The sequence below is a fragment of the Aquicella siphonis genome (genome assembly GCF_902459485.1).
In the GTDB taxonomy this organism is placed as follows: Bacteria; Pseudomonadota; Gammaproteobacteria; order DSM-16500; family DSM-16500; genus Aquicella; species Aquicella siphonis.
In genome coordinates this window covers 230,687-288,357 of the sequence record NZ_LR699119.1, presented here as the reverse complement: position 1 = coordinate 288,357, position 57,671 = coordinate 230,687, and the positions used below count along the sequence as shown (strand labels likewise).

General features: G+C 47.4%; 54 protein-coding genes (2 of these 54 running past the window's edge). 29 read left to right on the top strand and 25 right to left on the bottom strand.

All coding sequences use genetic code 11. The annotated features are described in order from the left end of the window. Both AQULUS_RS01310 and AQULUS_RS01305 read right to left on the bottom strand, forming a co-directional pair. Window positions 1-285, bottom strand: the 5' portion of a protein-coding gene (locus tag AQULUS_RS01310; RefSeq protein ID WP_148337884.1) for a dihydrofolate reductase family protein. 273 nt of this gene lie to the left of the window's left edge; only the first 285 of its 558 coding nucleotides appear in the window; its start codon is at window positions 283-285; its stop codon lies off the left edge, out of view. A 266-nt stretch (window positions 286-551) separates the two neighbouring features. Continuing rightward, window positions 552-767 (bottom strand): hypothetical protein, encoded by a 216-nt coding sequence (locus AQULUS_RS01305; protein WP_148337882.1) that lies wholly within the window; start codon window positions 765-767, stop codon window positions 552-554. A 433-nt stretch (window positions 768-1,200) separates the two neighbouring features. Between AQULUS_RS01305 and AQULUS_RS01300 the strand changes: the two genes are divergently transcribed. Beyond that, complete coding sequence (locus tag AQULUS_RS01300; RefSeq protein ID WP_148337880.1) at window positions 1,201-2,538, top strand: CoA transferase; 1,338 nt, start codon at window positions 1,201-1,203, stop codon at window positions 2,536-2,538. A 48-nt stretch (window positions 2,539-2,586) separates the two neighbouring features. On the opposite strand, the gene AQULUS_RS01295 is transcribed toward AQULUS_RS01300, so the two are convergent. Further along, the gene (locus tag AQULUS_RS01295) at window positions 2,587-2,784 is read right to left on the bottom strand and encodes a hypothetical protein (protein WP_148337878.1); all 198 of its coding nucleotides are present in this window, start codon (window positions 2,782-2,784) and stop codon (window positions 2,587-2,589) included. Between the two features lie 191 nt (window positions 2,785-2,975). Further along, complete coding sequence (locus AQULUS_RS01290) at window positions 2,976-4,346, bottom strand: hypothetical protein (RefSeq protein ID WP_148337876.1); 1,371 nt, start codon at window positions 4,344-4,346, stop codon at window positions 2,976-2,978. A gap of 273 nt (window positions 4,347-4,619) precedes the next feature. Between AQULUS_RS01290 and AQULUS_RS01285 the strand changes: the two genes are divergently transcribed. The 3 genes from AQULUS_RS01285 (at window position 4,620) to htpX (ending at window position 7,996) form a co-directional block, all read left to right on the top strand. Then, window positions 4,620-6,032 carry a homospermidine synthase gene (locus tag AQULUS_RS01285; RefSeq protein WP_148337874.1) on the top strand — a complete coding sequence of 471 codons (1,413 nt, stop codon included), beginning with the start codon at window positions 4,620-4,622 and terminating at the stop codon, window positions 6,030-6,032. A gap of 128 nt (window positions 6,033-6,160) precedes the next feature. Continuing rightward, entirely contained in the window at window positions 6,161-6,988 is an 828-nt protein-coding gene (locus AQULUS_RS01280; protein ID WP_148337872.1) for a hypothetical protein, read from the top strand. Between the two features lie 114 nt (window positions 6,989-7,102). Next, window positions 7,103-7,996: a protease HtpX gene (gene htpX, locus AQULUS_RS01275; protein ID WP_148337870.1), complete on the top strand. Its 894-nt coding sequence runs from the start codon at window positions 7,103-7,105 to the stop codon at window positions 7,994-7,996. On the opposite strand, the gene AQULUS_RS01270 is transcribed toward htpX, so the two are convergent. The 3 genes from AQULUS_RS01270 to AQULUS_RS01260 all read right to left on the bottom strand — a co-directional run bounded on the left by AQULUS_RS01270 (window position 7,993) and on the right by AQULUS_RS01260 (window position 10,193). After that, window positions 7,993-8,487, bottom strand: a complete 495-nt coding sequence (locus AQULUS_RS01270; protein ID WP_148337869.1) for a hypothetical protein — start codon at window positions 8,485-8,487, stop codon at window positions 7,993-7,995. The genes htpX and AQULUS_RS01270 overlap by 4 nt on opposite strands. A 128-nt stretch (window positions 8,488-8,615) precedes the next feature. After that, window positions 8,616-8,996: a hypothetical protein gene (locus AQULUS_RS01265; RefSeq protein WP_148337867.1), complete on the bottom strand. Its 381-nt coding sequence runs from the start codon at window positions 8,994-8,996 to the stop codon at window positions 8,616-8,618. 108 nt (window positions 8,997-9,104) lie between these two features. Beyond that, window positions 9,105-10,193, bottom strand: a complete 1,089-nt coding sequence (locus AQULUS_RS01260) for a hypothetical protein (RefSeq protein ID WP_148337864.1) — start codon at window positions 10,191-10,193, stop codon at window positions 9,105-9,107. Window positions 10,194-10,400: 207 nt separating this feature from the next. On the opposite strand from AQULUS_RS01260, the gene AQULUS_RS01255 reads away from it, so the two are divergent. The 3 genes from AQULUS_RS01255 (at window position 10,401) to AQULUS_RS01245 (ending at window position 13,790) form a co-directional block, all read left to right on the top strand. Further along, window positions 10,401-10,784, top strand: coding sequence for a hypothetical protein (locus AQULUS_RS01255; protein WP_148337862.1), 384 nt, complete (start codon window positions 10,401-10,403; stop codon window positions 10,782-10,784). Between the two features lie 171 nt (window positions 10,785-10,955). Next, window positions 10,956-12,293 carry a patatin-like phospholipase family protein gene (locus AQULUS_RS01250; protein WP_148337861.1) on the top strand — a complete coding sequence of 446 codons (1,338 nt, stop codon included), beginning with the start codon at window positions 10,956-10,958 and terminating at the stop codon, window positions 12,291-12,293. Between the two features lie 147 nt (window positions 12,294-12,440). Next, window positions 12,441-13,790, top strand: coding sequence for a hypothetical protein (locus AQULUS_RS01245; protein WP_148337858.1), 1,350 nt, complete (start codon window positions 12,441-12,443; stop codon window positions 13,788-13,790). A 30-nt stretch (window positions 13,791-13,820) separates the two neighbouring features. Here AQULUS_RS01245 and AQULUS_RS01240 read toward each other — a convergent pair whose 3' ends face one another. Beyond that, window positions 13,821-14,222 carry a hypothetical protein gene (locus AQULUS_RS01240; RefSeq protein WP_172622686.1) on the bottom strand — a complete coding sequence of 134 codons (402 nt, stop codon included), beginning with the start codon at window positions 14,220-14,222 and terminating at the stop codon, window positions 13,821-13,823. A 335-nt stretch (window positions 14,223-14,557) separates the two neighbouring features. Between AQULUS_RS01240 and AQULUS_RS01235 the strand changes: the two genes are divergently transcribed. Next, on the top strand, window positions 14,558-15,973 hold the full coding sequence (locus tag AQULUS_RS01235; protein ID WP_148337854.1) for a hypothetical protein: 1,416 nt from the start codon (window positions 14,558-14,560) through the stop codon (window positions 15,971-15,973). Window positions 15,974-16,065: 92 nt separating this feature from the next. Here AQULUS_RS01235 and AQULUS_RS01230 read toward each other — a convergent pair whose 3' ends face one another. Both AQULUS_RS01230 and AQULUS_RS01225 read right to left on the bottom strand, forming a co-directional pair. Next, window positions 16,066-18,579, bottom strand: coding sequence for a hypothetical protein (locus AQULUS_RS01230; protein WP_148337852.1), 2,514 nt, complete (start codon window positions 18,577-18,579; stop codon window positions 16,066-16,068). Window positions 18,580-18,777: 198 nt separating this feature from the next. Next, a complete protein-coding gene (locus tag AQULUS_RS01225; RefSeq protein ID WP_148337850.1) occupies window positions 18,778-19,479 on the bottom strand; it encodes an SDR family NAD(P)-dependent oxidoreductase in 702 nt (233 codons plus the stop codon). Window positions 19,480-19,868: 389 nt separating this feature from the next. Here AQULUS_RS01225 and AQULUS_RS01220 point away from each other — a divergent pair, with 389 nt between their 5' ends. Beyond that, window positions 19,869-20,204, top strand: coding sequence for a hypothetical protein (locus AQULUS_RS01220; protein ID WP_197737269.1), 336 nt, complete (start codon window positions 19,869-19,871; stop codon window positions 20,202-20,204). 89 nt (window positions 20,205-20,293) lie between these two features. Further along, window positions 20,294-21,568 (top strand): lipoprotein-releasing ABC transporter permease subunit, encoded by a 1,275-nt coding sequence (locus AQULUS_RS01215; RefSeq protein WP_148337848.1) that lies wholly within the window; start codon window positions 20,294-20,296, stop codon window positions 21,566-21,568. A 34-nt stretch (window positions 21,569-21,602) separates the two neighbouring features. Here the strand turns inward: AQULUS_RS01215 and AQULUS_RS01210 are convergent, their stop codons facing one another. The 6 genes from AQULUS_RS01210 to AQULUS_RS01190 form a co-directional block, all read right to left on the bottom strand. Continuing rightward, the gene (locus AQULUS_RS01210; protein WP_148337846.1) at window positions 21,603-22,817 is read right to left on the bottom strand and encodes a hypothetical protein; all 1,215 of its coding nucleotides are present in this window, start codon (window positions 22,815-22,817) and stop codon (window positions 21,603-21,605) included. A gap of 176 nt (window positions 22,818-22,993) precedes the next feature. Next, window positions 22,994-25,153 (bottom strand): ankyrin repeat domain-containing protein kinase, encoded by a 2,160-nt coding sequence (locus tag AQULUS_RS01205; protein ID WP_148337844.1) that lies wholly within the window; start codon window positions 25,151-25,153, stop codon window positions 22,994-22,996. A gap of 143 nt (window positions 25,154-25,296) precedes the next feature. Then, window positions 25,297-26,628, bottom strand: coding sequence for a hemolysin family protein (locus AQULUS_RS01200; protein WP_408608915.1), 1,332 nt, complete (start codon window positions 26,626-26,628; stop codon window positions 25,297-25,299). A 3-nt stretch (window positions 26,629-26,631) separates the two neighbouring features. Further along, window positions 26,632-26,754, bottom strand: coding sequence for a hypothetical protein (locus tag AQULUS_RS13095; protein ID WP_269472860.1), 123 nt, complete (start codon window positions 26,752-26,754; stop codon window positions 26,632-26,634). Next, window positions 26,739-27,851 (bottom strand): hypothetical protein, encoded by a 1,113-nt coding sequence (locus tag AQULUS_RS01195; RefSeq protein ID WP_148337842.1) that lies wholly within the window; start codon window positions 27,849-27,851, stop codon window positions 26,739-26,741. Before AQULUS_RS01195 ends, AQULUS_RS13095 begins: the two co-directional genes overlap by 16 nt. Before the next feature lie 230 nt (window positions 27,852-28,081). After that, entirely contained in the window at window positions 28,082-29,182 is a 1,101-nt protein-coding gene (locus AQULUS_RS01190) for a linear amide C-N hydrolase (protein WP_148337840.1), read from the bottom strand. Window positions 29,183-29,433: 251 nt separating this feature from the next. Here AQULUS_RS01190 and AQULUS_RS01185 point away from each other — a divergent pair, with 251 nt between their 5' ends. From AQULUS_RS01185 to AQULUS_RS01165, 5 genes are all read left to right on the top strand, one after another. Beyond that, window positions 29,434-30,840: a tetratricopeptide repeat protein gene (locus AQULUS_RS01185; RefSeq protein ID WP_148337838.1), complete on the top strand. Its 1,407-nt coding sequence runs from the start codon at window positions 29,434-29,436 to the stop codon at window positions 30,838-30,840. Window positions 30,841-31,088: 248 nt separating this feature from the next. Then, a complete protein-coding gene (locus AQULUS_RS01180) occupies window positions 31,089-31,448 on the top strand; it encodes a diacylglycerol kinase (RefSeq protein WP_148337836.1) in 360 nt (119 codons plus the stop codon). Window positions 31,449-31,613: 165 nt separating this feature from the next. Beyond that, the gene (locus tag AQULUS_RS01175; protein ID WP_148337834.1) at window positions 31,614-32,990 is read left to right on the top strand and encodes a hypothetical protein; all 1,377 of its coding nucleotides are present in this window, start codon (window positions 31,614-31,616) and stop codon (window positions 32,988-32,990) included. Window positions 32,991-33,159: 169 nt separating this feature from the next. Continuing rightward, window positions 33,160-34,323, top strand: a complete 1,164-nt coding sequence (locus AQULUS_RS01170) for a sensor domain-containing diguanylate cyclase (RefSeq protein ID WP_172622685.1) — start codon at window positions 33,160-33,162, stop codon at window positions 34,321-34,323. 42 nt (window positions 34,324-34,365) lie between these two features. Continuing rightward, window positions 34,366-35,469 (top strand): saccharopine dehydrogenase family protein, encoded by a 1,104-nt coding sequence (locus AQULUS_RS01165; RefSeq protein WP_148337830.1) that lies wholly within the window; start codon window positions 34,366-34,368, stop codon window positions 35,467-35,469. Between the two features lie 59 nt (window positions 35,470-35,528). Here the strand turns inward: AQULUS_RS01165 and AQULUS_RS01160 are convergent, their stop codons facing one another. Beyond that, window positions 35,529-36,572: a type IV pilus twitching motility protein PilT gene (locus AQULUS_RS01160; RefSeq protein WP_148337828.1), complete on the bottom strand. Its 1,044-nt coding sequence runs from the start codon at window positions 36,570-36,572 to the stop codon at window positions 35,529-35,531. Window positions 36,573-36,811: 239 nt separating this feature from the next. Between AQULUS_RS01160 and AQULUS_RS01155 the strand changes: the two genes are divergently transcribed. The 3 genes from AQULUS_RS01155 to AQULUS_RS01145 all read left to right on the top strand — a co-directional run bounded on the left by AQULUS_RS01155 (window position 36,812) and on the right by AQULUS_RS01145 (window position 40,177). After that, complete coding sequence (locus tag AQULUS_RS01155; RefSeq protein WP_148337826.1) at window positions 36,812-38,236, top strand: protein-glutamine glutaminase family protein; 1,425 nt, start codon at window positions 36,812-36,814, stop codon at window positions 38,234-38,236. A 79-nt stretch (window positions 38,237-38,315) separates the two neighbouring features. Then, window positions 38,316-38,867 carry a DNA-3-methyladenine glycosylase gene (locus AQULUS_RS01150; protein ID WP_148337824.1) on the top strand — a complete coding sequence of 184 codons (552 nt, stop codon included), beginning with the start codon at window positions 38,316-38,318 and terminating at the stop codon, window positions 38,865-38,867. Window positions 38,868-39,094: 227 nt separating this feature from the next. Further along, the gene (locus AQULUS_RS01145) at window positions 39,095-40,177 is read left to right on the top strand and encodes a hypothetical protein (RefSeq protein WP_148337822.1); all 1,083 of its coding nucleotides are present in this window, start codon (window positions 39,095-39,097) and stop codon (window positions 40,175-40,177) included. 100 nt (window positions 40,178-40,277) lie between these two features. Here AQULUS_RS01145 and AQULUS_RS01140 read toward each other — a convergent pair whose 3' ends face one another. After that, window positions 40,278-40,616: a hypothetical protein gene (locus tag AQULUS_RS01140; RefSeq protein ID WP_148337820.1), complete on the bottom strand. Its 339-nt coding sequence runs from the start codon at window positions 40,614-40,616 to the stop codon at window positions 40,278-40,280. Window positions 40,617-40,774: 158 nt separating this feature from the next. Between AQULUS_RS01140 and AQULUS_RS01135 the strand changes: the two genes are divergently transcribed. After that, complete coding sequence (locus AQULUS_RS01135; protein ID WP_172622684.1) at window positions 40,775-41,542, top strand: outer membrane protein; 768 nt, start codon at window positions 40,775-40,777, stop codon at window positions 41,540-41,542. Between the two features lie 12 nt (window positions 41,543-41,554). Next, on the top strand, window positions 41,555-43,243 hold the full coding sequence (locus tag AQULUS_RS01130; RefSeq protein ID WP_172622683.1) for a thaumatin family protein: 1,689 nt from the start codon (window positions 41,555-41,557) through the stop codon (window positions 43,241-43,243). Window positions 43,244-43,353: 110 nt separating this feature from the next. On the opposite strand, the gene AQULUS_RS01125 is transcribed toward AQULUS_RS01130, so the two are convergent. Further along, window positions 43,354-44,856: a C40 family peptidase gene (locus AQULUS_RS01125; RefSeq protein WP_172622682.1), complete on the bottom strand. Its 1,503-nt coding sequence runs from the start codon at window positions 44,854-44,856 to the stop codon at window positions 43,354-43,356. 23 nt (window positions 44,857-44,879) lie between these two features. Beyond that, on the bottom strand, window positions 44,880-45,344 hold the full coding sequence (locus AQULUS_RS01120; protein ID WP_148337812.1) for a DUF2269 family protein: 465 nt from the start codon (window positions 45,342-45,344) through the stop codon (window positions 44,880-44,882). A 142-nt stretch (window positions 45,345-45,486) separates the two neighbouring features. Here AQULUS_RS01120 and AQULUS_RS01115 point away from each other — a divergent pair, with 142 nt between their 5' ends. Then, complete coding sequence (locus AQULUS_RS01115; protein WP_148337810.1) at window positions 45,487-46,035, top strand: hypothetical protein; 549 nt, start codon at window positions 45,487-45,489, stop codon at window positions 46,033-46,035. 14 nt (window positions 46,036-46,049) lie between these two features. Then, a complete protein-coding gene (locus tag AQULUS_RS01110) occupies window positions 46,050-46,946 on the top strand; it encodes a DUF2157 domain-containing protein (protein WP_148337808.1) in 897 nt (298 codons plus the stop codon). Window positions 46,947-47,029: 83 nt separating this feature from the next. On the opposite strand, the gene AQULUS_RS01105 is transcribed toward AQULUS_RS01110, so the two are convergent. Continuing rightward, the gene (locus AQULUS_RS01105) at window positions 47,030-47,782 is read right to left on the bottom strand and encodes a hypothetical protein (protein ID WP_148337806.1); all 753 of its coding nucleotides are present in this window, start codon (window positions 47,780-47,782) and stop codon (window positions 47,030-47,032) included. A 197-nt stretch (window positions 47,783-47,979) separates the two neighbouring features. Between AQULUS_RS01105 and AQULUS_RS01100 the strand changes: the two genes are divergently transcribed. The 3 genes from AQULUS_RS01100 (at window position 47,980) to AQULUS_RS01090 (ending at window position 49,920) form a co-directional block, all read left to right on the top strand. Continuing rightward, window positions 47,980-48,138: an entericidin A/B family lipoprotein gene (locus tag AQULUS_RS01100; protein ID WP_148337804.1), complete on the top strand. Its 159-nt coding sequence runs from the start codon at window positions 47,980-47,982 to the stop codon at window positions 48,136-48,138. A 69-nt stretch (window positions 48,139-48,207) separates the two neighbouring features. Next, the gene (locus AQULUS_RS13090) at window positions 48,208-49,401 is read left to right on the top strand and encodes a M23 family metallopeptidase (RefSeq protein ID WP_148337802.1); all 1,194 of its coding nucleotides are present in this window, start codon (window positions 48,208-48,210) and stop codon (window positions 49,399-49,401) included. A 144-nt stretch (window positions 49,402-49,545) separates the two neighbouring features. Next, window positions 49,546-49,920: a hypothetical protein gene (locus AQULUS_RS01090; RefSeq protein ID WP_148337800.1), complete on the top strand. Its 375-nt coding sequence runs from the start codon at window positions 49,546-49,548 to the stop codon at window positions 49,918-49,920. A gap of 54 nt (window positions 49,921-49,974) precedes the next feature. Here the strand turns inward: AQULUS_RS01090 and AQULUS_RS01085 are convergent, their stop codons facing one another. Further along, window positions 49,975-51,564, bottom strand: coding sequence for a Na+/H+ antiporter (locus AQULUS_RS01085; RefSeq protein WP_148337798.1), 1,590 nt, complete (start codon window positions 51,562-51,564; stop codon window positions 49,975-49,977). 186 nt (window positions 51,565-51,750) lie between these two features. Between AQULUS_RS01085 and trhO the strand changes: the two genes are divergently transcribed. After that, the gene (gene trhO / locus AQULUS_RS01080; RefSeq protein ID WP_197737268.1) at window positions 51,751-52,608 is read left to right on the top strand and encodes an oxygen-dependent tRNA uridine(34) hydroxylase TrhO; all 858 of its coding nucleotides are present in this window, start codon (window positions 51,751-51,753) and stop codon (window positions 52,606-52,608) included. 62 nt (window positions 52,609-52,670) lie between these two features. Here the strand turns inward: trhO and AQULUS_RS01075 are convergent, their stop codons facing one another. After that, entirely contained in the window at window positions 52,671-53,012 is a 342-nt protein-coding gene (locus AQULUS_RS01075; RefSeq protein WP_148337794.1) for a hypothetical protein, read from the bottom strand. A 518-nt stretch (window positions 53,013-53,530) separates the two neighbouring features. On the opposite strand from AQULUS_RS01075, the gene AQULUS_RS01070 reads away from it, so the two are divergent. Beyond that, window positions 53,531-53,761 (top strand): hypothetical protein, encoded by a 231-nt coding sequence (locus AQULUS_RS01070; protein ID WP_148337792.1) that lies wholly within the window; start codon window positions 53,531-53,533, stop codon window positions 53,759-53,761. Window positions 53,762-53,873: 112 nt separating this feature from the next. Here the strand turns inward: AQULUS_RS01070 and egtD are convergent, their stop codons facing one another. Continuing rightward, window positions 53,874-54,872 (bottom strand): L-histidine N(alpha)-methyltransferase, encoded by a 999-nt coding sequence (gene egtD / locus AQULUS_RS01065; protein WP_148337790.1) that lies wholly within the window; start codon window positions 54,870-54,872, stop codon window positions 53,874-53,876. Window positions 54,873-54,907: 35 nt separating this feature from the next. Beyond that, on the bottom strand, window positions 54,908-56,209 hold the full coding sequence (gene egtB, locus AQULUS_RS01060) for an ergothioneine biosynthesis protein EgtB (protein WP_197737267.1): 1,302 nt from the start codon (window positions 56,207-56,209) through the stop codon (window positions 54,908-54,910). A gap of 125 nt (window positions 56,210-56,334) precedes the next feature. Between egtB and AQULUS_RS01055 the strand changes: the two genes are divergently transcribed. Together AQULUS_RS01055 and AQULUS_RS01050 are read left to right on the top strand one after the other, a co-directional pair. Then, window positions 56,335-57,207 (top strand): methyltransferase domain-containing protein, encoded by an 873-nt coding sequence (locus tag AQULUS_RS01055; RefSeq protein ID WP_148337788.1) that lies wholly within the window; start codon window positions 56,335-56,337, stop codon window positions 57,205-57,207. Window positions 57,208-57,463: 256 nt separating this feature from the next. Then, window positions 57,464-57,671: the beginning of an outer membrane beta-barrel protein gene (locus AQULUS_RS01050; RefSeq protein ID WP_148337785.1), read on the top strand. The gene runs 452 nt beyond the window's last position; 208 of the gene's 660 nt are visible here — the first part of the coding sequence; the start codon lies at window positions 57,464-57,466; its stop codon lies off the right edge, out of view.

The window sequence follows — 57,671 nt, the reverse complement described above, 5'->3', positions numbered from 1 at the left end:
AACGGTGACACAAGCACGTAATTGTTCCGGAATCGCGAGGGCCTGGCTGCTCATAACCACTACAGGCAAATTGCCATATGGCCAGTCGTCAAATGACAATACTTTCTCATAAGAATGTCTTCCCATGATCAATCCGTCAACCGTTGATATGAATGACTTGTAACCGCAATCTTCACCAGGCCTGGCAAGCGTGTTGGCCTTCATTAGCCAATCAATGGAACCATCCTCTCTGGAAATATATCCATCCAGACTGGCAGCGATAAATACGGAACACTTGGTTGACATGATCAATTATCCTGCTTGTAAGTATTGAGCGCGAATGCTTGCAAAATTTAACCGAAAATGGGCGTTCCATCCATCCCGGCCGTTCTTCTTTTTATGCGCTTATATGCATTATACATGGTGTCTTCGCACGCAAAAAATGCCATGAAACCGTCATTCAGAACGCAGCCCAAACCGCGATTGAGAGGATGGATAAATATTTGATAGATGCCAGCCTGTTAATGCATATCTTAAAGAGGAGGCCCACACCTCCTCTACGCGAGATAATACTAGAACGACCCCGGAAATGGCGATGGAAGCTTTATTTCAGGTATGTTACACATACCGCCATTCTTCTGATCTTGATGCTGCTTCTCTTTCAGCTTATCCAGCGCGTATTCGACAACAACTTGCTCCGGATATTTTGTAAACAAAGCCCCTGCATATTTTGAAAATTTAAATTCAGGAGGCTGACACATGGTGCTTGTTTTTTTGCGATTAAACATTCTGATCCCTCGTTTTTATATTGATATATAAGCGGCACTATCTCGATCAGTAATTGCACAATTACCGCGCTTATTTTAATCGGCGCACTATAATTACACAAGCAATATCAATTAATTATTGATCAATCACTTAATTTGTATAGTAATTATATTCAAATTAATACCCCCGTCCCTAAATGCAGCGAAAAATAGGATCGCTTACCCGCGAGTACAAGGAGAAAATGAAATGGCAGACCTAGCGGCAAATTTCAGGCAATACACAAATCAGCAGACTCCGGCGAAAAAATATGGCCGGTTTTCAACCGAATTAGTGTAATGTTATAGGCTGGAACTGTGGAACGGGTCATGACGATTTGTTTCTTTGTGAATCTGCCAGACACGGCATCATGAACTGACGGCAATAACGCAATAATCAAATAAGTGGTATTCAGCCATGTTTTCAACCAGAAGCTTCGATATAACTGAACTAGCGGCCACGCAATTATCCCTGACTCTCATGGATACTGATAATATAAAAACGTTTGGCCTGCCAACCTCTCCTTTAGGCGCATTCTCTGGCATTCCAATCATCGGTATTACCGAGCATATAGCGGGTCCCGGCGCCTTGAGTACCCTGGTTGAAGATGGCGCTATCGGAATCAGCATAGAGCCGCCCACCGGCGATCCCGCCAGAAAATATTTATCTCATGAATGCTATTCAACATTCAACGCCGGCAAGATCAGTATCGCAATGAAGTTAAAAGAGGATGTCAATTATATAAAAATACTCAGGGAAGCCATCATCATCATAGACAATCGCAGTAAAAGAGCACGCGACGGAGATCAGGTTTTGCAGGCGTTTCTCAATGATCCGCACAAATCAAACCGTATCATCTATTGTTATATATCAGGGTTTCCTGGCGAAGAAGAAGCCCGGCCGGGGAATGATGTGACTGTTCAGGCGGCCAGCGGTATGGCCTACGTGAATGGCACAAGTGCCGATTCGCCGCTCAAAGTCGGCTTTTTACCTTTGGATATCGCCACAGCCAATTGGGCTGTTATCGCGATTCAATCACGTTTTATTCAGATGCTGCGCGGCATCCCCATTGAAGATGAAAACAATAAAGTCATTCCTGTGCATGTGAGCCTGGCGGGCGTGGCTTCCCGTTTTTTATGCTCGCAATATTTGGACGCAAAACAAGAACGTCCCATAAAACAACGCACGGGCAATCAGGATAACCTGATTAGCCTGTTTTCCTTCTTCCAGACCCAAGATGGACGGAATATCTCTATCGGTACCTTAACTGACTTGAGTTTTAAAGTATTCTGTCATGATGTGATAGCCAGACCCGATCTTTCAGACGCGTACGCAACAAATGAATTACGTATTCAAGCGAATAATTATCTGCACGAAGAAATCCAGACAGTCATGTTGACACAGCCCAGCCAATATTGGCTGGATAAATTGATGTTAGCAGGCGTGGCGCACGCGGAAGTCAACACAGTTGAAGAAGCTGCAAAAAAGCCTTACTCAAAACATTTCTACTCAAAGACCACGGAGGGCACCCCCACCATAGCCAGACCTGACGGCCGCAAACCTGAGCTTGATCCCGCGCCAACCTTAAACCAGCACGGACATACACTGGAAAAATTACTAGGGAATATTTCTGCAAAACCTGCTTATGATTTTGGCAAAGGTAAAATACACTTCATGCCGGCACGCAGCAAGCCCAGGATTCAAGATAATCATATTGAAAAAAGTCATGGACACAGGCGGATTAAATCCATATAGGCATGCACAATATCTTTCATCAAGGCATTGGCATGAAAAACCGAAAAATCAGCCATGTCTTTGATTAATTGAAACGATGATTTTTTCTCCGGAAAGTTCGCCCTTCTCCTTGGGTCCGGCTTTTGTAGTATTGCCTTGTGTGAAAACAAACCCAAGATAGGCTGATTTTTTTTCACAAGCTTTTTTAGCTTCTGGTATTTCCGACGCTCTGGATGAAATTTCACTGGACTGTGGTTTTCTAAACATAGTCATCTCCTGGCAATTAGAGAATACAATCAATGCGTTGCAATCAAGGGATCTGTTAATCACGAGACTCGTATATTATCAGATCCCGCATAAATTGCCAATTTTCTATCCAGCGTAAAGAACATAAACAGACAGGATACGCTGCTCATGCACTTCATCCTTTATGTCAACACACTGAATCCAGCCTGTCATTAGACCCGGCAAGCAGACCTATGTTCCTCGTCATACTCTTGAACAAAACGCAAGGCTTCCGATTGCCACCTGGTTAATTCCGCTTTCCACGCCCGGATTTCACTTCGCGTGACCAGGCCCGTGTTTTCCGAATACAAAGATTCAAGTCTGGCTATGCTTGGCGTAATGAAATCGGTTTCTGCGATCTTACGATACAAGTTGATGACGTTTTCTTCATTCATGGCATGGCTTAAAGCATATTGCACAAATTCCCTGCCTCGGGGGTCGCCGGATAATTTGAATTTAACCAGGTTAAATTCATCATTCTGATCATGCAGCTCCCGAATATAATGCACCAGAGACGGTAGATGAGTTGTATATTCATGGCGATTGAAAATCTTGCCAAAATACGAGGTGCCTGATAATTCAAAATCAATCACGCCTACTTCATAATGATCTTCATATTCGGTAATGATCATATTGGCAAATTTGCAATCCTGCTGGCCGGCAATCACGCCGGTTAAGGCCAGCGCCGTGTCAAACCCAATCATGGGCTTTTTAGCCAACTTTTCCCGCCAGTCTCCCTTGAGAATAAAATCTTCCAAATCCATACTGTTTGGTTTGATCTCGGACATGGTGTAGTATCTGGCTTTATTGGTTCCTGCAATCGGCTCATGAAAAATTCCGGATTCAGGCTGTGAAGTGGGACTAATCGCGTTCAATGCCGTTGCCACAACCAATTCACGCAAAAATGCCTGCCTGTCATGCGCGCCTTTTTTCAGATATACCTTTTCTGCGCAAGACACGATTTCATTATTCAAGCTGCCATTTGGACATTGATCTTGTAATTTTTCATATTCATCATCCAGGCCTTCTATGCGATTTCCGATTATTTCTCTTTCGCGCGGCTCGAGATGGGCCTTGTAGATTATATACATCAAGGCTGAAAGCATAAGACTGGCAGCCAGGATCCCGATCAGATTCGCAACATAGGAAACACGCTCACTGGATTGGCCGGTGCGGGATGTATGGTCATGTTCATCATTGTTATCGTCATTCTCGTCATCACGGTCGTCTTTGCGATAGCTTCTCACCAAGGCCAGGCTTCTCACCGGAGCCCGATAATGCTGTATGGCGGTTCGCGGCGGGGTATAGGTTTGCAGCGCCGTACTGTTTTGACTCATACAAATTCTGGCGATATCAGTAAACTCGATATCCTGGATTGTGTCTTCCACAGGTTCTTTCTCATGGCTGCGATAAGAAATATTATTTCTGGAATATGATGTATGGACCGATGCAGAATGCGAGTAATAACGGGGCAGGATACCGCCAGCGGTTCTGAAACGGTGCAAGCCAGTGCGGCCAAATAGAGACGCTCTTGATCTAAACATGGATCTTTCCTCGTTTATACGTTGGATTTAATATTTTATTAAGCTTTATGCGTTTTCAAATTTTGCGGTATTTTACCTGTCAATTATTAAGAGGATGTTATGTAAAAACCCTTACCTTCCTGTTGGCAGGACATGTTTGTTTTTGCTATATTACGGCCCCAATTATTTTTAAATGCATTAATTTTTAATGTATTTAAAAGGATTTTGTAATCAACCTGGCTGCTGATAATTTTCAGAAACAGCATTCCGTGTTTTTCCTGGAAAAGTATATGTATGTATAAGCAATACCTCGCCTTTAATAAAAAAATCGTCCTTATTGGTTTTGGCACAATAGGAAAAGCCATATTACCGCTTATTTTCCGCCATATCGGCGTTTCGCCCAAACAAATCATTATCATCACCAAAAATGATGACGGCCAGGATATCGCCAGTGAATTTGGGGTCAAGCTGGTTATCAATGCGGTCACCAGAGAAAATCATGAATGTCTATTGGGCAGCTACGCGCAAGACGGTGATTTTATCCTGAACCTATCGGTCGATGTGTCCAGCGCAGCCCTGATCCAATACTGTCAGCGACACAATATCCTGTATCTTGATACCTGTATTGAACCTTGGGAAGGCGGATATGTGGACAGCAGCCTCCCCGCGTCATCACGCTCAAACTATGCCATGCGTGAAACCGTATTGGCACTGAGAAATCCGGGTGAGCCGCGGCCTACCGCCGTCGTGACCCATGGCGCCAACCCCGGCCTGGTCTCTCATTTTCTTAAACGGGCACTGATCAATATTGCCATCGATACCGGACATCGTTTTGTTCGCCCGCAAACACAATCCCAATGGGCGCAACTCGCGCAAGATCTTTCGATTAAAGTCATTCACATTGCCGAGCGAGACACGCAAATTTCTGACAAGGCAAAGCGCCCCGGTGAATTTGTCAACACCTGGTCAATTGACGGATTTATATCTGAGGCATCACAGCCGGTTGAACTGGGCTGGGGCACGCATGAACGCCACTGGCCCGCTGATGGACACCATCACGAAACAGGTTCACAGTGCGCCATTTACCTCAAACGTCCCGGCGCTTCAACACGTGTGCGCACCTGGACACCGCTTTCCGGTCCTTTTCATGCCTTTTTGATCACGCATACCGAGTCTGTTTCCATTGCGGACTACTTTACCTTGAAAGAAAACAATTTATTGCGATACCGCCCGACAGTACACTTTGCCTATCACCCTTGTGAGGACGCTGTTCTGTCATTGCATGAATTCGCCGGAAAAGAATGGACACAACAACAGCATCAGCGGGTCATGTTTGACGAAATCACAGACGGCATGGATGAATTAGGCGTTCTTTTAATGGGCAACCAGAAAGGCGCTTATTGGTTTGGCTCTCAACTGACCATACATGAAGCGCGTAAACTCGCCCCCTACAACAATGCCACCAGCCTGCAGGTTGCCATCGGCGCCTTGTCAGGCATGATATGGGCCATGGAGCATCCCGAGCTAGGCATTGTCGATCCGGATGAAATTGACTTCGAATACATATTAAATATCGCCGGGCCGTATTTGGGAAAAGTAGCGGGCTATTACACAGACTGGAACCCCTTAAACCATAGAGAAAAATTATTCCCTGAACACCTTGATAAATCAGATCCCTGGCAATTTCAAAATATCCGCGTCTATTGACATCCGGCTCGCGGACTCTCCCAGGAAGTGACAATCAAGTACTTCTTAACAAGGACGTCGTCCGAATTCTGGACTCTCCGGCGCCATAGCGCTACTATATTCCCATGTTAAAGGAAATCCTGCCAGCCATGACCAAGCCATATTTACGCATTCTATTGTTAAGCCTGTCATTCACATCCTCTCCTGTCTTTGCCGCCGCTGATCCGCAGTTTCCAAATGACCTGCTTTATGCCGGCAAACCCATTGACAGTCTCTGCTTTTCTAATCCCGACAGAAAAATAGATCTCAGGCATTGCGGCGCGGCACAGGAAAAATATGCTGTTAAAAGCATCAACAACGACCTCAGCAAGAAAGGATATACCGGGTATGACTGGGAAGACGCCAGTATTCCCTCTGGCTCTCAAGGCTACACTTATTATAAATTCTTCAATGCCGGCAATAATCAATATTGGATTTACAGCATAAATAATGGCGGCGGCAGCGGTGATTTCACCAACCTATATCTGGTTCAGAGACTGGATTCCCATACGTTGGGCATCCAAACCATCGCCGGCGGCGACCGTTGCAACGGCGGCATTCAAAACGTCACGAAAAAAAATAATCATTTGACCTTTAGCGTCAACCTCACGCCTTATGATTTGATCGCCCTTTCCAATAGTAAAATTCAGAATCTTAACGCATATGATGATTTGGCCGCCTGCGCCGTCTGTTGCGCAGCAAAGGCATTTTATATTGTTGACAACCAATCCAAACTTAAATTCGATTATGCTGACTTGGGTAAAACCATTGACGCATCGGAGATGCCAGACCAGGGAAAATATCAGGCCTGCTTTAACAAACTGTTTGTTTCCCATACCAGCAAAAATGATACCGTGCTGAATCAGAAAAAAATCGATGCGTTTTCTGCCGAGTTTAAAAACGCCTGCATTTCTGCTCAAGGCGCCGAAAAACCCTGATTCTGCGCCTGACAAATCAAATATCATATTGTATCTATCTGTTTATTCTGATCTTATCCAATGAATGCGCAGACGGCCCGTTATATAATGTCATTATGTAGAGGAGAATAGACCGTGTTCAAACGAATAGCCTTATTTCTTGCCACCAACCTGGCCATCATTTTGGTTATTTCTTTCATACTAAGCCTGTTCAATGTCCAGCCTTATCTTACGCAGTATGGCCTGAATTACCAATCCCTGCTAATTTACGCCCTGATCATCGGTTTTACGGGCTCGTTTATTTCTCTCTTCATTTCCAAGTGGATGGCCATTCACGCTTTCAATATACAATTGATAGACAGGCCGGCCAACAGCGCGGAATCCTGGTTAGTGGCAGAAGTCAGAAAACTGGCGAACCAAAGAAATATCGGCATGCCGGATGTTGGCATTTATCAAAGCCCGGAGCCTAACGCTTTCGCGACAGGCTGGAACAAAAACAAGGCGCTGGTGGCTGTGTCAACGGGTTTACTTCAGACCATGAATCAGGAAGAAATGGAAGGCGTGTTAGGACATGAAATTTCTCATGTCGCCAATGGCGACATGGTGACACTAACCTTGATACAAGGCGTCGTGAACACATTCGTCATATTTTTCGCGCGCATCGCTGCGTTTTTTGTTACACAGTTTTTCAGAAGAGACAGTGATGAACAGGCGCAAGATGGCTTTGTTTACTACGGCGTTGCGATTTTATTTGAATTATTATTTGGCATACTTGCCACCATGATTGTCATGTGGTTTTCCCGCTATCGCGAATTTCGAGCCGATGCGGGTTCTGCGCGCTATGTCGGCAAGGATAAAATGATTAAAGCCTTGCAGCGCTTGCAGCAATTAATGGACAAAACGCCTGAGGATGACCGCGCCCCGGCATTTAATGCCATGAAAATATCGGGTCACAATCGCTGGCTCGCACTATTCTCAAGCCATCCTCCGCTTGAAAAGAGAATTGCAGCCCTGGAAAAACGGAATTAATTGCATCCGTAGCGGTGATGGCTTAATAACCTGTCCATGCTATCCCGGGAAGACGGATTCGTGGTTGCAAAATAGAGATCGATATTGATCAAACGACTTCTTGCGGCGCTTAGCGAAATTTGCATTTTTTCTGTCGGCTTTGCGCGCTTCATTGCGTCCGCAACGACGGCTATATATTGCTGCTTCCATGATTCAATCAGTTTTTGCTGAGCGCCCGTCAGCCGCCATCGGTTATAGAAAAAAAAGCCGCTACCTTTTTGCCTGTTTTGATCAGCCAGCAAGCTGGTCAGGCGATTTTCCAGCTCAATGAGCCGTTCAAGGTGCGATCTTTGCGGACTCCCCGCATAAAACAACTCTGTAACATTTTGGTCAGATGAATGCTGACTCTCTACAGGCCTGCCAGGTTTTTTTATGGACGCCGGTGAATCACTTTCATTCACTTCCATTATTCGGCGGGTCCCATCCGCATTCATTATTAAAATCGACAACATACCTGCTTCTCATCTCGTTTTTGTTTGCATGATTATAATGATGAAAGATTAATTAAATATTAAACTTAAAATCTTTCGATAAGCCGATTTGCGCAGGTTTAGGAAACGATTCCTGGTTTAAGACTATGTTAAAAGCCAAATTGACAATTCATAATTAACGTGCGGGCAGTCGTATTGGTGATCTTGATTGTACCGTTCGCGTCTGCGAATTGACCATCAAATCCTTCCCTGGTTTTCAGAAAAACAGGCAGAGTGGAATTTTTGTTTTGCCCTTTGTAAGACCATTGAATATTGGCCACCGTTTGCAAATTGCTTTCAAAGCAGAAAATCATGGCATGATCCCCAAACGCATATCCCGCCTGCAGCACGCCATTGGGATTCACACTGATATTTTCAAATGGCACTGTGGCGAATGCCTGACCGGGACCCGCCGACGCCAGCGTCGGCGACAGAATGAATAAACAAACCGACAGACATCGCAGCCATCTTGTTCCTGAGTGTATCGGCATAGTCATTCCCTGCTGAAAAAAGACATATTGTACCCGTCATAAAACAGTTTAGCCAGAACCGAACGGGAGAATGGCATGGCCGCCGTCCTCGCTCAAGCATCCGGCTTCTTATTGAGAACTGTTAAACACCAGACTGGATTGGTGACTCGTTTCAACTTTCTCTGCAGGCCTTTCTGTCGCTGCCGGAGTAATGCCCAGCCGGCCTATTGCCTCGGCGTTTGAAAATGGGTTGAGGATTTTTTCTTTAATGGAGGTTAACAGCGGCCCTGGTTTTCCCAACTTCATCGTAACAACGTAATCATGATCCTTGATCGGAAATGACTGAAAACCAATGGCATCATAAATTTCTTCACGCCCTGAAGCTGCGATCAGGATAAAATGCTCGTGTCCGCCGGCAAGCACAATCGCCCGGTTCATCAGGTAAGCCAATAAAAATCTGCCGCGATGTGTCCTCTGTTCTTCCTCTGTCGATCCGGGAAATTTTTCCAATGGAATTAATTCCTGGTTCATGGTTTCATCTGACAGGTAACCGAATTGCTTTCCCATGGACAGACATCTGATGACTCCGCAAAGACGGGCCCGGGAATCCAGCAATCCGATTGGCGTGACATGGCCGTTATTGAAACGGGCTTTTTTTCCCTGAATCTCTTCATTCTTATACTCATTCATTTTTCCGGGCGTGAAATCCGCGTGCCCTTCCAGAAACGCGTGTATCTCGTCATAAGGATTTTCATGCCGCAAATGTCTCGTGATATCCGTCATGCCGACGACAAATTCATGGTTTGAATCCAGTTCGGCAGCCAGTTCCTTATGTTCATCCAGTATCCTGCGGGTACTTTCTTTCAAATCAGCGCCGCTTGCCTGACGCAGGCGTTTAAATTCAGCCTCTTGCGCCGGAACATACTCCGGCAAATCTGTTCCGGCCGGAATGACAATAAACTCTTTTGCCCCTACCTGTGCCTGCAAAACACTTGATATTGTTTCCATCACGGTTTGGGCATCTTCACCCAGCCTTTCAACGGCATCCCCATCCAACACCGCTGCCAGCGTGTTATCCATTGGATCCAGAGGCAAGTCGGCAATCAAACCCGAATTTTTCAGATCGGTTATCTGAATTGAAAAAGTATTGCCATCTCTGGATACACAATCAATTGAGTATTGACCAGCAAGGGATAAGTTTCGTCTGGAAACTGACATAAAGGCGGCCTCGTTATCAAGTTTTAGCAGGTTTTATCAAGGCCGGGATTATACCCAAGTCACCTTTTAATTCCAATTAAGTGGAATCGGGCTGTGAATCGCGGTACGGGCGGCAGAACAGAGGCTCAATCCACCTCAAATAAGCACGCCAGGCTGCTTGTTAATGATATAATTAACTTATAAGATAACGCTGCCATGGAGAATTTTATGAATAAATTCATAAAGATGTCACAGGTTATGTTATTGATGCTGGCCATGGGAGCCGCCCATGCCCAAATCTCTTCTGTCACCAATGTGATCACTCCCTCCGCTCCAACCGATTGGTCTTCCAAGAATTCTAACGATGTCGTCACCATCAATAATGGCACCGGAAACTTGCTGACCATTACCATCACGGTTACCAAGCCTGCCACATCACAACCCAATCCGGCGGGTGTGAACATTAATAATTGCGGCGATACAAAACATATTGATGCCGGCAGTACCGCGATCTGCACCACGAATGACTCCAATAATCCGGTGAACTTCAGCTCTGACAGTCAAACGGACGCGGCAAGCGGTACCTATGTTATTGCGCAAAATCCCGCGTGACCGCGTGTCACCCGGCTGAGCGCCGCGCCTGCCGGAAAGGGCTCTTTTTTGCTTCCAAGCCGGACAACGCCGATGCAGAGGGATTTTGATTGTTGAATTAACCATTTTATTCGGGTAATTTTAGCCGACTATCATAACAAGAATAATGATTCGATCATCGATGAGACTTCCATGTTTAGCAGTCAATTAAGCGAATCCTCTGAATTCCGTCAGGCGCAAGACCTCGCGCATATCGTCAATATCGTCGTCAGCGGCGGAGGCGCAGCCGGTATCTGCTTTGCAGGATCATTCAAACGCATTGAAGGCGTGCGTGGATTTTCATTCAGTCATATCCGGCGAGCCGCCGGATCATCCATAGGCTCCGTTGCCGCCCTGGCGATTTGCCTGGGGCTCAATCCGGAACGCATGTTTACAAAGCTCGCCACCCTGGATTTTAAGAAATTTCTGGACAGAAGCAGCAAGAGCAAGATCATTTATAATTTTTTCAAGCACCGGGCTGTTTCTGAAGGCCGAGAAATCACGCAGGAATTGTTACAATTCCTGAAAGAAGAAACAGACCGTATCAATAATGACCTCAAACAACCTCTGGACTTGCCCGCGCCTGAACGCCTCACGTTCCGGGACTTAAAAAAACTGGGATGCAAGGATTTATTCATTGTTACAACCGAGTGCTTCATGAGAGGAAACGAAGGCGGATCGGAACAAAAAATCTGGTGTCACCTGACAACGCCGGATGCGCCTGTAGCGGCGGTCATTCTCGCATCCATGGCTGTGCCCGTTCTGTTTCCCGGCGTCACCTTCAAACAGGATGAAGACAAGATATTCAGCGTGATTCCCAACAGTACCCATGACCCTTTCGCCATGCTGAATTTTGACGGCGGGATCACGAATAATTGCCTGCTCAAGCTGTTTGATTACCGATGCTACCTGAATGACGGCGAGATTGAACGTCATGAAGATGATAAGGAATCCATGAAATTCCTTGCTGAAATTGCCGATTTTGAAAAACCCGATTTCGGGTTCGATCCTGACTTGCGAGTAAAAAATCCCCACACCCTCGCATTCGCTTTATATCCCTCATCGGACATCCCTAAAACACCCATCATCGGCTATAATCCTCTCGCCATTGGTCAGGCCATCATCAATGGATTCCTGCTTAGCAGACTGAATGAACTGCTGAGGGACAATCACGAAAGAATCATTGTCGTTAACAGTCCGATCGCCATGACAGATTTTGACGCGAATGAGGAATTGCAGCAACAAGCCATCCTCGCCGGAGCGCGGGCGGTGTCCAGGTATTTGGGTTTAACCGATGCCATCAATGAAGAAGAATACAAACTGCCTCGAAAATATCCGACAAATCCTGCTCCCCATCCAGCGCACAGTGTTCCAGCCCTAAGCGCGGCCGAGTGTTTCCTGATGTGGGGCAGTGTTACCTTCACAGAAAATCCCCCATCCCCCGCGACTCCTCCCGCTGAAAAAGCCAGACGACCAGCCCTGCATAAGTAATAGCAATGCATAGCCTGTAGCCGCGCCATCAATTATTGCTATTCATAATGATATTTTCTTTTGCCGTACCTGGCGCTGATATGCCGGGACAGCCATTCCTCTTCTTATTCCTTGCACTATACTTCGAATAAGAACGAGGACATAAAATTGAAACTTCAATCGGAATACGTTGATATTTATCAATACCCTACCAAAATCGCCCGATTAAATGAAAAAGCAGATGTGGTATTCGGCGACCTGGACGGAAACGCGATCAAATTCCTCTATTTTCTGATCCGGGAGGGAATACTCGATTTGCAGCCGGCTGATTACCAAAAGCTGGTTTCTATATACCAGACGCCTATAGAACGTTTGTCAAAAGCCGCCATTAGTGAATTTCATCATGTCGTTTCAAACGCCAAAATCAGTCAGCCCTTGCCTAAGATACACATGATTGGAGATGACCTGGCGGACCGGGGACAAAATGACCTGTTTACCTTGTTCATTTATGAAAAACTGAACAAGGAAAAAGCGGATTTTGAAGTACTTCATTCCAACCATGGCGCGCAATTTCTAAAACAATATGACATTGGCCTGGATAATGAGAACATGACCTTATATAGAGGCGCACATCACTCTTTTGGATTGTCCCTGCATAACATGCAAGACCTGCTGGATCGCGAGCTCATTTCACTACAGGAAGTGACCGGCCTGGTGGATCAGCATTATCTTCCGCGATTGAAATTGCTGAGTTACATCGTTGAAAACGATCAATTGAAAATTCTCAGCCATGCTCCCGTGGACGAATCCCGGGTGAAAAACCTTGCCGCCCTGTTTGGCGTGACCTACACTGAAGCTTCCGCGCAAGACATGGCGGCGATGCTGGACAGGATCAACAATATATTTCAAATCTTGTGCCAAGGCCCTCTCGACTCATCCCAGCCTGACCGCGTCAAGGAACTGGCCAGACTTTGCGAGGTCGAATATTCAGGCGGCAGTATCATGGAAATTGATCAGACTATCAGAAAAATCAATGCTGTCATGGGAGCCGGGATCGATGTTACCCAACCGGGCTTTTTACAGCAAATTTCTGTCATACCCCAAATTGAAGTCTTGCTGAATGACAGGTACAGTGATTTGAAAAAGACCGCGGCCAGCATGACTTCTCATACCGGCACCGTCCCGCCATCCTTTGTTACCAATATTCACGGCCATGTCAGCACTGAAGCTTTTCCTGCGAGCGCCGGATTGAAATGGCGTTATGTCAACCTGGATGGGAATCTGGGCAAGGGAAAGATCAACCAGGAAACTTACATTGTGCTGACCAGCAATCATGATTATAAAAGCATACTAACTATGGAAGCGGCCGCTGCGCGAAGCAGCCATTCTCTCCAACATTCTGTTTCAGCCTCTCTTGAAAAAGTCGGTCTGCTTGCTCATCCACACAAACCGGCTGCACCGCAAACCACGCTTATCGAAGCCGAGAAAGATAAAAACAACCCCTCAAAAAACGTATAGCCGGAAAAATCCGTTGCTTGCGAAGAAAAACTAGCCCGCTTTGGGTGTGGGGATAGTTGACGGCTGTTGTGGGAGCAGATTTTCAAATCCATTTTCAATCAAAACATGCCTAAGATTATCCTGCTTGATGGGCTTTTCAAGTATCGCATTTGCCTTTTCATATGGCTTGCCCATTTCTCCGCCAGGCCAGTCCCGCACCGTTGACCATGAAAAAATAAAACTTGGGTTAACGCCATATTTATCTTCAATGTCACGCACTTTTAGCGTAACCGCATCTCCATTCGCAGCAGGCATTTCATAATCCATCACAATAAAATCAAAGCTACGTTTCGTCGATGCGATTTTTCCCTCCACTGCCTTGACGGCACTGTCAATTTCAGTTGCAAACTGAATGGCATCGAGCGGAACACCCAATACTTTGGACATAACCATTGAAGCAACTTTACGATTTGTTTGATTATCGTCGATAATTAAAATTGAGGGTTTGTCTGTTTGAGATTTGGCATGCGTAAACATAATTAAGTACTCGCTCGTTTTGTTAAGTTATATGTAAATTATAGCAAACAGCATAAGCTAATGATTTTGAGAGGAATTATTCAAGGCCGCCGCTGCCGCATATTCATGCGCGCTGGATGGACGCAGAAATGGAATCTGGCTTCCACGATGAAATGCGGCTTTGACGCACAACGCCGAAATAATCATGATTCCGCTTTGACTTGACCCCGGATTCCCTAGTTTCTATTATGGAATAAGAGGGAAAGACCATCATGAAATATGTATTCATCACCTTTAGCGGACTCAGCCTCCCGGTAGCCTATAAATTACAGCAGGAAGGCAACGATGTGGTTGTAGGGCAGATTGGTGATATTAAAAGTTATGTGATGGAAGAAGAAGCCAAGAAAGCCGCCGAAACTTCTCTCAATCGCGAAAGACGGCTGCGGCTTTTCAGGAACATGGTAAAGATACAACCCGCCGAGCGGGTCGTTGAAAATCTGCGTTTGGCGAAAAGCGCCAGCGATTATTTCGTATTCTTTGAGGAAAATAATTTATACCGCTGGGCAGATCAGGTTCGTGATCTGGGATTTGAAGGCAATTTCCCAACCAGGGAAGATTATCTGTTTGAAGTTGACCGCGACAGAGCCAAGGCATTCGTAAAAAAGCATTATCAGAAACTATATACTCCTGAAGTAAGAGAGTTCGCCAAAGCTTCCGATGCCATCAGTTTTTTGAAGGAGACCAGAGATATCTGGGTTCTGAAGGGCAAACACGACCATGCCAAGACTTATGTACCCACCATGAATGATGTCGATCTCGCGAAAGGCCAGCTTATCGAAATGCTCAACAATTTTCCCCAGGAATATGAACGCCTGGGTTTCATCCTTGAACTTTTCATTCCCTCCATCATTGAGCTCACTCCCGAAAAAATGTATTACGATGGCGTCCCGCTCGCCACCACCATGAACTTTGAAAACAAATCCTTTGGCAGCGGCAATATATCCATACAGACTGGCTGCGCGGAAGACCTGGTTTTTCCCACCGACATGGAAGACAGGATAAACAAAATATGCTTTCCTCCTGTTGTGGATGAAATGGCGCGCCAGCATAAGGGATTGTTTATTTGGGACGCCTCCATCCTGATCAACAAGCGCGACGGGAAAATGTATTTTGGAGAATTCTGCTCAAACCGTCCGGGGTACAATTCGTTTTTCACTGAACTTGCTCAAACCGGACCGGTAACGCAGTTTTTCGAAAAAATCGTGCGCAAGGAATCTCCCTTTTCCCTGGGTACCGTTGGAACATCCGTGAGACTTTTCAACTTAAGCCGTGACGAAGATACGGAACATGTCGCGGCCAATATCTCCGTAGATTACCGTCAGGAAATTGAAAAAGATCTATGGCTGTGGGATGTGCGAAAAAACCAGCGCGGCAAACTGGTCACTGTGGGATCTGACTGGAATCTCGCGGTCATTACGGGCGCGGGCAAATCCATCGATGAAGCCGTTGGACGCATGTACCGCAATGTCGACGGGTTTGCTTTTGTCGGAGCCTATTACCGTTCCAAGGACGATTACTTGTCACTGGACTATTCCACTTCCATCATCAATCGTCTTAATTACGGCCTGGAACGCGGGTTATACCGCCTTCCATTTGACGTCAAGGTAGGTGAAATCCAGACCCGATAACACCCCAAGAATCATGCCTCACCGCTTCGCGCCGGCCGGTCACTTTACGCAAACATAGACCTTCGTCGCGTATCCATATCAGGCCAACAAGTTCATTTGTTTTTATGCGGCAGGGTTTCCCGGGGTTCTTCTGTTTTTACCTGCTGATCCTGTTTGTGCGCCTGGCGTTGAAAAACTTCCACCTCTTGCAATACATCAGCGCAGGCTTTACGTATCTCACCCAATATCCTGTTAACATCTTGCGGCGACTTTTGATGCTCCGACGGCAGATGAGGATTTTTCTTCAATTCTTCTATCTCAAGCAAGGCTTGTTTTAATTTGTTAACCGCTCGATCATACACATTACCATTAGTTTTCAATTCCGCGCTCAATCTTGTGAAGCCCGCGATATGCGACTCAATACTTGCTGAAAGATGTTTCAATACGTCCATGGGATTATGCCCGCCAGCCGTATAGGAACCGCTCGCGGTCGATAAATCATGTATTGCGGCAGGCGCCGCCCCGCGCGTCTGACCGGCGGTTTTTTGTATCTCCGTGCGGGTGACATTTTCATTTTGTGTCGCCATTACCAACAGGGCTTTATTAACCATTTGATAAGTCGAGCCAAACATCTCGGATAATTTTTTAATATTAGCGAGACTTTCCTCTAACAGTTTCAAATATGCGATTGAGTTTGGATTTTCCTGAGCCTGCTTTTTTATTTCCGTGATTAAAATCATTAAATCCGCATGCTCGTCATACAGATAGATTTTGGATTTCATGCATTCAAGACAAAGCGCGCGCATTTGCTTGATGTCTCCGCCATTGACAAGCCCGGATTCAATTTTTTGACTGGACTGTCTTAAACTGCCAATAATCTCCATCATGCGATGATTGAAATCCTGCAAGGCGAACTGCGTATTGTCATTGGCAGCCATCGCGCGGATATGCCCGGCAATTGAGTCCGAACCGGATGACAAACCGTTTATCAAAGGGTTTATTTCCTCCTGGATCATCTTGATAACACCAAGAGCCGAAGACACTTCGTTCATTGCCGCAATTCGTTTTTGTTTACGGGCACCCATCTTCACGGCAGGAAAGGGCCGCCGCGGCTCTTCCGCCGTCGAAGAAGGCCTTGATGGCACATTTTCCCAATAAGAGGGCATGTCAACGCTTAAACTTTCGAGTGACTTCAAATGCCGGATCAATAATCCAGCTGAAATCTGGGCACTCGGATCAGAAGGAAAGCGCGGATCGTGTATTTTTTCGTTATTTAATATTTTCAGGTCATCGCCGTTCATTTTCTCAATGCACATATCAAGCTGTTTTACATTTTTCTCCATCCTGGCCATCAAATCCTTTTCAGACGGCGTTAATTGAAGCCCGGGTGTATCCGATAGCCGTTGTTTCAATTCCAGATAAGCTTTATGGTCAATGCTGAAAGACGGATCCTTTGAAAGCTGAAACAGCAATGCCATGGCCTTGTTTAATTCAGCTTTTGAAGACGTTTGCGCACCGGAAGTTTTGGATTTTTCAATTTCACGCATAAACTCCTTTTGCATATAATCGCTAGGTCCGTTTGCCAGACTCAATATTCCTCTTTCAGTAAACTCTCCCTGCTTCGTCGCATTGAATTCAACCCTGGCCGTATAATCATATCTTTCCTTGAAACGGACAATAGCATCTATCGTCAACACGGCAACAAGCAGCGTATGCAGGACTTCATTTTCATTATATTTCTTATATCCTTCTATGCTGTCTCTATTGTCGATGGTTTGACTTATCCGTCCACGCAGCAACGAATTTGTTGCTATAAACAATCCTGTTGACTGCACATTAATCGCCAGTTGGTGCGCAAGATGAGCATGATAAATTTTCAAATCCTTGACGCCATGAGACTGACTATGATTTTCTATACATGACCGAAAATAATCCGACCAACTGCTTTCAGTTTTGGGATCGAAATGATCGGGCGTAAGCGCCAGCACGGTCGATGGAGCGAATAATTTTGTCCGGTTCAGTATATACTTCACCGCTCTTTCCAGATCGTTGTCAGGCACAGCGATTTGATTCCAGTCCACGCGGTTGAGAATTTCATTGAGATTATACGCCTTGGTTTGCAGCCCTTTATCAACGACAGCAATCATGACATCGCCTTTTCTTTTAATTACGACATTATCAGGATGCGCTACAATCTCATGAATCAGTTTTAACAATTTTTTATTTGCAGTTTTTTGCTTTTCATCCGATGGTTTGACCGCCGCCGCGGGTGAGTTTGCTTTTAATAATCCAACCTCGGCAACACTCCCCACTCTTGTATAATTAACTGTTTGCGGCAGACTCATTACCTCACTTTCTTTTTCTCCCAAAGAACTGTAAACCGTCGCATCGATGCCATCCATATTCTCGAAAATAGCAAATGAATGACGGACTTTCCTGCCGGTTTCCTTGTTTGATTTGAGGTATGATTCAAAGTTCGCGGCATTGATACCGTCTTTTTGAACAATACTGTTAATAAATGCAGAAAGATCTTGTTCTTCTGCTTTGGATTGCGTAACCGGCGGTGATCCTGGCTTTTGAGCCGCGTAAGCGTTGTCTCCGGCGGAACCTGATCGCGGATCGCTCATTCGCACCACTCCTCAAAATATCTGTTATTAATTTGATTTTGATGATAATTACCGCATTCTCCTTATTTCCACGCTGCCACGAACAAAAAAGTGAGTGACAGAGACATTTGCAATTATCTCAAATAAACATATTTTTCATTATTAATTATACATCAAACCAGGGAACATGCCGGCCGGCATCTCATTGATACCATGTCATCACCAGTTTTCACCAAAGGGACGCGCTTCCACTTCAAACGACCAGGCTGATGAAGGTTGCTGTGTCAGCCAGTATGCCGTCTCAGCGACTGCCGAGGGTTTCACAAAGAAATCGTCCGACTTTTCCGGCAGGCGTGCACGTGTTTCCGGCAAGTCCACGACGCCATCAATAATGATCACTGCCACATGAATGCCATGCGGCCATAAATATTTCGCCATGGATTCCGCCAGACTACGCTGAGCCGCCTTGGCGGGCGCAAACGCCGCTGTGCGAACACCCCCGCGTCTGGACGCGGTCGCGCCTATGACGATAATACTGCCATGCCGTCCCTGCTTCATTGAGGGAATCACTTCCTGGCTCACCAATAACAGCCCCAGTGTATTTACCCGCCAGCTTGATTCCAGCACTGTCGAATTGATTTCTTCCACGTTTCCCCAGGCGCCTGAGCCCGCGTTATAAATCACCACATCAATCTCACCCTGTTCACGCCGAATCTCCTGAAACACGTTTTTTACTGAGTCACCGTCGGTGACATCACACTTATACGCATGCGCCTCTCCTATGCGTGCCGCAAGCTCTTCAGCGAACAGGGGCGTACGGGCCAGTAATGCCACGCTATATCCCGCTTTTGCAAAACGTTCGGCCATCGCCGCTCCATTTCCCGGCCCCACCCCGGCTATTACACATACTTTTTTGTTCATGATTTTATCGTTTCCTTTTTATAAAATTTGATAACGGTTATTCTCCCGGCTTTCATTCCGGATATTCACCTCCTCATTGTCAAGACAACGGCATAATCCATACCATGCCTCCCCCGGAAGACTGATCCGCAACCATAAAGCGTGTAATCCAAAAGCCCTGCGCGCTGGCTGATATGATTGTCATTCGCCATGCGCCGGAATGAGCCCAAGCCGGAACCCAAAATAAAATATATCAAAAATTCACGCGCTTATCAGATTCAAATCCCTCAGCAAAACGAGAAATGACAACCGGATGACAAGATTGTCATTTCCTTGTCATTCATCAGGAAATCAGCCGTAGTAGACTGGAAAATAGCTGGTTATTGTCAGATCACAAAAGGAACACGCCCATGATCAGCGGAGTCTCTCTTATCGGCTATCTCGCGGCAAGCCTGGTTGCAGCCACCTTCTATATGCACTCCATGATCCCCCTGCGTTGCTTCGCTATCGCCAGCAATATCTGTTTTATTATTTACGCTTATTACACGTCCCCCCAGTTATACCCCATATTGATATTGCATGCGTTCCTCTTGCCTCTCAACATCAGCCGGTTATGGCAGCTGATCCATAAAAAGCCCATACAAATGGACTGGCTGCAACGTCATGATCATGCGCGATCGCCACTCTCGTTTTCCAGGGACGCCGCCTCCCTGGAAAAGCTCAAGCGAATGTCCGTTTCACGCTAAAATGCTTCTGCCTGGCCAACTCGGTCGAAGAGGCGCTAGCGCCTCTTCCACTCTACTCGTGTATTACGCCCGGGAATGAGGTAAAATCCATGCCAGTCAGAGAGGTATTACTTATTATGTTCAAGCCTGCGGCACTCTTCATCGGTTTCCGTTATACACGCGCAAAAAGCCGCCATCAGTTCATTTCCCTGATTTCATTTGTTTCGGTTGCGGGCATCGCCCTGGGCGTGACCGTCCTGATCACAGTATTGTCAGTGATCAACGGATTTGACCGTGAAATCAAAAAACAGGTTTTTGGCATGATTTCACCTATTACCATCAGCAGTTATACCGGACGATTGAACGGCTGGAAGGACATGGAAAATCAACTGCGAAAAGACCGCCTGGCGGCCGCGCCGTTCGCGAGCGGACAAGCCATGCTGACCTTTTCCAACATGACTTTGCCGGTCATGCTGGCAGGCGTTCTGCCGGCGAAGGAAATCGGCGTCTCGGCGTTACCTGATAAAATGATCAAAGGCCGGCTATCCGATTTAAAAGCAGGTCACTATGGAATTGTGCTGGGAGTCGATCTGGCGGGCAAACTGGGTGTCACGACTGGGGATGAAATCATTGTCGCGACATTAAAAGACACTTCTTCGACAACGGTCATCACGCCGCATTTTAAGAAGTTTATCGTGACAGGAATTTTCCAGGCGGGCGGAGGCGGGCTGGCTTTTGATTCCAAGATGGCTTTTATTCATTTGAACGATGCGCAGTCATTTTTCTCCCTGGGAAACGCGGTGACCGGGTTACACGTGAATATCGAAGACTTGTACCAGGCTCCCCGTATTGCAAGCTTGCTGCAAAGCCGCCTGACACCCGATGTCCGGGCGTGGGATTGGACTGAACAACTGGGAGGATTCTTTGAAAATATCCGCGTAACCAAGACGATGATGTTCTTCATTTTTGTTTTGATTATCGCCGTCGCAGCTTTCAATCTCATTTGCACCATGATCATGATCGTGAAAAACAAACAGGCCGATATTGCCATTCTGCGTACACTGGGAGCGACTCCTCTCATGATTCTGACGATTTTTGTCATCCAGGGAATCTGCATCGCGCTGGGCGGGACATTACTGGGTATCATAGGCGGCATCACACTCGCGTCAAATGTTTCAGCCATCTCCACCTGGGTCCAGCAAGCATTGCATATGCAGCTGGTGTCATCACAAGTATACTTCGTTAACTATCTGCCGTCGGAACTGCACTGGCCGGATGTCTGGCTCATCAGCCTGGTCGCGCTTGCTTTAAGCCTCGCCGCGACACTTTACCCCGCCTGGAACGCTGCCCGTATAGACCCGGTCGAGGCCTTGAATGCGGAGTAACACCGCCGCAACTTGCGCTAATAGCGATATCTGACTATTTACCCGGCCCAAACACGCCCGCGTGCTTCGCAATCAGACAAATGCCCCCTATCGCAACCGCACCCAGCGCAAAAAGAGAAAAGGCTTGAAGCAGAGACGGGCTTTTTTTCTCTTCCGGCACGGGTTGCAGTTTTTTTGACTCCGCCCAGGCTGGCAATTTTCCTGATAAATAAAACTGATTCATGCCGGTAAGATCGCAAACAAAATAAGCATAGGAATCCGCGTTATTCGTCGCCTTCATTCGGTCCGCGCCAACATCGTCAGGATAAGGCCGTGATCCCTGTCCGTTTTTCAATGCCTTTTCACCGTGGTAGTAGCCGCGGTCCATAACCCAGGCATAACGATGCGCGGCCTCATGAATCAGGGTCAACATCGCCATCAAGGGGCTTGCTTGCAACAGCCGATAGTCAAGGTAAATCGGCCCGTAATTTTCCCAGCCTATGCCTTTTCTCTCATAATGAACATAACCAATCACGCGGTTTTGTGGATTCTGCTGCTTTTTCCGGGAGATATTGGAAATAAAAACCTTGTCAGTTTTCTTTGAGTCGGATTGATTCGCGTGATACAACATGATGGCACGCATTATTATTGATTTATTGATGTTAGCCAAATCAACATCAGGTATTTGATTGATATTGGCATCTATTTCCCTTATATCAATAATTTTCTTCCTGATCCTGTCTTCGTAATAAGACACATCCCATCCATTTACAGTCTTGCTAAGAACATAAGTTTTACCCGAAAAATTTGCGATTTCGGCATTACCCGGTTCGCGGGGAAAAATTTCCAGATTAAGCTCCAGTTCGCCCAGAAAGCCCTTGAATACCTTCAACAGATTGTTTCTGATCGGAAAAATCATGGCGAGTATATTATCAATGGAATTGTTGGTTATATTGATATAAAAATGGCGCTTCAACATCTTAAGCGCATTCAATATTTCCTGATCCGCCCCTTCATCAATCAAAAGCTGCTTGATATTGCCTCTCTGTCTGCGCTCAACCGCTTGTTTTTGGGAAAGATAACTGCATAATTGGTCCACCAGCGTCACCGCCCGCTCCAGACGGAAGATGGCTTCGTTATAAACCTTATTGAGCATGACAATTTCTTCGCGCGAATGCGGCTGGGTCTTTAGTTTTAACGATAAGATCTGACCGGACTGGGTAACAGGTGACGCTGATTTCTTATCCGATACGATATTTTTGCGATGCATGGATTTTTCTCGCCTCGTTTCATTTCTATTTATATAAACCAGATAATATTGGAATTCTTATTCGTTTATCTGGAAGAAACAGTATACAAAGGCAAGATTAAGCTAATATGATATGAAAGCCGCCTGGCGCGATCGAATTGAATAATGACATCTGAAATCCAGACGCTCTGACGCCGTCAGAATGGCTTAAGCGATGTCTGTGGAAAATGAGCGAACCCATTCTGTGCAGCGATTTTTCGGGGGGTCAGATCATCTGACCGCGCCTGATCAGGATCACATCCGGCTTCGAGCAACAATTTTACTATCCCGCTGTTTGGATATTGCGCGGCAATATGCAACAGCGTGGTTCCATCACGCAACGCTATGCGCGTCACATCCGGAAAGGCTTTCATAATTTCGTCAAGCTGGTTTGCTGCATTCCTTTCCACCGCTGAAACCGCCGCTGCCAGCACCAAATCGTCACTCGCCCTGGTCAGATATTGCCGCACTGCGTTGCCATCCTGATTCCCCGTCAAAAACCGATAGACTTTTCCCAGGGCGTTGAGAATCAATTCATTGTTAACTGGAAATGACAATTCGCCAAATTTCTTTTTCATTCTAATGCTGCATTCTTCAATCAGGTTAAAAGAACTTAATGCCTGACCGATTTCATTTGTCGGCAATCTGACCGCAGCCTGCTTCAAATAATTCAGCGCTTCGGAACGATATTCATTATCATCTTGAGCAATCGCATCAATCAGTGAATAGAGTCTCAAATACTGCCTGGTTTCGTCATGCAAAATCATGCCGGGAAACATGGCAGATGAATTTTCCAGCGCATGAATGCGCCGTAAAGACGCGCCTTGTTCAAGCAGAAACTGAATTACCGGCACCTTGTCCTCACTGCATGCCTGAACAAGAAGCTTGTCCAAATGAATTTCAAACAAATGCCTCAACTGATCCGCGCCGGAATCCTGCTCGTCACGGGCAGGAACAAGATCAATGACGGCAAATGAAAACTCGTGCAGGATTTTAGTCAATGATATCTCATTATATGTTTTGAATCTTATCTTTTGAACAAGTTCATTAGCCTGTCTTAATAGTTTAACCGCCGCAGTGATTTCTCGAGCACAACCGCTTACGCTCAGCTTTTGCAGCTTGTCGCATGCTGCCGCCTTAGAGAAGGAAAAATGTTTTTGGTCGATATTTTTCAATAATTCGCCCTGATGATACAGAATGATTCTCCCCAACTCGATTTCAGCCTCATCCAGAGAACAGCGCTCCGTCTTCTCAATCCGGGTCATCATGATAAGAAACTGGGTCAGCCTGGACGCCAGTTCCGGACTATATCGTTTCGTATCCAACAAAATAAAAGGCGAATCCGTTCCGGGTGTCTGTTTTTTCGCGTTGTTCATCAGATAATGAATCCCGAGAATTTCAGAAAAGACCATTCCCAGGGAGAAGACGTCACTTTTATAGTCCGTGCTTTCTCCATTGAAAATTTCCGGAGCGGCATATCCAATTGTCCCGGGTGCGGAACCTGCATCCTTTTCCTCCGCCGGTTTACTCATGTCGAAGTCAATCAATTTGACAACCGGATTATCACGATTGGAAGTATCCGCCACAAGATTGGCGGGTTTAACGTCCCGGTGGACCACTCCAAGCTGATGAATGGAACGCAGCGCGGAAATCGCATTAAAACACAAACCCAGCAATTGCGCGGATGTGTACATCTGCCTTTCTTTCATAAATTCATCCAGATTGAGTCCATTCACGGCATCCATAAAAAACAGTGTCGTAAATGCGGTCTTTTTTCTGTCCACGAAGTAAAAGCCCGCTTGCGAATAGCCGGCAGCGATATTGAATTCATATTCCCGGCGCGTGCGTTCACAGGAAAGTTCATCGCTATGGATTTGTTTCTTTACCAGCAGACCCGGTGTGTCACGAAAATAGATATGCTGTCTGCACAGAGTAAACACACCTTTAACCCGATATATTTTTACTCCGAATTTTCCATCATGAAACTCATCGCCTATCAAATAAAAATATCTTTTATCCTGTTCAGATGTGTCTTGTTTCATTAACAGAAGCGGGGGCTCGGTGTTTAATTCATATTCTGATGCGCGCAGCGAGAATGCGGGAAAATCAGACTCATAAAAGATCGTCTTGTCAGTCTGCCTGGACAGCCATTTCAATATTAAAAGCGATTCTTCCTTCTGCATGACGAGAGGATTGATATATTTCTTTTTTTTTGAGGGAACGGGTACTTCTCGCGCTCCATAAGATCGCTGTGACGATGCCGGGGACGTGTAAAGGGAAGAAGCAAAATCAACTTGAGAGAGCGGCCTGAGAAACATTCAGAATTACCTTTAAAATCATTATTATGCGCACCAACCATCGGTGCGGCGCCTCGAATTGTTTCCTCATTATAATGGTCATTTATTAAGCAAATATTAATACCGCGCCGGCGATAACGCAGAATGGGGAGGGATCAGAAAGCTCAAGCTTTGCGAATGTGCGACTTAAATGTCGGAATAATTTTGACCCTGCGAATTTGAGAGCCTTTGACTTCTTCGATCACAGCATCAAACTCATTGAAAGATATTTTTTCACCGGCTTTTGGCAGCGTGCCTGCCCGCACAATGATAAGGCCTGCCAGCGTATCCAGATCTTCTTCATCAACGTTGAGGGAAATATCACGATCCAGCGCTCTTTCAAGGGAGTAAATTGAACACTCACCTTTTGCGGTAATGGTATTGTCCGCGTTCTTGATCCAGTCATCTTGTGTTTTGTGAAACTCATCTTTGATACGGCCAATCAGGACATGCAGCAAGTTATCCAGCGTGACAAACCCCAGAAGATTTTCCCTGCCCTTGTAGATGAGCGCGAAATGCGGCATGCCTTCCCGGAACTTCCGCAGCAAATCAATCGCCGGCAGTTGATGCGACACTTTTAACACGGGCCTGATATAAGGCTCAAGGGAGGTGATCTGCTTCTGCTGATACAGCGCGGCAAACAAATCCTTGACGTGCACAATGCCGATAACTTCATTTTTCTCCGGATCAAATACCGGATACCTGCTATACCGTTTTTCGATAACAATTTGCATGAGTTCTTCAATAGACTGCCGGATATCCAGCAATATGATTTCTTCACGATGGCGCATCACTTCCGTTACCTGAAGATCGGCGAACTCCAGGGTATGCTCGATAATTTCGGATTCTTCCTTTGATAATTCTCCTTGCGTATGACTGGTGCTCAGAATCAATTTAAGCTCATCTGCCGAATAAAAACTCTCATGGTTGACGGCCACGTCCAGGCCGATGATTCTGAGAAAAAAATTGGAACAGGAATTCAACAGCCAGATAGCCGGATACATCAGCCAGTAAAATCCGTACAATGGCACGGCAGTCCAGACTGAGATGGTTTCAGATTTACGGATAGCAAGCGATTTAGGCATCAATTCGCCAACCACGATATGCAGAAACGAAATAAAGGAGAAAGCGGTGAAAAATGCGATCACTGTCACCCATTGAGGCGATGTGATGCCAAGAAACCGAAAGAACGGCTCCAACAAATACGCGAACGCAGGCTCGCCTATCCAACCCAGCCCCAGAGACGCGAGTGTTATACCCAGCTGACAGGCTGACAGATAAGAATCCAGGTGTTTGTGCACCTGCTCAAGAATGCCGCCGCGAAATCCATAAGCTTTTCTGATCGTTTGTAGCCGTGTACCACGCAACTTGACCATGCCAAATTCGGCGGCGACAAAAAAAGCATTCATGAGAACAAGCAGAAATGCCACAGCAATCAAAAGCAGGTTGGTTATCATAATTCAGCCTATCTTGTCAGATAGCGTATTATCCATCGAAACCAGGCCGCGATCTAGAGTTGATTTGTTATCTGCGCCCAAGCTGTTTGGCAGGCAAACCATCTTGGCATTTATGATAGACCGCATGAATGCTCATTTTCTTCAGGATGCCGGATTTCCTGTTGCAGCTCGGCCATTTTTCTTTGATAGCACTTCATCCTGAAGGCTTCATCCTTTCTGCAGCGCATTTTTTCCTCGCGGTTGAGGCGGAGCAGCATTTCTATATATTCGCATTCGACCTCGCGTGACTGCGCATTCCATTTATTGCCGAATGTTCCACGCATGACGATATCAATCAGACGATTCTTGATTACGGCGGGCGATTCAGTCGTATCCCTGAGCAGATAAGGAACCCTCTTGCGCGACACGGTCTTGTGATTTTTAATATCTGAAAATGCATCTTCCATCATTTTAAAAAATTTATTCAATCCTTCCACGGGATTCAGTTTTCCCATTGATACTTCGCGTATGATTTCCAGACCCTTAGTCCGGCATTCGCAAGTATTCTCCAGCTCGTCATCCAGTTGATTCACAAACGCAGGCAATTCAACGGTTGCATTAAGACTATGCAGGAAGTGTGTGCCAGTTAGAATGCTATGCGGGTCTCCAGGCTTTTCAAAAACCTGTTTTGGCGAATTATCAACAAACGCGCCAAAAAAACTGCTGTGGCATGCCTGGGTGATATTCGTACCCAGCGGGGAATTACGACCCCGGCCAAACTGCAAAAATGTATGGCCCATGCCGGGAGTATAATGAGTGCCATAATACGCGACCAGCGTATAAAAGAAGTAATCCACTCTGGCGGCGGCATGATACAGTATCCGGTCTTTTGATTCCAATAGCAGCAATTCTGGCGCTTGCTTCTTGACCTCCAGTTCTTCCATTGAAGTATCCAGACTCAAGGCTGCAGTATGATTTTCCAGATAACTGAATTTCTGGCGCTTCGCCTGACGGTGCGGCCGCGCTGCCGCGTCGCTCCCATGAGACAATTGGCGCATTGCTGACTGAGCTTCGGGAGCGCGATTCTCTGCTTTCCGCCTGGAAACCGTTCCTATGTCCTGACCGGCGAGTGAGGACTGGTTTAATCGAGCATAAAGCAAGGCGTGTGTGGATGTGCGGCTGCGCGTCCCATACAAGCGGGAATTCAGCCGGACCGCTTTGGAAATTGGATTGACTCGCATCATCAGCAGGTTCCCTCCTAAAAGATGAATATCCATTCAACCATTACGAGTAACGCATGAATCACGCGACAGACCAGGCTGGAACCTTTTCACTATATCACACACTGACAAAAGACAAAACAGGACAAACAAGGCTGATCGCAGCCTGCAACATGGCATGGATGAAAATCGGCTGAATCAAGAAAAACCCGGGTTTTTCTCCCGGGAACTTATGAATTATCGAATCATGTTTCTTATTTGGCCGTCATAAATTTGTCTGTCATGTCCATGATATAAGCCGGCTGTGCCAGCGGCATTTTCAATAGCGGCGCTTTTTCTGAAAAATCAATTTTACTCATGGAAACGCCTTTCACAGTCATATCATTATAGGTCCGGTAATATAAAATCTTGTGCGATAAATCCTTGAAAACAACCCATTGAGTAATATCACTGGACTCCTTGCCTTGGTCAATCGATCGCACCAGACCAGCGGGTAAATCCACGTTATTTATCAAGTGCTGCGCGAGATTCAGCGCGTCTGCGGCTGTCTGTACCGGATAAACGGAGTTCAGCATGAATGAAATTTTAGTGAATCGTGACGGAGGGCTTGCGTCCCCGGGCAGGCCCACGCTGCCGGATCCCATGCCTGTGGAAGAAAAAGTGAACCCGCCGGCTGTCACCGGTTTGGGACTGTAAGGGGATAAGTTAAGATAATTGCGAAGATTAGTTATCTGCCAGTCATACGTGGGTGAATTTGTCAGCACCCCCATGAAATCATATATCATCATTTGCCCACGAACGAACTCCACAACAATTCCTTTTCCCGTCGCATCCTGTATGACTGCGTGCAAAGGAAAAATCGCGCTGCCCAGGCTTGGCAGGGTTTGCTCGTAAACAAAAATATTCGCGAGCGCCTGACGCACTTCATCAACCGTTTTAAAATTACCCAAGACCCAGTCTCCAAAGTGGTAATAAGGAATGGATTGGCTTTCCTTCCCCTGTGGAACAGCTTGATATTGCGTTTCACCCGGGAGATAAAGATATTCGAATGACAAGCCGTTTTCATTGATGCCATCCACGGTGATATCCTGGTTCATTCCGTCAATATAAAGGTAGCCGTATTTTGCTTTCCAGGACATGGCGGGTTTGCCATCCGGTGCGGTGTCAGCAAACTGTCTCATGCGGTTCGAGCTTCGCAGGTTAGCATTCATGTCAACGGCAAATTCCATGCTGCGACCAACAATCAGCGTTCCATCCTTCGCCATCACCCGAAAATCAGTGCAGGCGTCGGCGGGTGATGAAACAGCAAGCAAAGAGACTGCGCAGGACATTAGAAAAACGGAAAGTTTATTCATGTGAGCCAAACTCCATTTTTGCCGGATGATGAATTTAATATATCATAAACCCGCGCTCCGACAGGTAAAATGCATGTTAAATAAATGATATTATTAATTTTTTATTATACATTCATTGCCTGCGCCCGCTTCGAATCGACAGCTTCGCTCGTAAAAAAACCGCGAAAATGCCCCGCTGTAATTTAAGAGAAAATTCAATAAAGTCGCGATAAGATAGTATGACCACCCTGTCTCTGTCACAGGAGCACCCCATGATGCGACCAAGGGCCACAGAACAAGACACTATCGACTCTGCCGAAGAACTCCTACAACTGCGGCTGATGAAGCTGAAATATGATTTCGACTGGTCAAACATCAACCGCGACAAGCGCGCAGCTGAGCTTCTGAAATTATGGCTTGAATGCATCCAAGGTTCGGCCAGTGTTTCAATACCCACCGTGACGCACACTGTTGCAGCCCGGCATCCTTCAGACCTTGAATTCAACACTCGCGCTGTCATGATGCTTGCCCAGGGAGGTCACGCAGAAGCTCAATACAAGTTAGCCCAATTCTATCTTGGCCGCGGCCAGCAGGATCAGGCAGTGTCCTTGCTGACAAGCGCCGCCAGACAAGGTCATATGCCTGCGCAGTTTCATCTGATACGGATTTTTCATTCGGGACTTCCGGACCTGCCTCGCAACCAGGAGCAAGCGAAATCATGGGTTCAAATCCTGACACGCCAGCTACAGGAAGAATATTTTGAGACGGTTTCCGCTAACGAAACGGAGTCAACGGCCAGAAGACTGGAACAATTTCACAAACAGGTGACTGATTTTCTCAAATCCAAACCTGATCTTGCGGATGAGACGCCTCTTCTCTTGCGCGCGCATCCCGCACTTGACTATCTGTCTAGCCGCGGTGATGTGGTGCGCGCCGTGGAAGCCTTAAACAAGCTGCTCCATGCCTTTCAGAGTCATGCCATCATCAGCGAAAGCAAATGGACAATAGCGAATATTTGTAACAACAGACGCTTGCGCATGGATGAGCAAAGTCATGAATTATTGCGCCCCATGGCTGTCATTTCATTTTCTCTGGGTAGCGAACTTTTTACCGTGACAGATAATTATCTGTTCAAATTATTCATGAAAATGCGAATTCATTATCATGGCATTCTGGAGGCGACCATCAACAAGCGCGCCTGTATATTGTCCATTGATGATGAAGCGCTGCTGCGCGACATCCCGCGCTTGTGCGCCGTTTACAATATCCAGACAACCGCGGTGATCCTCGATTACTTTCAATATCCCGGTACAAGCCAGCCTGCCGCTCCGCCCCGGCAGAATGCCGGTCTTGTACTGCAAAAGAAAGCTTTTTTACTGGAATTAAAAGCCGAAGTAAATAACACATCGTGGGACACCAAAGCCGTCAAATTCTATGGTTATTATACGCCGGAACACATTGCCAGCATGCGGGAGCTGCTAAAATCCCTGCATGAAAGCTCGGCCAATGAAACCGTTGACACTCTGTTTTGCGCACTGGAAGAACTGATGAGCACGATCAAGATTAAAAAGCGTTATCCCGAGGTGGATAATTTATATTCCCGCATCCGTTCTCGCATCAACGATCTCAATCAATTAAAATCTGGCCCGGATACCAGCCTGGCGAAAGGCTATGCTTAATCAACCCGCGGTAAAAACGCGCACGTTCAACGTTCCTTGAGCATTCTTGAAAAAGGCATCGGCCAATTGACGAGGCATTTGGTTCACATTACGCTATCTGATTTCATTTCTGGACATGGATCTGTTTTAATGTCTAAGCTTAAACGCTGCATCACATTTTTATACATATTTCTCTGCGCCGGTTTCATATTGAGCACGCTGGCTCTGGCATGCAGCCGTGAGATCATCCCTATAAGGAGAACTGCATCATGTTCAATATCATCATAAAATTTTATAACGCATTCCGCTATTCATGGAATGGGTTAACACAGGCATGGAAAACACAATGGGCATTCCGAGTAGAAATTATTCTGTTGGCAGCCGCGACCCCTTTGGCCTTTTATTTCAGCACAACACCGATTGAACTGGTCCTGATGATCACTTCTGTTGTATTGCTCCCCCTGCTGGAATTGCTGAATTCAGCCATAGAAACAACCGTGAACCGCATTGGACTCGAATACCATGAATTATCCGGCCGGGCAAAAGACATGGCTTCCGCTGCCATATTCGTCGCCGGCCTCAATGTGCTGATTACCTGGGGAATTATTCTGGTCTCTCACTTTTCTTGAACCACATCGCAAATTAACCGCATCCGAACGTTATGCGTCCAAGGGTTCCGGCCTGTCATTGCGATGCGTCTAACCAGTCAGGCCATTCTTTATTTGTATCAGACAGGCATTCAGGAATAGAATGACATTATTTTAAAATGGACTATCACGACGAAGAGATATCTCATGTCACGGAAATCACTGCCCTTATTTTCCTCGCTGTTACTTATGTTCGCCAGCATTCCCGCACTGGCCGCCGGTTACTCTTGTCAAAGCCTGACCAATACTATCCACGACGATATCGTGCAGTATGGTGACACCCTGAAAGATCAGCGTCTTCCCTGGATGCGTCTGGACTGGCTGAAGGAACAGCTGGGCAGCAGTGATTCCAGCGACACATCCGGGAATGAAAACCGTTATGAATGGAGTTGTGAAAATGACAGAGGCCGCCTGGTGGCGCAGGCGGACAAAAACGGCAATCTACTGCGCGTGAGTGGAGAGTATACTTCAGATAACGGAAGCGGCCTGTTTTCGACAGAGATTCCGCAGACCCGTTCAGAGCAGGAATTCAATCAGCTGCTATCGCAAATCAGCATTGCACCGGAATCCAGCCTCCTGCCGCCGTCCCAGCCTTCGAACGCCGAAGATATCAAGTGCCGGAATGTGATCGCGCAGATCCGCTCTGATATTGCTCAACTGCCCGCCTCCGGTCAAATTCCGCATTTTTCTTGGATGGACTTGTCCTGGCTGCAGCAAAAACTGGGTAACGGAGTGTCAACTGTAACCTATGACTATGTCTACACCTGGAATAATTACAGCCTGTTCGCGGGTGTGGACGGCTCCCTAATTGAACTGGGAACCGCTCCCCAAGGCATACATCCCAAAACCCTTGAAGAAGCCATGAGCTCCCTGGGTCATCCCAAAAAATCGGTTTCCGAAAAAATAGACCAGATCACCTGGCAATGCCCGCCCGGCAACAATTCGACGCTGACTTTTCAAACCGACAAGGACAGGGTTTTGACAACCGTGATGGGACGAGACTGTGGCGAAGAAGGCTGCGATATGTTTTTTGCGCCGCTCGCAGAAAGCGCCCTCAAACACAAATTCAAGCAGCAAGTTGAAAAAGAGACACAATCCAGAGTGGAAGCGCTCGCGGCAAAACTCAGGGATTATAATGAATATTATAAAACCGCTTTTGACAGCCAGGATCAGCTCGATAACGATGTCGCAGCAAAAATCAAAACCTATTATTCCAGCCTAAGACAATGCGTGCCCGGAATTTATCAATATGCATTGCCGGTTTTGCAGGAATTCCTTTTCAATACGTCCGTTATTAGCAAACAAAATGACGGCAGCTGCCCGGTGGTAACGAGTTTCACTATCAAACAGATAGGCAAAGTCGTATTGAAGTGCGAATTTCAACCGCAAAGCCTGCGGTTATTCACCGACCAGGAAGCCCTGGCCGCGGCCCAGGGCGCGGCAAATTTCGACAGCGAACACCCCAGCGAGCTGCAAAAAGCTGTAAATAACGAATGTAAGCGGTATATTGACGGTACCCCCTGACAAACTGATAGAGCCAGCTTCTTCGCTTGCCTACTGAGTATATTTTGATCTTCAAAAAAGAAATTGCTTATATTGATGCCAAATCATAATGGCGTGATAATTTTTTTAATGCTTAAGAACATTTTTTTCTCTTCATTAACTTATAATGAATATAAATGGAGAGGAAATCATGACTAAAAAACACCATGCATCCCGTTCCAGACCGGTTTCTAATAAAAATGCCCCTGCCAAACCGGCCACCACCACACAAAAATTCATTAGTCACATGAACCGCCTCATCGCCACCCAATCGCAACTGGTGGACGCGAACTTCAATCTCGATTCATTTCTGCAGGAAGCAGCGCGCCAGATACAGTTGATGACCGCCGCGACAGGCGCGGTAGTGGAACTGGCCCACGGCGAAGAAATGGTATTCCGTGCCGCTTCCGGCACCATTGAAAAATACACCGGCCTGCGCGAGGATAAAAACGCGAGTATCTCTGGATTGTGTCTTGGCACGCATCAAATCCTGCGCAGCGACGACACGGAGAACGACCCGCGCGTGAATGTCGAATTATGCCGCAAGATACAGGCAAGATCACTGGTCGCCGCCCCGCTGTTTCATGGCGGCAATGCCATAGGCGTGCTGAAAATCACTTCTGACAAATGCAATTCTTTTGACGAGTTCGATGTACAGACTATCCGCCTGATGGCCGGCATGGTAGGATCCGGACTAACCCGTCAGATGTTGCATGATAAGGCGCAGCGATTGTCCGAAGAAAAAAAACGGGCACAGGAAGAATTGGCAAAAGTGGAAAAGCAGCTCAAGCACATGTCCCACCACGATTACCTCACAGGCCTGCCTAACCGCAATTCATTTAACGAGCAATTGGCGCTGACATTATCAAAATCAAAGCGAAAAAAACAACTGATCGCGCTAATGTATTTGAACATTGATCATTTCCAGAATATCAATGACACCATGGGGCACGCCGTGGGTGATAAATTGCTGCATGCTTTCGCCATGCGCCTGAAACAATGCATACGTTCATCAGATGTCGCCGCGCGGCTGGGCGGAGATGAATTTACCTTGCTGATTGACGACATCAACGAAACCCAGGATGCGATTGTGATCGCTGAAAAGGTCTTGCAAGCCATGCGTAAACCTTTCAGCATCCAGAGCAAGCCGCTGCATATCACTACCAGCATAGGCATCGCCTTTTTAAAAGATGCGGACATTAGCGTGGATGAATTCATCAAACAGGCAGACCAGGCACTTTATGTCGCCAAAAATTCAGGGCGCAACACTTATTATGTTTTTGATACCGAGCTGCTTTATGAGCGCAGCCCTTGATAACGTACACACTGCGCGATGCAAACAGCGGGGCGTGTCAGCGTGAGCAAACAAGTGTTAATCCTGGGAGGCTACGGAAATTTTGGCAAGCTGATTTCCATTGCGCTAGCCAAGGCGCACATCCCCATCATTATTAGCGGCAGACACGCGAACAGGGCTGAGCAATTAGCAAGTGAAATCAGCGCCGCCTATGCTGGCGCGCAGGTTGAAGCCGCCTCGTTTGATGTCGCGGCAGAGCTTGATGCCAATTTAAAAAAATATCATCCCGCGGTGGTAATCAATACTTGCGGGCCATTTCAAACGGCGGATTATTCTGTTGCTCAGGCCTGCATTCGCAATCAATCTCACTACATTGATCTCGCCGATGCGAGAGAATTTGTCAATGGCATTACCTCACTGAATACACCGGCAAAAGCAAATGACGTGATAGTCATTAGCGGCGCGAGCACCGTGCCCGGATTATCCTCGGCGGTGATGGAAAAATATAAAGACCGGTTCAAAGTCATTGAGTCATTGACTTACGGAATCAGTCCGGGAGCAAAAGCGCCCCGAGGACTGGCAACCACACAAGGCATACTGACTTACCTGGGGAAACCCCTGAAGCCGGTGCGAGGCCAGACGCACCCGCGTTATGGCTGGCAGGATTTGTACCGCCAGAATTATCCGCAGCTGGGCAAACGCTGGATGGCGAATATTGATATTCCAGACCTGGATATTTTCCCTGAAAAATACGGCATCCAATCCATCCGTTTTTCCGCCGGCATGGAAAGCAGCATTCTGCATCTTTCCATGTGGGCCTTGTCCTGGCTGGTCCGATTAGGATTACCCATCAATTTAAGCGCGCACGCGCGCGGGCTTCTCTCTCTCAGCTCGGCATTTGACTGGACGGGAACAGCTGACGGCGGCATGCACATGATCATCAAGGGCAAAACCCCGCAAGGCGAAGATTTGATCCTGCAATGGTTTCTGATTGCCAAAAACGCCGACGGGCCGCAGATTCCCTGTGTGCCCGCGATACTGCTCACGAAAAAAATCCTGGCTGGCGAGCTGAGATCCAGCGGCGCATATACCTGCACGGGATGGATCACTCTGGATGAGTGCCTCCGGGAACTGAAGGATTTCTCAATCCGTGAATATGTCTATTGAAACCGCGCATTACAGCAGAATGAAACCCCATGACACAAACCGGATATTCGGCGCTCTGGTTAATAACGGCTGGACCCGCGGTTAAGCGAGACGTTACGCGCAACATTCTGACTGATCAGACGTTTGGCAACCAGGTCATCCAAGTATTGCTCCATCGTGCACATGCCGATATCACCATTGGTCTGCATGGTCATCAGCATGTGCGCAATTTTATCCTGCCGGATTTGATGGCGGATCGCCCGCGTCGCCAGCATGATTTCAAATGCCGCCATGCGCCCGCCCGACAGCTTTTTCACCAGTGTCTGGCAGCAAATGCCTTGTATCGTCTCCGATAACAAATCCCGGACACGGTTTTTTTCCGCATTAGGAAACACATCAACAATACGGTTTACCGCAAGCGGCGCGGAGGTGGCATGCAGAGTGGCCATGACCAGATGCCCGGTTTCCGCCGCGGTCAGCGCAAGGCGTATGGTTTCAAGGTCTCGCAGCTCGCCCAACAGGATTACATTGGGATCCTGGCGCAAGGAAGCTCGCAGCGCTGCGGCGAATTGCGGTGTGTCACGATGGACTTGAAGCTGGCTGATCGCGCTTTTCTTGCTGGTATGGATGAATTCAATGGGATCCTCAATGGTAATAATATTACAGGCGCGAAGCGTATTGATATAGTCAATCATGGCCGCCAGTGTGGTGCTTTTGCCCGACCCCGCCGGGCCGGTTACCAGAATCAGGCCGTTGGATAATACCAGCAGTGATTTCAGTACCGATGGCAGTGACAATTCTTCGAATGTCGGCACTTTTTCAGGAATGATGCGAAACACCGCCGCGATACCGCGCAGTTGATGATATACACTGACACGAAAATTACCGATAGTTTCCAGTGACACCGCGACTTCGCACTGCAATTCTTTCTCGAATCGCTCCTGCTGGTTTTTTGTCATGACACTGTAGATGAGCGCTTTGACTTCATCCGGCGAAAGAGGCTGAATTTCCTTGGCCGGAAGCAGCTCGCCGTCTATCCGCATCAAGGGGGAGAGGCCCGGAAGCATATGCAAATCGGAAGCGTGGTGTTTGATGCTTAACTGCAGTAATTCTGCCATTTCCATGCTGATCTCCCGCTAAGGCTGATGTGAGCGCCATTAATATTACTTCTAGTATAATCTTAATCTTGACGATGCTAACAGCACCGCTTGCGCATTTCTCCGTCAACACCTTGGTCAGCGCGCACCAAGGCTATTTTTTGACCAAAAATAATTCTCTCCCTCTGGCTAATGGTCACGACGGCGAGAACCAAGTATTATCCCGCTTTCACCGTTTTGCTCTTACTAAACTTAGGAGATTTTGCATGACCCGGTTTCCCCTCACCCAATTCGTCACCTGTATCAGCGCCATCTTTCTTGCCCAGTCCGGTCTGGCGAGCGGACTGCCAACTTCCAACGACACTCTATACGGCACAAGCATCTTATGGGATGACGAAGCCGGAAAAACGCGCCTGCTGGAATCTGCGCCCGCCTGGAACGACCAGACCCTGAAGTCACTGTTTGAAGCATACCGTCATCCCGAGAAATATGATCTGCCGCATCATGACAGTACGCAGCAAAACAACGTCCAGTTTATCAACTCGTTCTGGGGCCCGCTGGATAATCCGTTCAACAAGTTTCCCCGCCCCGCCAAGGCATTTATCTTTATTGACAAAGCCAGCCAGCCCGCTGACGGCTCCTCGACGCTTGTCACTCATTTCATGGCGCCGCTGATTAAAAACCAATCGGATGGAAACTATTATGTGTTTGATAAAGATCACTCACAACCCGAACTATTAAGCGACTGGATCAATGAAATCAAGGCCTCTCATCCGGCCATGACGGTGCGCTTTAATCTCTGCAACGGCTATGGAGATCTTCCTTCAGATTCCTGTTCCACAAAAAGCTATCAATCCGAAGTCAGCGACACTGAACCTTCCGCGAGATTTGCCGCGTTGCTTTCAAAACAAAAAGAAATGTCCAGTGCCAGCCGCGGCATTCATGAAGACTGGACCCTCAAGGCGAAAAGCGCACGCAAGCTTACCCTGGCTTCTTCCGACACCATTCTTGGCGGCAGCATTGACTGGAAAAATGCCGCGGCGAGAAACCGTCTGCTGGCCACAACATCCAGCTGGCCCGATTTCAAGACTATTCAGGCCAGTTTTGAGAAAATCAGGGACATCCGTTATTTCGATGATGAGAAAGCGCCGGGCTTTAAGCGCCGTATTTCATGGCTTTATCCCGATGACGGCTGCTGGACACGCGCATCCGCTGCGATAAGGGATTTATTCGGCCCGTTTAACAATGCGGTCAATGAAACAGTCCGGCCTTCCAAAGTGTTTGTGTTCGGGAATTTATGCGCCAATACTTCCAACTCACCTGAAGGAAGAGTGACCTGGTGGTATCATACCGCCCCCATTATCAAGGATGCGGAAACCAATCAGACTTATGTGCTAGACCCCTCCATTAATCCATACAAGCCGCTCGCCATGGAAAAATGGGTGGAAGAAATCACTTCGCAGACTGGCGCCTGCGCGGAAGGCAACAACTACATCAAGTCATTTAATATCTGTAACGGCTACGGTTCCGGTCCTTACAGCAGCTGCCAGGACAGCTATCAGAATGAGACGAGTGCCATGATGCTGCAACCCACTTATCGTTACTATGAACGGGAAAGACAGGTAGAGCTGGGACGTAATGCAGACGCAGTATTAGGCGATTTGCCGCCCTGGAAAAATCCGGTCAATTAAATTTGTCCCCCGGTGAAAAAACGCAGCAAGTCATGCGTCTCCAGATTTGCTGCGTTTTAATGAACAAGCGGGCCAATCCATGCGAAAACTTGAACGCCAGTTTTACGACAGAGACACTATCCTGGTCGCCAGAGAATTGCTTGGAAAATATTTAATACATCATACGCACGGCAAAACGCTGATAGGAAAAATCGTCGAGGTGGAAGCCTATCTGGGCCCTCATGATCTTGCAGCCCATTCTGCAAAAGGCCGCACAAAACGGACCGAAGTCATGTTTGGCCCGCCTGGTCATGCCTATGTATATCTTATCTATGGTATGTATTTTTGCATGAATGTGGTCACTGAAAAAGAAGGGCACGCTTCCGCGGTATTATTGCGGGCGCTGGAACCGGTGCAAAACATCGAGGGAAAAACCAGCGGGCCTGGTCTTTTATGCAACGCCATGGGTATTGATAAACACCTGCATGGCCATGACTTGCTCAGTAGCGATTTCTACATCGCTGCGCCTGATCATACTCCGCCGCATGTCATTGTGAAAAAACCCAGAGTAGGCGTGGCTTATGCAAAACATTGGGCCAAACGTTTACTGCGGTTTTACATCAAGGGCAATCCCTATGTCTCCAAACCCTAGATTTCAGAAAATCATCGTTCAAACGTATCTGTCTCTCATGAAATACGGTCAGGCAGGTGTGATCACATTTTTCTCATAATGTTCAATATATGAATTTATATTCAATTTTAGATAAATTTATACTCATAATAAACGAAAAAAGAATCGGACACCTGAAGATTTGTCGGGTTAAAATGGCATTCAAGAAAATGCGCCCATTTTAAGCTTGACGATAACAGGGTATCGAAATGTTTGACTGGATGATGGAACAATTAGTGAACAAGGTGCGGTTAAACCTGGCATCGAATATAAACCTGAAAAACATATTTTTCATTACCGCCATGACAGCCTGGCTGATACATCCCGCTCACGCCACCGTCTCGCATCATGCCGCCAGGACCACCCACTCAACAACCGCCATTAAAACGGTTAAACAGACCAAAACTTCCAAGACCGTTAAAACAGTTAAGTCCGCAAACCGTCATACGTCAGGTAAAATCCGGCAGGCTTCCTCCCAGAAAAAGAAAACCGCCTCGACCAAAACTGCAAAGAAACAATCCAAAAAAACCACTGCGCGTAAATACGCCGTGAGAAAAAAAACGGTCAAGCTCTCGCACAAACAGAAGACTGCCGCCGTTTCAAGGCTGACGGCACACCAGAAAGTCAGCAAGCCCACAACAAAAATTGATGTCGCCAATGTCTCGCGCTCTCACATGCCGAGCTATCTGTTAAGCACCATTGAAAAAAACCTGGTCAACTTTGTACGCAATACCGTAGCAGGCATACGTTACACAGCATATAAACTGGGCGGCACCCGCATTGATGAAAACCGGGGCATTTACGTCGTTGATTGTTCGTCTTATGTAGATCATATTTTGAAAACCATTTATCCCCGGGCGTACTCCAGCCTGACAAACTGGAGCGGGACTGAAAAACCGACCACAACTGACTATTATCAATACTTCACTAACCTGTCCGATGATGCAAAACACTGGAATACCATAGAAGATGTGGAAGAATTGCGCCCTGGCGATATTCTGGTTTTCCGTTACAAAAACCGGCGCGGCGCTGAAACCGGAGGACATGTCATGATAGTCATGGACAAACCGACTCGCGAAGGCGACACCTTCAAAGTCCGTATTGCCGATGCCGCGTCTACCGGACATAGTAAGGACACGCGCATGCCGCATTCCTCGGGAATCGGCATAGGCACCATGCTTTTGAGAGTAAACCCCAAAACTTTCCAGCCGTACGCTTATGCCTGGAAAATTGGTTCACGCTGGGAAAGCAATGTGAATTTCGCCATGGCAAGACCCATAGATTTAAGTTAGAGGGATTTAAGTTAGAGGGATTTAAGCTGGAGACTTAAGTCAGACACTCAGGAGCCGCCCTCTGCAGCAGCCCCTTTCCTGATTGATCCGCTCAGCGAGATCAGTTATACCAGCATACCCTGTGCCGCGGGTGCCACTTGCCGTGATGCCAGTAACCGGAAACCCATTTGCATTGTTTGCCATGGTAAATCCCGTTATAACAAACCGTTCGCGCCGGATACCAATAACCATTATACCAATGCGCAGGCACCCATTTGCAGCGAGTACTGTAAGTGGGGTAATAAGCAGGATAATAATAACCGGAGCCCGAGCCTATGGAGATACTCACACTGCTTGTATGGTATCCATGATGGTAATACGCCTGCGCGGCACCTGAAACAACTGGCAGGGTTATCGCAAAGCCCGTAATCAAAAACAATTTGGCCAGATTATTCCGCATATTACTCCCTCCTCACTATACTGGATTATGTAGTGATTATATTCCTTTTCAGCGCCGGGAATATTAAAAATTTCGATCCGGCACCGACTGCCTCTGTACTAATCTGATTAAATTACATATATTTGATTGTTTTAATCTGGATGGAGCCGATCAAGGAAATGAACTTTCAAGCTGCCCGCAAGTATTTATCCCTGCCTATCATGAACAGCATTTTTTATCTGCTTCTGCCAGGTTCAGCCTTTGCAGCCAACTGCAATTTTCAATTTACTTTATACGGCGGATACAACCATTCTGAAACCAGCGTCAGCGACCTGGTCATTTCTCCGCTCGAGACTGATTCGCTGCACAATAGCAATGGCGGCAATGATTTTCTGGGCGGCGCAGGCGTCGCCTATCAGCAAATGCTGACCGATGACGAGGATAACGGAACCATATTCCGCGACGTATCGCTAGGACTGAATTTTTTTATGTTCAACAATTCATCCAGCGATGAAGTTTATCAATTCAAGGATCCTCAATTCGATAATTTTAACTATCAGTTAAAACTTGAAACTTCGAGATTGATGCTTGATGGGCAACTGGACTTCCAGCCTCTGTGGCAAGATGTGATTCCCTTTGTTGAAGCCAGCGTGGGTGTGGCGCGCGTCGTTGCAAAATATAATGAATCCCCGGAACCTGACGAAGGCATACAGGACGGCGACATCGATCTGACTGACAGGACCAACTATCAGTTTGCCTATTCGCTGGGAGCAGGCTTCAAGACAAACCTTTCACCTCAGGTACAACTTTCCCTGTCCTATCTGTTCACGGATTTCGGGACTGTCAAGACGTCCACGCATGCCCCGCAGCTCACGCTGGATTCACCCATATCAATACAGCTGCGCACTCACACAGCGCTGCTGGGATTAAGTTATTTATTCGCTTAAAAAGGGATGCTCATGAAAAACAATATACTGTTCTGCCTGCTGGCCGCCGCAACGGGAATGCTTTATTCAATGAACGCGAATGCGGATTCCAGCCTGTTCTTCGGGATACAGCCCACCAGCGTGACGGTCAGCTACGGAGCGACAGCGCAGCAATTCAACCTGCAGTTTTATATCGTCAACAACGCTTCGCAACCCCAGACACTGACCAATTTCAAATTGACCCCGCAGAATCCCCCCTCCAATAATCCGGTCACCGTGAATGGTTTCACCAATACCTGTAACGGACTGATCCCGGCGCAAGGACCGAATGGTGTGTGCAATGTGTTTGTCCAGATCACTGCGCGAGGCAACCAGCCCTCCCAAAGCGCCATCAATCCCATTAATTACCAATTCAGCCTGCAATACGGCGCGCGCAGCATTACGCTTTCATCTAACACTTTCCCCGTGAACTTCGCGACCGGATCACAGAGCTCAACCCTGTCACGGACGTTTACATTCGTCAACAACTGTTCTTACCCGGTATGGTTTGGCATCGCTTCCGGCGCGACGGACAGTATCCACCCGGATCCCTCCACCTCTCCGCTAGACTTGAAAAGCTGCCTGTCTGATTCAGATTGCTATCCTGGTTCTCAATGCGTACAAGTGCAGTCGACTCCTACGGTGTTAAAACACTGTTTCTGGATTAATCCCTCCCCGAGCAATGGCAATTATCAGCTCCCCGCCAGTGCCGGAACCAATTCGCTGACCATACCCGTTTACGATAACGGCATAGACACTATCTGGAGCGGCGGCATCGCAGCCCGCACCAATTGCACCGACAGCGGATGCGACACCGGTGATTGCGGCGGCGGAACCGGTGCGTGCCCGATCAGCCAGGGATTTTCCGCTCCGGTTTCAACCGCGGAATTCACCTTGCTGAACAAAAACCCTGTGGTTTACTCTAATACGCCCAGCAATAACACGGATGTCGACACATACGATGTCACCGTCATTAATGGCGTGACCGTCCCTGTCAGCATGACTCCTGACAACGGCACCTGGGGCGGCGCAAACAACCCGTACGTCTGCGGCACACCAGGACGTCTGACCGCGCAGTCCCCTCTGGGCGCCTGCACCTGGAATTTCACCCCTCCCTCAAATGATTATGTCTGGGTGAAATATGTCAGCAGCCCCACAGCCTGCAACTCCAATATAGACTGTACTTCACCTGATGTCTGTGGCTTGAGTTATAATCCTTCCGCGGCTGCCGGGTCCCAGATCACTAAAACCTGCGGCGCATTTTTAGGTTACTGGACCGCGGATGCGGTATGCGCGAAAGATCCGCAGCATAACGCTGCGCCTTTTACCTGCACCACGCCTGTTCAGGGCTCGCTGACATTCGCAGACTTGTTCGGCTGTTCAACCGGCGCATTAAACCAGTCTTGCTACTCAGCCGGCGCGATCAGCACTTGCTGCGGGTGCGTCAACTGGGAAACACTGGGCGTCACTGTGCCCTCCTCACCCATTACACAAGCGTGCAATGCGGTTAATCCAGTCTGGACAACCAATTCCCAACCCACGTTATTATGGCTAAAGAACTCGTGCCCCACTGCCTACTCTTATCCATATGATGATGCCAGCAGCACATTCACCTGCCAGGTCTTGAATGCACAGAATGTAAATACGACAAATTACACGGTTACTTTCTGTCCTACCGTGTAAAATCGATACTACGCTCCTCGCGTGCCGCGAAAACACCGCGGCACGCCGGATGCGTCAAAAATATCGATAGATTGTGAACATGCAGAAATTGCGCCTAACACGAATCAAGCTTATTTCATCCTCTCTTCCGGATGCATCAAGTCTTTCAAATTTACACGGCTGGTTCTTTGCGACGCGGAATCAAGCGGCCATTGATCCAGATAAGACACTTGAAAATATTTTTTGGCGGTCAAAGGCACAAGACTCAAATCTTCAGGATATCGCTGCAATAGAGGAAACACGACTGACTCACCAATGACAGCACGCCTGGTTGCCGGGCTGGGACTTAATCCCCAGATATTCTGATAAGTCATGGCCATCACGTTCTGATTGCCGCTGTTAGGATCGGAAAAACTGCCAATATATAAAATAACATGTCCGCCTATATAGATAAGCGTAAGAAACTTTTTCCCATTGGCCATCAGATACGAAAGACGCTGCTCGGGCGAAACACCTGACATATCCACCATTTTCCCTTCGGTCACTTGCGCGGAAGAATGCCTTGGCAGCCAGATGCCAAAAGGCGTGAACAAGCTCTTGAGTTCAGCGGAGCAATCGTTATAAAAATACATGCTTCCCCACCCGTAAGGACGATTAATCATGGTCCGCATGATTTGCGCAAAGTGCCGAGGCGAAGCCGCGAGCGGCATCATGGCCGCATCACCTTGTTCAAGGACGGCGTGCTTGATGACCGCGCGGCGGTCTGCGTCCGCCGCCGCCACCATGATTTTTATCCCCGCCGGCGTATCGCTCGCAGGAAAAACAGATCCCACATAGGCAGAAAAGTGATACTGTCCGTTTGTATCCCTGACGCTCGCCCGGGTCCGGGTAATAGCCGCCAGATGTCTCTTTGCTGCGGCGCACCAGGTGTTGATAAACGAATCATCCGTTCTTGCGATACCATTACTCTTTACCCAGGCAATGTAATCCGGTGTGATTACCAATGACCAGGCATGGTCTTTTGTTTCAGCCGCCACATATAATGGCGTACCCGCCCATAGCGCAGACATTTGCAAGTTATCGAACGGATAACCCTGTCCCGCAAGTTGATGGCTATAAAAATGAACGTCTTCCGTAGGCAGCACGCGCGCGTGTAAATTATCAACGGCAATCGCGCGCCTGTCCGTCTGATAACTCAGATTGTCTAACCGCGCTGGCTGGATATTATCAGAAATATTCTCAATCCATTCCTGTGTATGAGGACGAAAATTTTCAGCGTAACCTCGCTGCTCATCGGATTTGCCCTGGTTGCCAAACATCTTGATCAATTCCAGTTCGGTGGATTTCAGATCGTCAGGCGCCGCCTGCCGCAATATCTTCGTAACATAGGCTTCATTCCATGGCGATTGCGCGCCGAACCAATGATTTTCATAAATCTCCATGCGCTTTCGCTGTGTTTCAGCACTCAACAATGGCGAGTCATAATCCGCATTTCCGGGCTTGACCCAGCGGGCGACGGATTGATCATAGCGCTCAAGCGGAAAAACGCTGATCAATTCTTCATTCGCCAAGGCATGGGAAGCGAGAATGGATAATAACGCTGACCGGATAAAAAATCTTTTTACAGTAAACATGGGCTGCACCCTGATCTGATTGTTTAAAGCGGCTTGGCTGTCATCAGGTAAAACACGACGATCAAACTGATAAAAGCAGGCCATCCGAGGATAAACCAATAGTTGAAGTATCGATAATACAAAGGCGGAAGCGGCGTATTATCCTTAAGCGCCCTGACAGCCATATCGCGCATCCGGATTTGCAAATACACCACGGGAAACCAGCAGCAAGCCGCAATGACATATCCCGTAATGGAACCCAGTATCCAGAGGGATGCCAGCGGATAACCCGCGACATAAATCATGGCAAATCCGCTCAGCGGCTGAATGACGCCGGAAGTTCCCGTAAACAGCCAGTCAGCGATGACAACATAACGGGAAGCAGCGGCGATGAGGGAAATATCACGTGTACGGTGCGCGATAAACAAGTTGCAAGCGGTGCCTATACCGGTTCCGAAAAGAACGGTTGAACTCAAGACATGGATAAATTTAAGCCATACATACAGCATCGCCGCTGGTTTCCATCATCATTTTATTCATAAATTACAATCGCTTGCGATCAAGGATCCGGCCTTTCCCGGCCTGGCGTCGATTAAAACAGCATTCAACCCGGCTGATGACGTATAATAAATTAGATATCAGGGAGAATCCATGAACAAGAATAATCAGATATACCTTTTGATTGCTCTACTCATTCCTGTCGTCATGATCATTTGCACGATATTTTTTATTGCTCTTTCCAAGGCAAAATTACATCCCCAGCAGAATTTCATCTACATGCTGACAAAAGACTCGAATCCGTATTACTGCCTGCAGCAATCAAAGGCAAAACTGTTTCCCGATACTTACCCGGTAAAATCCGGCAGCGACGTTAAGCCGGCTGACTGCAGCTCAACCAAAGTGTATCAATATGATTTTAACCAGGACAAAGGTTTGCTGCTGACGCTGGAAGCAGCCAGCCAGCTCAGGCCGTCATTGCCGTCGGAAGCAAAATCCCCGGATGGATTTGAAATCAAGTCATATTGCGGCACCTCAACGCTTTCAGGGTGGGCGCCGTCGCGTCATGGTTCTGATATTTGCGTGACAAATGGAGAACAGGCAAAACGGCTGGCCATTAGCCATTACCCGGATAATTCCGGCGACTATTATTATTTTTATTTTCTGGGTTGGACACAACACGGCGGCAACACACACCAGTGAAGAAGGAATATGACATGAGCACCACCCCGTCACCCAAAGAAAGTTCCATCCTGATCATTTTCAATTATGTCGGCGGCGCGCTCATTTTCCTAGGCATAGCCTATTTCATTGTAGACAACTGGAATATCCTGAATAACTTTACGCGTGTTTTTTCAACTTTGGGCGCCGCCATGGCCGCCTATATTGTCGGACTACTGTTTCATCTTTCTCATAAATATGAAGCAGCCAGCGCTGCATTCTTCATGATCGCCGGACTGGTGATGCCTATTGGTTTGCAAGTCACTTTTAATATCTATGGCAAATCAGTCACTCCTGAAGTGGTTAACATGATGATCACAGGATTATGCCTGCTGGTATTTCTTGCTTCCCTGAAATGGATGCCGCGCACGCTCTTTTTACTGTTTAGTATTATTTTCGCTTCTTTATTTTATTTCAGCCTCATCGATTTCATTGTGTCACGCTCTCTTTATTTTGATTTCGACATCTTTAATTATGAAATCATGGCGCTGGGCTTCAGTTATCTCTTTCTTGGCTATTATCTCGACCGGAGGCACCGCCATATACTCGTGGGTCCGCTGTACTTCTTTGGTGTGCTTTGCGTGTTATCCGCCAGTCTCTATTTCGGCAGTTATATCGTATCAGGGGAAACAAGTGTCTTATGGAAAGCGATCACCGCCATTCTGATCATATTGACTTTCATGTTCTCCGTGCCGTTGCGAAGCAAATCATTTCTCTATCTGGGCGCGGTGTTTCTGGTCTTGTATGTTTGCGACATTTCTGACAATTTTATCCGCATCTTTGGCGAACTGGGATGGCCGCTCATTCTCATTCTGATGGGGCTTTTACTAATGAGCGTCGGTTATATGGTTTTCTTCATTCACAGAAAGATTAACCGCATCAAACTGGATTAACCTCTCCAGGGCCGGTCGACCTGCGAGATGACCAGCTCCGGATTTTCCCTTGCAAGCATCCATCCGGAGCACTCTGCAAAGAATCATGACTTTTTCAGCATAAGAACCGGTTGAATCAACTGTCTGCCCTGTTCCAGATAAGACTGCGGCGGCTTGGTTTGGCGCCCATATAATGTAAACCGTGTTTGCGCAAATGACTGAACGCACCGCTCCGACCAGGTTTTATTTCCTTCCGGCATGACGGCTTCCGCATGATCGTCATCTTTTTTTCCTGCAAACAATCTCGATAACCACTCGGGAACCCAGGATGCCACGCCGCCTTCAGGCGTCTTAATGTCGCGCAAGAATTCATCATGATGCAAAGGATGCTGAGCCAGCACGCGCGCGTACCCCTCTGATATATTCTTCAGGCTGCCCAAAGGCTTTTTCAAATCCTGATACTCGACGAATGGAACTATCGTTTCGGCCAGCCTGAGAAAAGTGGGATCGCTGGTTATAATTTTTTGATCCCGGGCGCAGCACCACTTATACAAATCCAATAATTTCTGTAATTGAGACTGGTGCTGCCTGGCATAATCAATACGGCCAAATAATTCGTGCGACATTCCCGCATACGCAAGACAAATGAATAATGCGCCCACTGTGCCTACGGAGCCGAAAAACCATGCAAGCGCCAGCAGCGCCGCCACGCATTCGGTCCGCTTGTCATAATTGCAAAGCTCAGTGTAATTTGCGTGAAACAGGGCGATTTCCTGCTCGATAAACTCTTGATGATCGGCATCGGTGCGGGAATATGGAACGCTCATATAATCGATTCTTTTCCGTGTTAATGCCATAAATATGACTCCTGTTAATGGTTTAATGTATCTGAGTATGGCGCAATCCGACCCGTCGCCGGCATGCATGCGCATCCAGGCATTCATTCAGAATCGCGGTCTTTTTCACCGAGTTTTCAGAAATAATTTCATACTCGTCACCGATTTCAATTTTTAGTACAATTAAAATACGAATGCAAGCGATAAGGAACACAGGAATGTTGGCATTAAACCGGTTAAAACTTACCAAACATACGTTGACACTCTTATTCGCCGTCACAGCCTTGTTAAGCGGCTGCAACACAGTACAAGGAGTAGGCAAGGATCTGCAGCAAGGCGGCGCGGCGTTACAGCAGGCAGCTGACGAGCACAGCTAAGACAGTATCACCCGCTTGTCCAATTATTATATAATTGCCTGATGGACGATCAGAGTATAAGGACGGCGTATGATAAACATACTTAGATTGATGGTAATTTTCTGCGCTCTACTAAACAGCCTGGCAGCCATCAGCCCCGCCCACGCCCAGATACAGGCTCTTTCCATTTCCACCCTGAATTCGCCTATGCCCGTACCAACCAGTGACGGGCAGCTGCTGGTATATGAATTGCATTTTTTCAATTCCGGCAGCGTTCCGCTGCGCATAGACCGTATCGAAATCCGCGGCGATGACAAGCATCTGTTAAAAGCCTACGCCGGAAGCAGACTGATAAAAAACAGTTTCATGTATGAAGCGAAAAAACTCGCTCAAGCCAACGTACTGGAACTCAAAAGAAACATGGGAGCATTTGTTTATGTGTGGCTCCCCCTGCTCAAGACACAAGCCGCTCCCGGCCGGTTAAGCCACAAGATATGGGTTGTCAGCACGAATTCCGATCAGAGCCTGGCAACGACTGATGTTATTGCTTATGATCTGTCAGTTAATCCGGAAAATCCGCCGGTGTTAGGTCCTCCATTAACAGGAAATCACTGGGTGGCTGCCGCGGCAATTTCGCCGGATTCGTATCATCGCCGCTCCATATTGCCCATAGACGGACAGTTCTATCTTGCACAGCGCTACGCCATAGACTGGGAACAAATGTGCCCTGACGGCAAGGCCGTCCATGGCGACATGCATGACAATCTCAACTGGAGCGCATTCGGACAACCCGTTCTGGCCGTTGCAGATGGTGTCATCACTAAAAAACGGGACAGCATCAAGAATAACAATATACCGCCCAGCCTGCCTTCACCGCCGCCCGGACTAATTGATACGCCGGGAAATTATGTCATCCTGAAAGTCAGTCAGAATGGCAAAAATTATTACGTGTTATACGCACACCTGCAGCCAGGTTCCATTCGCGTAAAGGCCGGGGATAAGGTAAAACAGGGACAAGTCATAGGAAACCTGGGAAATACCGGCAATTCATCCGCGCCGCATTTGCACATGCATGTCACCACTGGCAACGACCCCCTCAAATCAGACGGGGTTCCCTTTGTATTTGAAAAAATGATCCTGCAGGGAAAAGCTAAAACCATTGATGATGATTACGGACTCTGGCTGCCGCCTTCCGGCCCGGACAAAACAATTGAAGCAGTAATTCCCTCAGCCAATCAAGTAATTCACTTTAGTGATACCGCGCAGACAAAGTGTCCGGACTAAAAATTATTTCGTCTTAAATTGCTAAGTAAATCTTAAGCTTAAGGCTATTTTTCCTCATACAGCCTTAAGCTTGGGATGTTATTATTTTCGTTATTACAAATATAGAAACACAAAACGAAGCAACACAAAACGAGGGTGGTTGAAATGAAGAGGTTATTAATCCTGTTTATTGCCCTGGCCGGCATACAAACCGCGCTTGCGGATGATGCCGCTAACATTAAAATTAAAATTAACGGTGCCATGGGCGATAACAGGTATTTTTTATGCCTTCCAGACGTGGGTTGTCTTAGCATGCTTGCCGCACAGAAAGGCAAAATTTATCCGATTTTCCACAGCGTGGATCTCAGCGAGATGTATATCACCGATACGGGTAACAGTTTTCACCTGTCCGCACAGAACCCGGGCAGCTCATGTAATACCAGCGTTGACACAAACCAGACCGTCACCATCACAGGAAATCTTGCCAACAAAGGCAACGGCGGAGTGAGCATCAATCAGCTGCACTGTAAAATCAGCTGATAAATATCCTGGAAAATGAACAACAGCTGAAATCACGGTCAGGCGCGAAGCGAATCATACCCGCAAGCTTTTCGCCCTGACATCTTCCAGATCCAGTTCGTCCAGCAGACGATGAAAGACCTCATCGTGGATTTCACCTTTTCTGCGCAGCCAGATCAGTGTTTCTCTTTCGGCCGCGAGCGCCGCCAATGCCAGCTTCTTATAGGCAAAATAATCATTGGAAAGCAGTGAATACGGATTATCTTCAAGCTGAGTCTGCACTATCTTGAGTTTGCGCTCGATTTGCGCGCGAAATTCTTGAAAAACATTATCAGGTATGTTTTCCCTGACCTTGATCTCTTCTATTCTGCGAATTACTTCTTCCAGCGCCCGCACCCGCGCAACAGCCTCTTCATGTAATTTATTGTCTCCGTCGTTTAAACGCAGCCAGCGTATCAGCGGAGACAGGGTAATGGCGGGAGCGATCAACGTTGTCACAATCACACAATAAGTCAGAAATACCAGCATATCCATGTTGGGAAAAGCCTGGCCAGACGGAAGCCGGCGCGGAATGGCGAGAACGGCAGCCAGTGAAACGATGCCTCTCATTCCCGTCCATCCCAGGGCAAATAAGAATTGCCAGGCAGGCTGGGGATCTTTACGCGCAAGCGAAGGAAAAATCAGGCGCGGAATGGCAGCAGAGGGATAAATCCATAGCAGACGCAGAACAATCACAGTAAGGCTCACCATTAATCCATAACTGAACAATTCCGCAAATGAATAGGCTTTCAGGCTCTTCAAGACATGCGACAGTTCAAATCCGATGAGGGTAAAGACAAATCCATTGATGATGAACATCAGCGTGCTCCAGCTCGCTTTTGCATTCACGCGCGTATGAGAAGAAGCAATTTCGGGAAAACGGATGCCAAAGTAAATACCGCACACTACTGTGGAAATCACCCCTGAACAGCCCAGATGCTCAGCGAGCAGATAAGACGTGAAGGCAGTGATGAAAGTGAAGGTCGTTTCAGCTCGAATTTCTTTCAGCTGCTTCACAATGATGATCGCGCTCAGGGCAATGATTAATCCTATGGCTGCGCCGCCTATGGACATGATAAAAAAGGTTTCTATCGCCTCGGGCAGGGAAAATGCACCATACAGCACAGCGCCCAGACTGAACCGATACAGGATAAGCGCGGTGGCGTCATTGATCAGGCTCTCGCCTTCAAGAATCACAATGAATCGGCGCGGCACGCCGATTTTCTTGATGATAGAAGTGGCAGCGGCTGCGTCCGTTGGCGCGACAATACTTCCCAGAAGAAACGCTTCCGCCCAGGTAAACCCCGGCAAAAAAAATCTGGCGACACAGGCAATACTCACCGTCGTGAATAACACCAGCCCAAATGCCAGTTGAGTAATCGGACGCAGATTGAATTTGAACTCACGCCAGTCTGTAAAATAAGCCGCTGAAAACAGAATGGGAGGTAAAAAGAGTTCAAATACGATAATGGGGTTGAAAGTAATATCCGGCAGCCCCGGAAGAAGGCTGATCATACAACTGCCTATAAAAAGAAAGACTTCCATAGGCAGACGCAGCCGTATAGAGAGCGGGACGGAAATAATCGCTACAAACAGGATAAAGATTGATGCTTCAATAAAATTCACAAATTCTCCCTGTCAGATTAAAAATCCATATTTCCTGCCATCACGCATAACACCCGGCCAGCCAGGTCACGCGCAAAAAACATCATAACAGTTGCATGGGAAAGCATACAGTGTATCCCTTGTCTCGCGGCTCGCTCAGGAAGCAAACCGGTTCTGAAGCAAAAGGACTCATTGACGTTTGCATGAATGTGCAGTAAATTTGCACAAATCATAAAAATCAATTTACCGAGTATGCAAATCCTCAACATTGCCGGATACAAATTTATCGAGTTGAATAACCTTGAGTCGTTACGCACCTCTTTGCTGGAACACTGTTGCGCACTCAAGGGAACTATACTGCTCAGCCACGAAGGCATCAACATCAGCCTTGCCGGATCTGCTGACGCAGTCTGCGCGTTTCAGGCACGATTGAAATCGGACGCGCGATTCAAGGATATCCGCTTCCATCAAAGCGTGTCCTCAGCGATACCCTTTAAGCATTTAAAAGTAAAGATTAAAAAAGAAATCATCACGCTGCGCCAGCCCGAGGCAGATCCCCGCGCACTTAGGGCGCCCGTCATCACACCGGCCGAATTCAGGCAATGGATGGATGAAAATCGCGATTTCACTCTGCTGGATACGCGCAACGATTATGAAATCCGTTTTGGCACTTTCACCGGAGCGGTCGATCTCGGTATCGCGGATTTCAGTGAGTTTCCTTCCGCTGCTGCCTCAATCGGGCGAAACAAGCCTGTTGTCATGTTTTGCACGGGCGGCATCCGCTGTGAAAAGGCCGCATTGCATTTATTAAGCCAGGGATATCAGGAAGTCTATCAGCTTGAAGGCGGAATCCTGGGCTATTTCAAACAAATAGGCGGCGCGCATTATGAAGGCGAATGTTTTGTGTTTGATGAAAGAATTTCTGTCAACAGCTGCCTTCAACACACTGGAACCCTGCAATGCCAGGTCTGCCAGGGACCCGTTACCAGAGAACAGCAAATCCTGCCTGGCTATATACCGGATATTTCCTGCCCCTCTTGCACACGCGCCAGCCAACGCACCTAAACTTTTCTCGGTTTGCTGAAGCCTGGCAAACCTTTGGACCGTACCAGGCTGGAACGATACGTTCAATCCCGGTTTTCATCTTTTTCTTCATCATCCTCTTTTATCCACTTTTGCGGCGTACCCGGCGGCCGGGGAGCCGTGTTAAACGGCGTGGGACGAAAACTGGCACTGCTGCCTTTTCCGGCGCCGCTGTCTTCCTGCGTCCTGGATGCCAGGATTTTATCCGCCTCAAAGGTGGCGATGATTTCATTCGATCGACTGATAAAATAATCCACCTTGACGCTGATCCTCGCATCGACTTCCAGTTTTTTTTCAATAAATAATTTTGCATCATTCAAATCCATGAATTCAGCGCAGGGAATCGCCGCGCCCCTAAGATATTTTTTGCTGACAAGATAGTTCATATTCACACTCCGCATGATGAGAGCACGCGCCCCCTCTGTCGCCAACCCGCTCTCATTATTAAGTATAAGACCCCATTCAAATCCATGAATTCAGCGCAGGGAATCGCCGCGCCCCTAAGATATTTTTTGCTGACAAGATAGTTCATATTCACACTCCGCATGATGAGAGCACGCGCCCCCTCTGTCGCCAACCCGCTCTCATTATTAAGTATAAGACCCCTGGACCGCGCATGCCGATAGCAAGGGCAAAACATCATATCTGCACATCCCGGCCATGCAAAAATGATCACTACTTTCCCCGCCGACTCCGGCAAAGGCGGCACAAAAACATTTTTTCATAAAATACAATTAGTTAAACGCAAAAACAAGAAGAACTGACTGGTACAATGATATACTGATATAAGAAAACAAAAAGAGTGTGAGAAACAGCGGGGAGCTTGATTGCAAAAACGCTGCCGGATGTGTTCCGGAGAACCAGCGAAAGAACTGATACTATTGCAAGCCAGGAGAACTTTTTCATGAAATCCACACTTTTGACAGTAATCGGATGCCTGACCTTATCCATGACCAGTCTTTCGTTTGCCTGGTCTGACAGCGCTTGCAGCGGTGGAAGCTGCGGGGCAAGTTATTGCAATCCATATGAATCGAACTGCCAATGCACTGACCCGGCTTGTTCTCATCCCGAAGATACCGATTGCATCAGCAGGGCTTACTGCTGTGAAGCATTTGGTAATATTGGCGCTCGCTGAGCACCACTGATAGAAATTGTTCGCAGGTTTTCTTCCGGACGCCGGATAAATCCGGCGTCCGGAAGAACATGAATGCATTTGCTCAATCCATCGCCAGACCAATTCAAGCGGCTTAGGTTTTCATCCGCCACAAGGCATCGACGAAAAACTTTCTTGAATCCATGAAATTCCGGACCACTTCAAATCCCGACTGTTGCGCCAGTTCATTGACTTGTGAGAGCAGGTATTTATGGGAATACTCAACGTGTATGGGTTCGATGGCGTCGAAGACAAACGAATGCCCGGTTGCCTCGATTGAAACAGTCTGCTCTTCAAGACTGACCAGGTAGCTTTCCATCGCCCCGCTATATACATTATATGTCGCGTAATGCCGGAATTTTCCCAGATCAAAATCTGCCCCCAGTTCATGGTTAATGCGCCTGAGAAGGTTCAGATTAAAATCACGCGTAATGCCGTCGCTATCATTATAGGCTCGCATCAGGATGTCAATGTCCTTGCGCAAGTCAAATCCCAGCAAAACATAATCATCTCTTTTGAGCGAGGCGGAGAGATGACGAAGAAATTCCAATGTTTCAGCCGGATCAAAGTTTCCTATGCTGGATCCCAGAAACAAGACCAGACTGCGGCGACTGGAATGGCTGCGCAGCCATTCCAGTCCGCGGAAAAAATCCGCGTGTATGGGCATTAATTCAAGCCCGCGGGTACGCAGATTGGATTCGCGCACAATCGACTTAAGATATGGCATGGATATATCAACGGGGATATAGGTAAAATTCAGCTTTGCCTTTAAAAATTCATCCGTCAGGATTTCAGCCTTGATCCCTTCTCCCGGACCCAGCTCCACCAGATTAAATGGGGAAGAGTCAAATAATTCGGCCATCTGCTTTTTATAAGTCGAGAGAATTTCGATTTCACAGCGTGTCAGATAATAATCAGGATGACGGGTTATTTGATTGAAAAGTTCGCTTCCCTGCTCATCATAGAAATATTTTGATTTTATCATCTTGCGCGGTCTGGTGAATCCGTCCAGCAGTTCTTCTGCAAATTCAGACTTTTCGGTATCCCGGGAATCGAAAGCGTGTTCACTTGCAATATCGATCACTCTGGCCATGAGGACTCCTTGACTTATTCATCTGAAAATCATGATCAGGCATCATCAGCCAGACGAATGCCGCTGAATTGCCAGCGTTTGTCAGGCTGAAAAAAATTGCGATAACTCTCACGAATATGTGTCCGGGGCGTTACACAGCATCCGCCGCGCAGTACATATTGATTGCTCATGAACTTTCCGTTGTATTCGCCCAGTGCGCCCTTGGCAGGTTTATATCCTGGATAAGGAGAATACGCGCTCGAAGTCCACTCCCATAAGTCTCCGAATAACTGCTGTTTGTGATTTTCCCCGCATGCAGCGGGATGATACCGCCCGGTCTCAAGAAAATTCCCGTTACCAGGTGTTAACCCGTGCAAATTCGCATAATGCTCCCACTCCGCCTCCGATGGCAGACGCAAATTCCGCCATCGCGCATAGGCATCTGCTTCATAATAGCTGACGTGAGACACGGGTTCGTCGGGATGGAGTCTCTGCAATCCCGTCAGCGTGAATTCAAACCATTCGGCATTAATCTTGCGCCAGTATAACGGCGAGTCCCAGCGGAATTTTTGCACGCAATCCCAGCCATCCGACAGCCAGTGATCCGCACATTGGTAACCGCCGGCATGGATAAACTCAAGAAACTCCCTGTTTGTCACCAGACGCGAAGCGAAAAGATAAGGTTTCAGTATTACTTGATGACGAGGCAATTCATTATCAAAACAAAATTGTCTGCCCCCGTATCCCATTTCAAAAATGCCGCCTTCAACCGAGTGCAATGACATGGGAGCAGATTGTTTACTTGCCGTGGTTTTAGTGTTCTGAATATAGGCTGGATAAGCAGGATGAATCGAGAAATTATATTTGATATCCATGAGCAGCAACTCCTGGTGCTGCTGTTCATGATGCATGCCCATGACAAGCAAATCTTCGACTTTTTTCATCCGGGTTTCCGGCAAGTCATCAAGCCAGGTGCACAAGCACTCATCCACATGCTGCCGGTAACGATACACTTCTTCCACTGTCGGCCGCGACAACAAGCCGCGCCGCATACGTGGATAAGGGTTCCCGAGAGACTGATAGTAAGAATTGAATAACATCTGAAACATGGGGTCAAAAGCAGAATACTCGGGCAAATGCGGCAATAACAGGAAGGTTTCAAAAAACCACGTGGTATGCGCGAGATGCCATTTAGGCGGGCTGACATCTTCCATGCTCTGGATAACATAGTCTTCCACCGCCAGCGGCTGGCAGATGGCTGTAGTCCTGTCACGCACCTTTTGATACGAGTGTATCAGTTGTTGTTTCACAGCCCTGTCATCCTGCAGGTCAATGCATTCATCTCTTGATTCTAGCAAAAATCAGCCCGCCTGACCAAGCGCACTCGGCAAGCTCCCAGACAACAGTATGAATAGACTCTTAATTCAGTTACTATTAATCCAGCCTATGACAAGCGGGCGAAAATCAACTCAAGGAAGACAAGATGAAAATCAGAACTTCTCAGCCGGTCATGGCAGACCGTGATAAAACCATGCGCAAGATCGCGGATTTCTGGAACAAGACATCCGAGGGCTGGCGTGCGATCTGGGGCCCGCACATACACCATGGCTTTTATGAACACACTGACCAGATCACCGTTACCCCGATTGAAGCGCAGGAACATCTGATCGAAAAACTGGCCAAAATGATCTGCATTTCACCGCGGGATAAAATCCTGGACGCGGGCTGCGGGATGGGTGGAAGCAGTCTTTATCTGGCGAAAAAATTTGGCGCCCATGTTTACGGCATCACTCTCAGTCACAAGCAAATGGCGATAGCCAGAGAATGCGCCCGCGCCACGGATATCCAGCATGTCACATTCACACTGGAAGACGCCTTGGTCATGAAATCATTCGTGGACGAGTCAATTCATGTTCTCTGGTCTCTGGAAAGCTGCGAACAGTTTTATGACAAATCCTTGTTTTTCAGACAGGCTGCTCGCGTGTTAAAACCTGGCGGAACTCTTATGCTCGCCACCTGGTGCTCTGATCAAGAAGAATATGACGGGCGTCAGGCGAAACAATACAGAAAGTTATGCCGCGCATTCGATCTGCCCTACATGCCGACGCTGGATCATTACCGCAAGCTGCTTGAACAAGCCGGATTTCAATTGTCTCTCTGCGAAGATTGGTCTTCTTATGTCATGAAAAGCTGGGAAATCGGCTTGTCTCACGTCCATGATTTTTCCTTTCTGTCACTCTGGAAATTGGGCGGCTTGCGCGGCTTGCGCTTTTTGAAACAAGCCCGCCTCATGCAGGAAGCTTTCCGGCAGCATCGTGTCAGATATGGCGTTTTCATCGCGCGAAAACCTGTATGAACCGATACATTCCTACAGTCACAGCCGCCAGGTTTTTCAAACCTTCAGACAAGCGTTGTATTCAGACCGCGCCCGCGTTAAAATCGCCCGCACTCTTATCTTATATCATCGACACATAAAAGGAATTTATCATATGCACTTCATCATTCGTCACGCCCATCATTTTCGCACCTTATATATGTTCGGCGCCCTCTGTTTGTTACTTTCCGGCTGCGTCAGCGGTGAAATGTAAACACTAAACTGCAGGAATAACGCCATGAAACCAACCCACCAAAGAAACATTGCCTTCAAATCACGCGCTATCTTGCTGACCGCAGCGGCATCATTTATGTTTGCCGGCACGGCCTGCGCCGACCAATCAGGCTTTTTCCCCAGCGCGAGCCGAATTCTGGGTACTTACACCCTGGATTGTGCTTACTGGTATGCGGGAGGCAATATCGGTTTATCACGCCTGCACGATAAAA

Bases quoted from the DNA above. Each gene is read 5' to 3' on its own strand.
- AQULUS_RS01215 (WP_148337848.1), top strand. From the start codon at position 20,294: ATGCCAGTCAGAGAGGTATTACTTATTATGTTCAAGCCTGCGGCACTC.
- AQULUS_RS01055 (WP_148337788.1), top strand. From the start codon at position 56,335: ATGAAAATCAGAACTTCTCAGCCGGTCATGGCAGACCGTGATAAAACC.
- AQULUS_RS01195 (WP_148337842.1), bottom strand. From the start codon at position 27,851: ATGATGCGAGTCAATCCAATTTCCAAAGCGGTCCGGCTGAATTCCCGC.
- AQULUS_RS01290 (WP_148337876.1), bottom strand. From the start codon at position 4,346: ATGTTTAGATCAAGAGCGTCTCTATTTGGCCGCACTGGCTTGCACCGT.
- AQULUS_RS13095 (WP_269472860.1), bottom strand. From the start codon at position 26,754: ATGCGGTCTATCATAAATGCCAAGATGGTTTGCCTGCCAAACAGCTTG.
- AQULUS_RS01180 (WP_148337836.1), top strand. From the start codon at position 31,089: ATGTTCAATATCATCATAAAATTTTATAACGCATTCCGCTATTCATGG.
- AQULUS_RS01205 (WP_148337844.1), bottom strand. From the start codon at position 25,153: ATGTTTCTCAGGCCGCTCTCTCAAGTTGATTTTGCTTCTTCCCTTTAC.
- AQULUS_RS01255 (WP_148337862.1), top strand. From the start codon at position 10,401: ATGAATAAATTCATAAAGATGTCACAGGTTATGTTATTGATGCTGGCC.
- AQULUS_RS01110 (WP_148337808.1), top strand. From the start codon at position 46,050: ATGAGCACCACCCCGTCACCCAAAGAAAGTTCCATCCTGATCATTTTC.
- AQULUS_RS01280 (WP_148337872.1), top strand. From the start codon at position 6,161: ATGACCAAGCCATATTTACGCATTCTATTGTTAAGCCTGTCATTCACA.
- AQULUS_RS01155 (WP_148337826.1), top strand. From the start codon at position 36,812: ATGACCCGGTTTCCCCTCACCCAATTCGTCACCTGTATCAGCGCCATC.
- AQULUS_RS01120 (WP_148337812.1), bottom strand. From the start codon at position 45,344: ATGCTGTATGTATGGCTTAAATTTATCCATGTCTTGAGTTCAACCGTT.
- AQULUS_RS01075 (WP_148337794.1), bottom strand. From the start codon at position 53,012: ATGAACTATCTTGTCAGCAAAAAATATCTTAGGGGCGCGGCGATTCCC.
- egtD (WP_148337790.1), bottom strand. From the start codon at position 54,872: ATGGCCAGAGTGATCGATATTGCAAGTGAACACGCTTTCGATTCCCGG.
- AQULUS_RS01145 (WP_148337822.1), top strand. From the start codon at position 39,095: ATGTTTGACTGGATGATGGAACAATTAGTGAACAAGGTGCGGTTAAAC.
- AQULUS_RS01125 (WP_172622682.1), bottom strand. From the start codon at position 44,856: ATGTTTACTGTAAAAAGATTTTTTATCCGGTCAGCGTTATTATCCATT.
- AQULUS_RS01175 (WP_148337834.1), top strand. From the start codon at position 31,614: ATGTCACGGAAATCACTGCCCTTATTTTCCTCGCTGTTACTTATGTTC.
- AQULUS_RS01260 (WP_148337864.1), bottom strand. From the start codon at position 10,193: ATGTCAGTTTCCAGACGAAACTTATCCCTTGCTGGTCAATACTCAATT.
- AQULUS_RS01190 (WP_148337840.1), bottom strand. From the start codon at position 29,182: ATGAATAAACTTTCCGTTTTTCTAATGTCCTGCGCAGTCTCTTTGCTT.
- AQULUS_RS01270 (WP_148337869.1), bottom strand. From the start codon at position 8,487: ATGTTGTCGATTTTAATAATGAATGCGGATGGGACCCGCCGAATAATG.
- AQULUS_RS01160 (WP_148337828.1), bottom strand. From the start codon at position 36,572: ATGGAAATGGCAGAATTACTGCAGTTAAGCATCAAACACCACGCTTCC.
- AQULUS_RS01170 (WP_172622685.1), top strand. From the start codon at position 33,160: ATGACTAAAAAACACCATGCATCCCGTTCCAGACCGGTTTCTAATAAA.
- AQULUS_RS01265 (WP_148337867.1), bottom strand. From the start codon at position 8,996: ATGCCGATACACTCAGGAACAAGATGGCTGCGATGTCTGTCGGTTTGT.
- AQULUS_RS01070 (WP_148337792.1), top strand. From the start codon at position 53,531: ATGAAATCCACACTTTTGACAGTAATCGGATGCCTGACCTTATCCATG.
- AQULUS_RS01185 (WP_148337838.1), top strand. From the start codon at position 29,434: ATGATGCGACCAAGGGCCACAGAACAAGACACTATCGACTCTGCCGAA.
- AQULUS_RS01250 (WP_148337861.1), top strand. From the start codon at position 10,956: ATGTTTAGCAGTCAATTAAGCGAATCCTCTGAATTCCGTCAGGCGCAA.
- AQULUS_RS01135 (WP_172622684.1), top strand. From the start codon at position 40,775: ATGAACTTTCAAGCTGCCCGCAAGTATTTATCCCTGCCTATCATGAAC.
- AQULUS_RS01105 (WP_148337806.1), bottom strand. From the start codon at position 47,782: ATGGCATTAACACGGAAAAGAATCGATTATATGAGCGTTCCATATTCC.
- AQULUS_RS01130 (WP_172622683.1), top strand. From the start codon at position 41,555: ATGAAAAACAATATACTGTTCTGCCTGCTGGCCGCCGCAACGGGAATG.
- AQULUS_RS01305 (WP_148337882.1), bottom strand. From the start codon at position 767: ATGTTTAATCGCAAAAAAACAAGCACCATGTGTCAGCCTCCTGAATTT.
- trhO (WP_197737268.1), top strand. From the start codon at position 51,751: ATGTGCAGTAAATTTGCACAAATCATAAAAATCAATTTACCGAGTATG.
- AQULUS_RS01150 (WP_148337824.1), top strand. From the start codon at position 38,316: ATGCGAAAACTTGAACGCCAGTTTTACGACAGAGACACTATCCTGGTC.
- AQULUS_RS01235 (WP_148337854.1), top strand. From the start codon at position 14,558: ATGAAATATGTATTCATCACCTTTAGCGGACTCAGCCTCCCGGTAGCC.
- AQULUS_RS01220 (WP_197737269.1), top strand. From the start codon at position 19,869: ATGATCAGCGGAGTCTCTCTTATCGGCTATCTCGCGGCAAGCCTGGTT.
- AQULUS_RS01225 (WP_148337850.1), bottom strand. From the start codon at position 19,479: ATGAACAAAAAAGTATGTGTAATAGCCGGGGTGGGGCCGGGAAATGGA.
- AQULUS_RS01300 (WP_148337880.1), top strand. From the start codon at position 1,201: ATGTTTTCAACCAGAAGCTTCGATATAACTGAACTAGCGGCCACGCAA.
- AQULUS_RS01200 (WP_408608915.1), bottom strand. From the start codon at position 26,628: ATGATAACCAACCTGCTTTTGATTGCTGTGGCATTTCTGCTTGTTCTC.
- AQULUS_RS01115 (WP_148337810.1), top strand. From the start codon at position 45,487: ATGAACAAGAATAATCAGATATACCTTTTGATTGCTCTACTCATTCCT.
- AQULUS_RS01285 (WP_148337874.1), top strand. From the start codon at position 4,620: ATGTATAAGCAATACCTCGCCTTTAATAAAAAAATCGTCCTTATTGGT.
- AQULUS_RS01230 (WP_148337852.1), bottom strand. From the start codon at position 18,579: ATGAGCGATCCGCGATCAGGTTCCGCCGGAGACAACGCTTACGCGGCT.
- AQULUS_RS01100 (WP_148337804.1), top strand. From the start codon at position 47,980: ATGTTGGCATTAAACCGGTTAAAACTTACCAAACATACGTTGACACTC.
- AQULUS_RS01140 (WP_148337820.1), bottom strand. From the start codon at position 40,616: ATGCGGAATAATCTGGCCAAATTGTTTTTGATTACGGGCTTTGCGATA.
- AQULUS_RS01295 (WP_148337878.1), bottom strand. From the start codon at position 2,784: ATGTTTAGAAAACCACAGTCCAGTGAAATTTCATCCAGAGCGTCGGAA.
- AQULUS_RS01210 (WP_148337846.1), bottom strand. From the start codon at position 22,817: ATGCATCGCAAAAATATCGTATCGGATAAGAAATCAGCGTCACCTGTT.
- AQULUS_RS01090 (WP_148337800.1), top strand. From the start codon at position 49,546: ATGAAGAGGTTATTAATCCTGTTTATTGCCCTGGCCGGCATACAAACC.
- AQULUS_RS13090 (WP_148337802.1), top strand. From the start codon at position 48,208: ATGATAAACATACTTAGATTGATGGTAATTTTCTGCGCTCTACTAAAC.
- AQULUS_RS01240 (WP_172622686.1), bottom strand. From the start codon at position 14,222: ATGGTTATGTCCAAAGTATTGGGTGTTCCGCTCGATGCCATTCAGTTT.